Consider the following 43800-nt stretch of genomic DNA (forward strand, 5'->3'; position numbering starts at 1 on the left):
CGATGGCGTCGATTTCGTCGCCGTCAGCCCTGGCCTGGCGCCACAGCGCGAACTGGCGCACATCGCACCTGCCGCCTTGGATAAAAATATTCCCGTGTGGGGCGAGATCGAACTGTTCGCGCAGGCCCTGGCCGCGCTCAAGGCGGAACGCGGCTATGCGCCGAAAGTCATCGCCATCACGGGCACGAATGGCAAGACGACCGTCACCAGCCTGGTAGGCTTGCTGTGCGAACGCGCGGGCCTGGCCACACGCGTGGCTGGCAATATCAGTCCCGCTGCGCTGGACGTGCTGCGCGAAGTGCTCGATGCGGAGCCTGCGCCGCAGCCTGTGGATGCGGAAGCTGAAGTGGCGGAACCCGTCGCCAGCACCTTGCCGCAGGCGTGGATCCTGGAATTGTCCAGCTTCCAGCTGCACACGACGTTCAGCCTGCAGGCCGACGCGGCCACGGTCCTGAATCTGTCGCAGGATCACCTGGACTGGCATGGCGACATGGCTGCCTATGCTGCCGACAAGGGGCGCATCTTCGGCGAGCAGACTGTGCGCATATTGAACCGCGACGATGCGGCCGTGATGCACATGGCCGACCCGCTGACCGAAACGATCACCTTCGGCACGGGCGAACCCGTGGAAGTGGACAGCTTTGGCCTGGTGAATGAACGGGGCATCTTCTGGCTGGCGCAAGCCGTGCCCAGCGAAGAAGTGATCGAGAAAAAACGCAGGAAGAACGATCCGGCGCCGGAACCGGTGCTGACGATGGCGAAGAAACTGATGCCGGCCGACGCGCTGAAAATCCGCGGCCAGCACAATGCCTCGAATGCGCTGGCGGCGCTGGCCCTGTGCCGCGCCATCGGCTTGCCGTTCGCGCCGTTGCTGCATGGCTTGCGAGAATACCAGGGCGAGCCGCACCGCGTGGAACTGATCACGGCCGTCAATGAAGTCGAGTACTACGACGACAGCAAGGGCACGAATGTGGGTGCGACGGTAGCCGCCCTGTTCGGCCTGGGCAAGGCGTTCGGCGGCGCGGAACAGCGCCTGGTGCTGATCGCCGGCGGCGACGGCAAGGGGCAGGATTTCTCGCCGCTGGCCGAACCCGTGTCGCGCTATGTGCGCGCCGTGGTGCTGATCGGCCGCGATGCGCCGGCCTTGCGCGCGGCGCTCGAGCCGGCCGGCGTGGATATCATCGACTGCGCCACCTTGCCGGAAGCCGTCAAGCGTGCCAGCGGCCTGGCGCTGGCCGGCGATGCCGTGCTGTTGTCGCCCGCCTGCGCGAGCCTGGACATGTTCAAGAACTATGCGCACCGCGCGCAGGTGTTTGTCGGCGCCGTGCGCGACATCGCCCTGGAAAACGGACAGGATATCTGATGGCTTTCCAACTGCCCTTCAGCTTTGGTTCCGGCTCGGCTACCAAGCCGCTGGATAGCCGCGCGCGGCAGTCGAAGATGATGGACTATGACAAGCCGCTGGTGTGGGTCGTCCTGCTGCTCATGTTGCTGGGCATGGTGATGGTGTATTCGGCGTCGATCTCGCTGTCGGATGCGCGCAAGTTCGCCGCCTACACGAACAATTATTTTGTCGTGCGCCAGGCGCTGTTCATCGGTATTTCGATCGTCGTTGGCGCGCTGGTATTTCGCATCCCCGTCGCCAGCTGGCAAAAGATGGCGCCGTGGCTGTTCATCGGCACCCTGGTGCTGCTGGTGATGGTCTTGATACCGGGCCTGGGCGTGTCGGTCAATGGCGGCCGCCGCTGGCTGAACCTGCCGGGCCTGCGGCCGCAGCCGTCCGAGCTGATGAAGGTGGTGATGGTGCTGTACGCGGCCGATTACACGGTGCGCAAGCAGGAGTACATGCACAAGCTGACCAAGGGCTTCATGCCGATGGCGCTGGCTGTCAGCTTCGTCGGCTTGCTGCTGCTGATGGAGCCCGATCTTGGCGCCTTCGGCGTGATCGTCTGCATCGCCATGGGCATCCTGTTTTTGGGCGGCGTGAACGCCATCTGGTTCGGCGGCATCGGCGCCATGCTGACGGCGATCTTCGTCACCATCATCGCCTTGTCGAAATTCCGCCGCGAGCGGTTTTTTGCGTATCTCGATCCGTGGCAGGAAGACAATGCGCTGAACAAGGCTTACCAGCTGACGCACTCGCTGATCGCCTTCGGACGCGGTGAACTGTTTGGCGTGGGACTGGGCGGCAGCGTGGAAAAACTACATTATCTGCCCGAAGCGCATACGGACTTTTTGTTGGCCGTGATCGGCGAGGAGCTGGGCCTGGTGGGCGTGCTGATCGTGATCGGCATGTTTTACTGGATTATCAAGCGGGCATTTGACATCGGCCGCCAGGCGATCGCCATCGACCAGACCTTTGCCGGCCTGACGGCGAAAGGCATCGCCATCTGGATCGGCGTGCAGACCTTCATCAACATGGGCGTGAACCTGGGCCTGCTGCCGACCAAGGGCCTGACCTTGCCCTTGATGAGTTATGGCGGCACGGGCGTACTGATTAACTGTATCGGCCTGGCGATTTTGCTGCGCATCGATTATGAAAACCGGATCCTGATGCGGGGAGGCCGGCTATGAACAGCGTGACGAACTTGAAAACGACGAAAAGACTGATGATCATGGCGGCCGGCACCGGCGGCCATATTTTCCCGGGCCTGGCGATTGCGCAGACCATGCGCGCGCGCGGCTGGGAAGTGAGCTGGCTGGGCACGACCCACGGCATGGAGCAGGAACTGGTGCCGAAAAGCGGCATTCCCATGGATGCCATCGCGTTCTCCGGCATGCGCGGCAAGGGCCTGGCGCACACGGTCAAAGGCGGCTTCAAGATGCTGGCCAGCTTTTTTGCCATCCGCCGTTTCATCGCCAGCCGCAAGCCGGACGTGGTGATGGGCATGGGCGGCTACGTCACCGTGCCGGGCGGCCTGATGGCGCGCCTGAAGGGCGTGCCGCTGGTGCTGGTCAATGCCGACGCGGCGCTGCTGCTGTCGAACAAGACCCTGGTGCCGCTGGCGCAGCAGGTGTGCTTCGGCTTTCCCGCCGATTTCGGCAGCGCCGCCGGCAAGGCAGTCGTCACGGGCAATCCCGTGCGCGCCGAGATCCTCGCCATGGCGCCGCCAGCCACGCGTTTCGCGGGCCGCAGCGGACCGTTGCGCATCCTCGTGGTGGGCGGCAGCCTGGGCGCGAAAGCGCTGAACGACAATCTTCCCGCCGCGCTGGCGCTGATGCCGGAGGGCGAACGCCCGCTGGTGACGCACCAGTCGGGCAAGAAGAATATCGACGCCTTGCATGCCGCATATGCGCAGGCGGGCGTGCAAGCCAATGTGGTCGACTTCATCGACGACATGGCCAGGGCGTATACCGAGGCCGATCTGGTGATTTGCCGTGCGGGCGCCATCACCCTGTCGGAATTGACGGCGGCCGGCGTGGCCAGCGTGCTCGTGCCGCTGGTGGCGTCGACCACCAGCCACCAGCGCGACAACGCGCAATGGATGGCAAAACAAGGCGCGGCGATTCATCTGCCGCAGACGGAAATGAGTGCGGCGTCGCTGAGCACCCTGCTGGCATCGCTGAGCCGCGATACCTGCCAGCATATGGCGCAAGCGGCACTGGCAGCAGGCAAGCGCGACGCCAATGAGGCGATCGCACACGTATTGGAAAAACTGGCATGAGGTTAGTTCTGTGAAGCATAAAGTAAACAATATCCACTTTGTCGGCATTGGCGGCAGCGGCATGAGCGGCATCGCCGAAGTGCTGGTCAACCTCGGCTACAAGGTGTCGGGCTCCGACCTGGGCAGCAATGCGGCGACGCAGCGCCTGGCGAGCCTGGGCGCGACCGTCATGCTGGGCCACGCGGCCGAGAACATCGGCGACGCCGATGCGGTGGTGACGTCGGGCGCCGTCCCGCAAGACAATCCGGAAGTGGCGGCCGCGCGCGCGCGCAAGATTCCGCTGGTGCCGCGCGCCGTGATGCTCGGTGAATTGATGCGCCTGAAGCGCGGTATCGCCATCGCCGGCACGCACGGCAAGACGACGACCACCAGCCTGGTCGCTTCCGTGCTGGCGCAGGGCGGTCTCGATCCGACTTTCGTCATCGGCGGCCGCCTGACCAGCGCCGGCGCGAACGCCAAGCTGGGCTCGGGCGACTACCTGGTAGCCGAAGCCGATGAATCGGATGCCTCGTTCCTGAACCTGACGCCGATGATCGAAGTGATCACGAATATCGATGCCGATCACATGGACACCTACGAGCACGATTTTGAAAAGCTCAAGCAGGCTTTCGTGCAGTTCACGCACCGCTTGCCTTTCTATGGCCGCGCCATGCTGTGCATCGACGATCCGCACGTGCGTGCCATCATCCCGTCCGTCACCAAGCCCGTCACCACCTACGGTTTCGCGGAAGACGCGCAAGTGCGCGCCATCAACGCGCGCGCCGTGGGCCTGGAAATGCATTTCACCGTGCTGCAGGAAGGTTATCCTGACCTCGACGTGGTGCTGAACCAGCCCGGCATGCACAACGTGCAGAATGCCTGCTCGGCGATCGCCATCGCGCGCGAAATCGGCATCGCCGACAGCGCCACGCAGCAGGGCCTGGCCGAGTTTTCCGGCGTGGGCCGGCGTTTCACGCGTTACGGCGACGTGGCGCTGCCGAACGGCGGCACTTTTGCGCTGGTCGACGATTTCGGCCACCATCCGGTGGAAACGGAAGTGACCCTGGCGGCCGCGCGGGCCGCCTATCCCGGCCGCCGCCTGGTGCTGGCGTTCCAGCCGCACCGCTACAGCCGTACGCGCGACCTGTTCGAGGATTTCGTGAAAGTGCTGGGCGCGCCCGACGTGCTGCTGCTGTCCGAAGTGTATGCGGCGGGCGAAGCGCCCATCGTCGCCGCCGACGGCCGCGCACTGGCGCATGCGCTGCGCGCGCGCGGCAAGATCGAACCGATTTTCGTCGAATCCATGAAAGACATGGCCGACACCATCATGAGCGTGGCGCGCGACGGCGACGTCGTGCTGACCATGGGTGCCGGCTCGATCAGCGGTATCCCGCAACAACTGACAACGTATCCATCCAACACTGTAAAGGCCTGATGTGAACCAAGCTTCAGCTATCGACGTAAAACAATTGGGCAAGGTCGGCGTCCTGTTCGGCGGCCGTTCGGCCGAGCGCGAAGTGTCGCTGATGTCCGGCGCGGGCGTGCTGGCCGCTTTGAAAAGCCATGGCGTGGATGCGCATGGCTTCGACACGGGCGAACGCAGCCTGGCCGAACTGGCCGCTGAAAAGTTTGACCGCGTCTTCATCGCGCTGCACGGCCGCTTCGGCGAAGACGGCAGCCTGCAGGGCGCGCTGGAACAGCTGGGCATCCCGTACACGGGCAGCGGCGTGATGGCCTGTTCGGTCGGCATGGACAAGGTCTATACCAAGATGATCTGGCTGATGCACGAGCTGCCGACGCCAAAGTACGCGGTGCTGGACGACGGCTCCGACCTGGCCAAGGTCGCCGCGGAACTGGGCTTGCCGCTGATCGTCAAGCCGCCGCATGAAGGTTCGAGCATCGGCATCACCACCGTCAACGAAGCATCGGCCTTCCAGGCCGCCTACGACATCGCCGCCGGTCTCGATGATTCGGTGCTGGCCGAGGAATTCATCAAGGGCCGCGAGTTCACCGTGGCGATCCTGGGCAAGGGCGCCACGGCGCGCGCGTTGCCGCCGATCGAAATCGTCGCGCCGCAAGGCAATTACGATTACCAGAACAAGTACTTCACGGACGATACCCAGTATTTCTGCCCGCCGCAGCTGGACCCGGCCATCATCGCAGAGATGGAACGCATCGCCCTGGCGGCGTACCGCGCCCTCGGCTGCGAAGGCTGGGGACGGGTCGATGTGCTGATGCGCGCGGCCGACAGCAAGCTGTTTTTGCTGGAGGTGAATACCTCGCCTGGCATGACGGGGCACTCGCTCGTGCCGATGGCGGCGCGCGCGGAAGGCACCAGCTATGAAGACCTGTGCCTGGAAATCGTCGCTGGCGCGCGTCTGAAAATGCACAAGGGACAGCGCTGATATGTGGCATGACGCTAAAAGCCTCAATACGACTGCCAACGGCTTGCTGGCCGCGGTTCTGGTCGTGTGCGTGGCCGCCGGCGTCTGGTGGGTGTCGCAGCGTCCCATGTTCGACCTGCGCACGATCAAGGTGGAAAGCGCGGACGACAAGGGCCTGCGCCACGTGAATTACCTGACCCTGCGCAGCGGCACTCTGGGCCGCATCAAGGGCAATTTCTTCACGACCAACCTGGAAAGCGTGCGCGGCGTGTTCGAATCGGTGCCCTGGGTACGCCGTGCCAGCGTGCGGCGCGAGTGGCCGAACCAGCTGATCGTGGCGCTGGAAGAACACGAAGCGCTGGGCACCTGGGGCGAGGATGGACGCCTGCTGTCGGTCAAGGGCGACGTGTTTACGGCGAATGTGGCCGAAGCCGAAGACGACCATGAGTTGCCTGCGTTTGCCGGCCCCGATGGCAGCGAAAAGGAAGTACTTGCCACTTACGTGCAGCTGGCAAAGTGGTTTGCGCCGCTGAAGATGGTGCCGGAAACCCTGTCGCTGTCGAGCCGCTATGCGTGGACGGTGAAACTGGATAACGGCATGAGCGTGGCACTGGGACGCGAGCAGAATCACACGACCCTGAAAGCGCGGGTCGACCGGCTGGTGGGCATTTACCCGCAGCTGGCGAGCCGGCTGGAAAATATCGACACGATCGATATGCGCTACCAGAATGGCCTGGCGCTCAGTTCCGCCGGCCTGGTGATACCGGCCGAAGGCAAGGATGGAAAGCCAGTCATGAAGAAGAAAAACAGCAGTCCGATTAAAAAACCGACTTAACCCAATAATTTTAATTTATAGCCCATACAGTAGGCGACAGAAATGACAAAAGACGCGAAAAACCTGATCGTCGGCCTCGACATCGGCACCTCGAAAGTGGTGGCGGTGGTAGCCGAAGTGATGTCCGACGGGCGCCACGAAGTGATCGGGCTGGGCCAGCACGAATCGAAGGGCCTGAAAAAAGGCGTGGTGGTCAATATCGAGGCCACGGTGGAGTCCATCCAGCGCGCGCTGGAAGAGGCCGAGCTGATGGCCGACTGCAAGATCCGCAATGTGTACGCGGGCATTGCGGGCAGCCATATCCGCAGCTTCAATTCCAGCGGCATGGTGGCCATCAAGGACAAGGAAGTGACGGCGACCGACGTGGCGCGCGTCATCGAGACGGCAAAAGCGGTTAACATTCCGACCGATCAGCAATTGCTGCACACGGTGCCGCAAGAGTTCATCGTCGACAGCCAGGAAGATGTGCGCGAGCCTATCGGCATGAGCGGCATCCGCCTGGAGGTGAAGGTGCATATCGTCACCGGCGCCGTGTCGGCGGTGCAGAACATCGTCAAGTGCGTGCGCCGCTGCGGCCTGGAAGTGTCGGACCTGATCCTGCAGCCGATGGCGTCCGCCGACGCGGTGCTCACGCCCGACGAGAAGGAACTGGGCGTGGTACTGATCGACATCGGTGGCGGCACGACCGATGTGGCGGTATTTTCCGATGGCGCGATCCGCCATACGGCAGTCATCCCCATCGCCGGCGACCAGATCACCAACGACATCGCCATGGCCTTGCGCACCCCGACCGCGGAAGCGGAAGAAATCAAGATCCGCTATGGCGTGGCCAAGCAGGTCCTGGCCGACCCCGGCGAATCGCTGGAAGTGCCTGGCCTGGGCGACCGCGGCCCGCGCAACCTGTCGCGCCAGGCGCTGGCGGCAGTGATCGAGCCGCGCGTCGAGGAGCTGTTCGCCATGGTGCACCAGGTGGTGCGTGAATCCGGTTATGAAGGCGTGCTGTCGTCGGGCATCGTGCTCACGGGCGGCACCTCCATCATGCCCGGCATGGTGGAAATGGCGGAAGATATTTTCCTGAAACCGGCGCGCCTGGGCACGCCCGAGTATCGGGGACAGCTGGCCGACGTGGTGCGCAGTCCGCGCTATGCCACGGTATTGGGCCTGCTGCTGGAAGCGAAGAAGCAATACCTGCGCGGCCACATCGTGACGCGTCAGGACGGCTCGGTGAAGGCAGTCTGGCAGCGCATGAAGGAATGGTTTTTAGGGAATTTTTAAGGGCATGATTTTCGCCCGGCAGGACAGGTTTTTGGCAGCATCGCAGGTACACACACATAACTTTATTTTATATTTAACCGCAGTTTTCAATCTCCAGTTCTCCTACCAATATGAGGCCTGGCGCTTGGAAACCGCATCTGATAGGAGCACATCATGGAGTTCGATATGGTCGATAACACAGCTTTAGGTACCGTCATCAAGGTCGTCGGCGTCGGCGGTGCGGGTGGCAATGCAGTCCAACACATGATCAACAAAGGCATGTCGGGCGTGGAGTTCATTGCCGCCAACACCGACGCACAGGCCCTGTCGACATCGAAGGCCCACAACATCATCCAGATCGGCGATACCGGTCTGGGCGCCGGCATGAAGCCTGCCGTCGGCCGCCAGCTGGCGGAAGAATCGCGCGCGCGCATCGCCGATTCGCTGCGCGGCGCGCACATGGTCTTCATCGCTGCCGGCATGGGCGGCGGCACGGGCACGGGCGCCGCTCCTATCGTGGCCGAAGTGGCCAAGGAACTGGGCGCGCTGACGGTGGCCGTGGTCTCCAAGCCATTTTCGTACGAAGGCCAGAAGTGCATGGACATCGCCGACGAAGGCCTGGAGCAGCTGTCCCTGCACGTCGATTCGCTGATCATCATCCTCAATGAAAAGCTGGAAGAGATCTACGAAGACGAAAGCATGCTGGAATGGATGCAGCACGCCGATGATGTGCTCAACAACGCGGTGGCTGGCATTGCCGAGATCATCAACGTGCCTGGCCATATCAACGTCGACTTCAACGACGTGAAAACCATCATGGGCGAGCAGGGCAAGGCCATGATGGGCACGGCGACGGCTTCCGGCGTCGACCGCGCGCGCATCGCCGCCGAACAGGCTGTCGCTTCGCCGCTGTTGGATGGCATCGATCTGTCCGGCGCGCGCGGCGTGCTGGTCAACGTCACGGCCAGCCGTGGTTTGAAAGGTAAAGAGATCAAGGAAGTCATGGCTGCCGTGCGCGCGTTTGCCGCGCCGGACGCGTCGATCGCGCAAGGTATCGCCTACGACGACGCCATGGGCGACGACATCCGCGTTACCGTGGTGGCCACGGGCCTGGGCCGCGCCAAGAAAAACATCCAGCTGGTACCGCAGCAAGTGCTGCGCACCGGCACCCACAACAGCCCGTTGACCCCGTCGGCTGCCATGGGTAGCGCGCAAGCGGCGACGACGACGGTTGGCGTGGCCACGCCGGCTGCCGGTTTCGACGGCATGAAGGCGCCGGCGGTATGGCGTCGCGAATCGGCTTCCGAGCAAGTGCGCGCGATGGAAAAGAATGGCATGGAGACGTACGACATTCCCGCCTTCCTGCGTAAGCAAGCTGACTAAGGTGGTTTGATGTATGCACGGATGACGGCGGCCTGAGGGCCGCCGTTTTTTTTGCCGGGTTTTGACTTTTGACTTTGTCTTTCCGGCCATTTTCTGCACAAATACGGCAAGTCAGGCATACTATCGCGCTGAGCCAGCATCATGCTAGCCGAACCAGAATACACGCGTTTTCCGCCCGGCCGGGCGGCGAGCGTTTTCCACCGACAGCACACAAGGAGTCAACATGACCATCAAGATCGGCGACACCCTGCCAGAAGGCACCCTGGCCGAATTCATCGAAAGCGAAACCGAAGGTTGCGCACTGGGCCCGAACACGTTCAACGTGCAAGACCTGGTCAAGGGCAAGAAGATCGCCATCTTCGGCCTGCCAGGCGCGTATACCCCGACCTGTTCCGCACAGCACGTGCCAGGCTACGTCAAGCACGCTGCCGACCTGAAAGCCAAGGGCGTCGATGAAATCTGGTGCATCTCCGTCAACGACGCGTTCGTGATGGGTGCCTGGGGCCGTGACCAGAAAGCCACCGGCGTGGTGCGCATGATGGCTGACGGCAATGCCGCCTACAGCAAGGCCCTGGGCCTGGACGCCGATTTTTCCAAGCATGGCATGGGTACGCGCTCGCAGCGCTACTCGCTGCTGGTCGACAATGGCGTCGTGACGCAATTGAACATCGAGCAGGGCGGCAAGTTTGAAGTGTCGAATGCCGAGACGCTGCTGGGCCAACTGGCTTAAGCGCTTCCTGTCCGCATGAAAACGGCGCCATCGGCGCCGTTTTTACGTTTACTGTACTGAGGGTTTCGTCGCCTCGAACATGGCCGCATCGATGCTGAACGAATAATCGTCCTGCAGTGCGAAATACCGGCGCGCTTCCTCGGGCGCGCCATCGAACAGGTTGCGGATGGCCGCCACTCTTTCGATCGGCGTGCGCATGCGCGCCACCCACTCGTCGAACTGCATCGTCAGTTTCCACACGCTGCGCAAGCTGTGCGTAAAGCCCGCGTTATCGAACTTGGCGCCCCATTCGCAGGTGCGGTAGTCGCGCACGTGCGAAGCGTCGCGCAGCATTTCCACCGCCTGCAGCGTGCTGTCGTACAGGGCCGTTTTCGGCGCGACGATGTCGACCACCAGCAAGGTGCCGTTCGGGCGCAGCACGCGCCACGCTTCGGCCAGGGCTCCCGCCACATCGTTCCAGTGATGCGCGGAAAAGCGCGTGACGACCATGTCGAAGCTGGCGTCGGCAAACGGCAGGCGGGCCACATCGCCCTGCTGCGTGCTGATGTTGTGCAAGCCGCGCTGCGCCCTGGCGTGGTCGACCACGTCGAGCATGGGCTGCGCCAGATCGTAGGCGACGACGGAAGCTGCCACGGGGGCGACGGCAAAGCTGGCGTGGCCTGCGCCGCAGCCCAGGTCCAGGACGACGGGCTTGCCGTGGCGGCGCGCGCATTCCTGCATCAGCACCAGGTCGGCGCCTTGCGCATGTACGGCGCTGCTCAGGTAGGCATTCGCCGTCTTGCCAAACTGTTCGGTAACGACATCGTGCTGCTGCATGGTTTTCTCCTGTTGATGGGTGAGTTCCTGCAGAATAGGGATAAAATTATCCTGTAACAAGACCATAACTTATACTGGTATATCTACTACCATGCACCGCTGTCATGTCGAACAAACTTGCTGAATTCATCCGCGCCCGGCGCGAAGCCGTCACCCCCGCCATGGCTGGCTTGCCCGGCGGCGGGCGGCGGCGCACGCCGGGCTTGCGGCGCGAAGAGCTGGCACAGCTGTGCGATGTCAGTCCCACCTGGCTGACGTGGCTGGAGCAGGGGCGGCCCGTGTCGGCATCGGCCAGGATGCTGGCGCGCCTGGCGCAGGTGCTGCAGCTGAGCACGGCCGAGCGCGCCTATCTGTTCGAGGTGGCCGACAAGCATGACCCCAGCCACGGGACAGGCGAGGGCAGTGGTCCTGCGGTCGCCGAGCTGGCCGCCATCGTTGCCGCCATCGACGCGCCCGCGTACATCCTCGACCGCGCATGGAATGCCGTGGCGTGGAACGGGGCGGCATCCACCTTGTTTGCCGGCTGGCTGCATGGCGATGCGGCCGCACCGAACCAGCTGCGCTTCATGTTCCTGGACGCGGGGGCGCGCGACCTGGTCATCGGCTGGCCTGAACGGGCGCAGCGCCTGGTGGCGGAGTTCCGCGCCGATATCGGCCGGCAGGCGGACCAGGCGCCGCTGGCCGGCCTGATCGCGGAACTGGCTGACGCCAGTTTTGAATTTCGCCTATGGTGGGGCGCGCAGCAGGTGCAGGGCCGCGATGGCGGCTTGCGCCAGTTCCAGCATGCGCAACAGGGACTGCTGGCGTTCAATCAGGTGACCCTGCACCTGGCGCGCCAGCATGAACTGAAACTGGTGATGCTGTTGCCTGTGTCATAAGGTAAAACGGCCGCGCTTGTTATAATCTGGCTGACCGCCTGGCCCTGCCTTTCCAGACCATGCTGTCCTGGCTCCGGCCGTCGCCATGATGACGGTCCCGCTCTTTCGCCAGGAGTCTGTCCTGATACCCCGCAATCAAAACCTGCGCAGCATCTATGTGATGCTGATCGCCGTCGCCATGTTTTCCCTGATGGACACGGCCATGAAGCTGTTGTCCGCCCATTATCCTCCCATGCAGGTGACGGCCTTGCGCGCCCTGTCGTCGTTGCCGCTCGTCTGCCTGTACCTGCTGTACCGCGGCGCCTTCAAGAACGTGCTGAAGGTGCGCTGGCCGCTGCATTTGCTGCGCGGCGCCCTGGGCGTGCTGATGATCACGCTGTTCGCCTACGGCTTGAAGCGCATGTCGCTGGCCGAGACATATGCGCTGTTCTTTGTTGCCCCCTTGTTCATCACGGTCCTGTCGGTGTTTATCCTCAAGGAAAAAGTCGACTTCGCGCGCTGGTGCGCCATCGCCGTGGGCCTGCTGGGCGTGCTGGTGGCGCTGCGCCCCGACGGTTCGGGATTCTTTTCGCTGGCCGGGCTGGCCGTACTGGGCTCGGCTGCCTGTTACGCCATTTCCGCCGTGACGGGACGCATCCTGAGCCGCACGGACGCCAGCGAAAGCATGGTCTTCTGGCTGATGGTGATGATGGCCCTCGGCGGTGTGGCCCTGTCGGCGCATGAGTGGGTGAGTATCCGCCGCGAAGACTGGTGGCTGCTGGCAGGCTTGTCACTGAGTGGCTTCCTGGGCCAGTTGGCCATCACGGAAGCATTTCGCCATGGCAAGGCGTCCAGCGTGGCGCCGTTCGAATACTCGGCCCTGGCATGGGGCATGGCCCTGGACTGGATGCTGTGGCGTGCCTTGCCCGACGAATACACCTTGATCGGCGCGGCCATCATCATCGGCAGCGGCATTTATCTGGTGCGCCGCGAAGCCGTGCATGCGGAAAGCGAACATCCGTGATGAGCCGTTGTGGTATTTCTGGCGTGGGCGATGCCGCGCCGCAACGAAAATCCGGCAAATAGATATAATCGACAGATGTTAAAACAACGCACTATCAAACAACAGGTCCGCACCATCGGTGTCGGTTTGCACTCTGGCACCAAGGTCGAGCTGATCTTGCGTCCTGCCGCGATCGATACGGGCATCGTATTTCGCCGCATCGACCTCGATCCCATCGTCGAGTTTCCCGCCAGCGCCATGGCCGTGGGCGATACGCGCATGGCTTCCGTGCTGATCAAGGATGGCGCCAGGGTTTCCACCGTGGAACATCTGATGTCGGCGGCGGCCGGCCTGGGTGTCGACAATATGTACATCGACGTGAATGCGGAAGAAATTCCCATCATGGACGGTTCCGCCTCGTCCTTCGTCTACCTGCTGCAGCAGGCGGGCGTGGAAGAGCAGCAGGCGCCAAAGAAATTCATCAAGGTCATCAAGCCGGTGGAAGTGCGTCACGGCAAGGGCGACGCCGAGAAATGGGCGCGCTTGTCGCCGTACGACGGCTTCAAGCTCGATTTCTTCATCGAATTCAACCATCCTGCCGTCGATGGCACGATGCAGCGCGCTTCCGTGGATTTTGGCGACGTGTCGTATGTGCATGACGTGGCGCGCGCGCGCACCTTCGGTTTCATGCAGGACGTGGAAAGCTTGCGCGGCATGGGCCTGGCCCGTGGCGGTTCGCTGGAAAACGCCATCGTCATGGACGAGTACCGCATCCTCAACGCCGATGGCTTGCGCTATGAAGACGAGTTCGTGCGCCACAAGATCCTCGACGCCATCGGCGACCTGTACCTGGTGGGCCATCCCCTGCTCGCGTACTACACGGCGCACAAGTCGGGCCATGCGCTGAACAACCAGCTGCTGCTGGCGCTGCTGGAACAGCCGGAATCCTATGAAATCGTGTCGTTCGCCACGAACGAGGCGGCGCCGCAGTCGTATTTGCGGCAGATGGAGCGCGAGTGGTCGTTGACGTAGGTCGGATTAGGCCGCAGGCCGTAATCCGACAACCCCGCAGGCGCCAACAATGTTGTCGGATTACGGCCCGAAGGGCCTAATCCGACCTACGTGCTGCCGCCTGGCGTTGCTAATCTTTTGGTTCTCGGTGGTGGCGGACCATATTGCGCAGCGCCGCGATCAATTGCTCGTTCTGTTTCGACGCGGGCAGGGCCGTGCTCAGCTCTTCCAGGGCCGACATGGCTTTTTCCGGCAAGACCAGCGCCCGCGTATGCACGATGGGCGCGATGCTCTTGATGACTTGCACTTTCAGCTTGATGCCTGAAATCTGCCAGCCCTTTCTTTCCAGTTCCCCTTGCAGTTTCGGCAATTGCTGCTTGAGCTTGGCCGCCAGCGCCGCGTTCGGCGTGGCCAGCACGAGCTGGCCGCCCTCGAATTGCAGGATGTCGCAATGCTCGAACATGGCCGGCAAGGCCTTGGCGCAATCTTTTTGCAGGGCGGCCAGGCGCGTGACGGTGGGCATCAGGGAGGCCATCGTTGCATTGCCGCGCAGAAAATCGGTTGCGCCCGTGACGGCCGGGCCTGAACGGGCAAAGCCGTAGCCGCGGCGCGGTGCCGGAGAATAAGTGGGAGTTCGCATGGCCGAAACATAGCACACTCGCCCGCGCATGACGAGTGCGGCGGCGGGTGCGGCGCAGGCGGGCGGGCCGTATTGCCTTACAGTATGGAAAATGTCCGCAATTTCTGCCATTTGTTTGTCATTAAGCTATTGTTATATGGCGCATTACCCCAACCATGTCGGGAACGCATGATAAAATCATCGTCTTTTGCCATAGTCGAACTCCGTGCGGTGACGCGATTACTACCTCGTTGTTCCCTACCGAGCTTTTTTTAACGGCGTTTTTTCAAGAATTCAAGCATGTCATTACTGACCCAGATTTTCGGTAGCCGCAACCAGCGGCTGCTCAAGCAATACCAAAAAACGGTACGCGAGATCAATGCGCTCGAGCCGGCCATCGAAAAGCTGTCGGATGCCGAGCTGCAAGCGAAGACGCCTGCCTTCAAGGAACGCATCGCCGCTGGCGAATCGCTCGATGCCTTGTTGCCGGAAGCATTTGCCGTCTGCCGCGAGGCCAGCAAGCGCGTCCTGCGCATGCGCCATTTCGATGTGCAGATGATCGGCGGCATGGTCTTGCATTTCGGTAAGATCGCGGAGATGGGCACGGGCGAGGGCAAGACCCTGATGGCAACCTTGCCAGCCTACCTGAATGCCTTGTCGGGCAAGGGCGTGCATATCGTCACCGTCAATGACTACCTGGCGCAGCGCGATGCCGAGACCATGGGTCGCCTGTATGCATGGCTGGGCCTGTCGACGGGCGTGAACATGTCGCAGATGGAGCACAGCGCCAAGCAGCAGGCGTACAACTCCGACATCACGTATGGCACCAACAATGAATTCGGTTTCGACTTCTTGCGCGACAACATGGTCTACGAAGCGCGCGAGCGCGTGCAGCGCAGCCTGAACTTCGGCATCGTCGATGAAGTCGACTCGATCCTGATCGATGAAGCGCGTACGCCGCTGATCATTTCGGGCCAGGCCGAGAATCATACGGACCTGTATCACAAGATCAATGAAGTGCCTGCGCGCCTGACTTTGCAGATCGGCGAAGAAACGCCGGACGGCAAGGGCAAGGTTGACGTGCCGGGCGACTATACCAAGGATGAAAAAGCGCACCAGGTGCTGCTGACGGAAGCCGGCCATGAAAAGGCCGAAGGCATCCTGATGGAAATGGGCCTGCTGCCGGAAGGCGCGTCGCTGTACGATTCGGCCAACATCACCCTCGTGCACCACCTGTATGCGGCCCTGCGCGCGCATGCGCTGTACTTCAAGGATCAGCACTATGTGGTGCAGAACAATGAAGTGGTGATCGTCGATGAATTCACGGGCCGTCTGATGACGGGCCGCCGCTGGTCCGATGGCTTGCACCAGGCCGTCGAAGCGAAGGAAGGCGTCAAGATCCAGAACGAGAACCAGACCCTGGCCTCGATCACCTTCCAGAACTACTTCCGCATGTACGCCAAGCTGGCCGGCATGACCGGCACGGCCGATACCGAAGCATACGAATTCCAGGAAATCTACGGCCTGGAAACGGTCGTGATCCCGCAAAACCGTCCGCTGCAGCGCAAGGACCGCCAGGATCAGGTCTACAAATCGTCGGCGGAAAAATACAACGCGATGTTGAACGACATCCGCGACTGCTACGAGCGCGGCCAGCCCGTGCTGGTGGGCACGACCTCGATCGAGAACTCGGAACTGCTGTCGGGCATCCTGACCAAGGCCGGTTTGCCGCACAACGTGCTGAACGCGAAGCAGCATGCCCGCGAAGCGGAAATCATCGCCCAGGCAGGCCGTCCGAAAGCCATCACCATCGCCACCAACATGGCAGGTCGCGGTACCGATATCGTGTTGGGCGGTAACGTCGAAAACCAGATCAAGTTCATCGAAGCCAATGCTGAACTGAGCGACGCCGACAAGGCAGCCCAGTCGCAGACCTTGCGCGATGAATGGCAATCCCTGCACGACCACGTGGTCAATGCGGGCGGCTTGCACATCATCGGCACCGAACGCCACGAATCGCGCCGCGTCGACAATCAGCTGCGTGGCCGTGCCGGCCGCCAGGGCGATCCGGGTTCGTCGCGCTTCTACCTGTCGCTCGACGACGCGCTGCTGCGCATCTTCGCCGGCGACCGCGTGCGCGCCGTGATGGACCGTTTGAAAATGCCGGAAGGCGAACCGATCGAGGCAGGCATCGTCTCGCGTTCGATCGAATCGGCCCAGCGCAAGGTGGAAGCGCGCAACTTCGACATCCGCAAGCAATTGCTGGAATACGATGACGTCGCCAACGACCAGCGCAAAGTCATCTACCAGCAGCGTAACGAGTTGCTGGAAACGACCGATATTTCCGACATGATCGCTTCCTTGCGTCACGGCGTGTTCACCGACCTCGTGCACGAGTACGTGCCGCACGAATCGGTGGAAGAGCAGTGGGATATCAAGGGCCTGGAAAACACCCTGGCCGGCGAATGGCAGCTCGACTTGCCGCTGCAGCAGATGCTGGAAGCCGATTCGACCCTGACGGACGACGAGATACTGGAAAAAGTGCTGGCCGCGGCCGATGCCGTGTACCAGTCGAAGATCGATATCGTCGGCAAGGAATCGTTTGGCGGCTTCGAACGCAATGTCATGCTGCAAAGCGTGGACAGCCACTGGCGCGAACACCTGGCGGCGCTCGATCACCTGCGCCAGGGTATTCACCTGCGCGGTTATGCGCAGAAGAACCCGAAACAGGAATACAAGCGCGAAGCGTTTGAACTGTTTGGCCAGATGCTCGACATGATCAAGAACGACGTCACGAAACACGTGATGACGGTACGCATCCAGTCGCGCGAAGAAGTCGATGCAGCCGAACAGGCAATGCAGCAGTCGCACGTGGAAAACGTGCACTACCAGCACGCTGAATTCGACCCGAACGCTGCGCCGGAAGAGCTGCTGGCGCCTGTGGCCGGCGGCAACATGGACAACGTCGACGACATGAGCGTGAGCATGGGCGTCAAGGTTGGCCGTAACGACCCATGCCCTTGCGGCAGCGGCAAGAAGTACAAGGCTTGCCACGGCAAGCTGGCGTAAAGCCCGCTGCATGGCCTGAACAAAAACGGAGACCACGGTCTCCGTTTTTTTATGTCCGGAATGTCTTGCGCGGTCCCGGCTCAGGGAAAGGCCCAGTATTGCGGCGCCTGCGAGGGAATGCCCTTCAAGCCGCCGCGATTTTTTGCCCGTTGCCCAGTCTTGATCATGGTGGCGATATCGGTCAGCAAGACGCGGTTGCTGGCGAAGTAATCGTGCCCCATGAAGTTCATGATGACGGCCGAGGCATCGACGAGCTCCATGCCGGGGATGCTGACGACGGGGCCGCGGATGTCGCCTATCCTGTCCCAGTCGGCAAAATTGTAGGAAGCGCGGATGGCCTTGTCGTTCGCGGAAGCGTACAGGGTGGCGGGGAGCTTGAGGCTGGCAAAACGGGGGGCGATCTGGTCGCGGAAGACATCGGCATTGATGTCAGGCGCTGCCAGCACCACCTGCTTGAACAGGGGCAGCAGTTCGGGGCGTTTTTCCAGCAGGTTGGCCAGGGCGACGGTCATCGGGCGGTTGCCCATGCTGTGGGCGATGAGGTAGATATCGGTGGCGGACGAGTGCGCCGCGAAGTCGGCCAGGAAGGCTTGCAGGTGCGCCTGCGTCCATTCGGCCGAATTCTGGTCGTATTCATAGCCGGCCAAGGTGCCTTTCGATGGCCAGCTGTAGAACACGGGCAGGGCGCCGATATCGAGGTCGACCGCCATCTGCGCCGTGCGCCGCGCGGCGTCGTCAAAGGAGTTGCTGTAGCCATGGATGTAGATGAAGGCGGCGTGCCGTTCCGGCGCGGCCTGTATCCTGGCCTTGACGGTGGCGAGAAAATCCTCGCGCGACAGGCGCGTGGCTTCCTTGATCAGCACATATTTTTGCGCATTGTCGCTGGAAAGGATAGCGTACCAGGGCGGCAACGGCAGTTCGCCCGGCGCTCTTTTTTCAGGGATGCTGACGAGGACGCTGCCGTAGCTCAGGTGGGGCGCGGCGCGGTTGGGCTGCCAGCCATAGCTGCGGCTGCTGGCCTGGTATTGCCTGTCGGTGGCGTAGTACACCGTGACGTGCACGGCGCCGGCTGGTGGGGTCTCGTTGCCAGGCTTGGCCATGCCGCTACTGCCCGTGAGCATGCCGCTGCTGCCGGTCAGGTTGCCCAGGTTGCCGACCAAACCGCCGATGCCTGACCATGAGCTGCTCCATGGAAAGGTTGGCGGTGGCCGTCGCACCCCGGTCGTGGGTGGAAATTCTGCGGCTGGCGGCGTTTCAGCGGCCGGCGGCGCTGTGGATGCCAGATCGGTGGCGTGGCCGATGGCATGATCGGCCGCTTCACCTGGCAGCGTACAGGCCGTCAACGAGGCCAGCAGGCAAAACAGGCAGCATAAACACCATAGACGTAACGGGCGTGCCGAGCCTGAATCGCTGCGATGCATGCGGTAGGGTTTTCCGTGCGCCATGACTCCCCTCCCCGGGCGCTTGTGCGAGACGCGTGATCGTCGGTTCTTACACCTTAGCCCCGCCAAGCGGCGGCGTTCTGATAAATCGCAAGCCTGGCCACGCTGCCGGCCCGCCTTGGCGTTGTCCGGGCCGCCGCGACGATTCCCTTGCCGCATGTTCACCCGAGCCGCGAAGGCGCTACAATAGCGCTTCCCTTTTCCCTCGCAGAAGAAATCACCATGGCCGTCAATTCTCCCAAGCCCGTCGCCGCCGACTTGAAAGCCGTCGCCGGCATTGAAATCGGTGTTGCCGAAGCCGGCATCAAGAAACCCAACCGCAAGGATTTGCTGGTATTGAAACTGGCGCCGACGGCCACCGTGGCTGGCGTGTTCACCTTGAACCGCTTCTGCGCCGCGCCCGTGCAAATCTCGAAAGCCAACCTGGCCGCCGTGACGGCTGGCGCCGCGCCGATCCGCGCGCTGCTGGTCAACACGGGCAACGCGAATGCTGGCACGGGCGAATCGGGCCTGGCCGACGCGCAGGCCAGCTGCGCCGCGCTGGCCGAGCTGCTGGGCTGCACCCCGCAGCAAATCCTGCCGTTTTCCACCGGCGTGATCCTCGAACCCTTGCCCGTGCAGCGCCTGGTCGCCGGCTTGCCGCAAGCCGTGGCCGCGCTGACATCGGACAACTGGTTCTCGGCCGCCGAAGCCATCATGACTACCGACACGCAGCCGAAAGCCGGTTCGCGCACCGTCACCATCGGTGGCCACGCGGTCACCCTGACGGGCATCAGCAAGGGCGCCGGCATGATCAAGCCGAACATGGCCACCATGCTGGGTTTTCTCGCGTTTGACGCCACCGTGGCGCAACCGGTGCTGGACCAGCTGGTGAAACAGGCGGCCGACAAATCGTTCAACTGCATCACCATCGACGGCGACACATCCACCAATGACTCGTTCATGCTGGTCGCCACGGGCGCCGGCAGCCTGGTGATCGATTCCGTCGATTCGCCGCACTATGCGCAACTGGCCGCTGCCGTGACCGAACTGTCTACTTTTCTCGCGCAAGCCATCGTGCGCGACGGCGAAGGCGCCACCAAGTTCATGACCGTGACGGTGGAAGACGGCCGCAACGTGGAAGAGTGCCGCAAGATTGCCTATTCCATCGCCCATTCGCCGCTGGTGAAAACGGCCTTCTTCGCCTCCGACCCGAACCTGGGCCGCATCCTGGCCGCCATCGGCTATGCGGGCGTGGACGACCTGGACGTGGGCCAATTGAACCTGTACCTGGACGACGTGTGGGTGGCCAAGAATGGCGGCCGCAACCCGGACTACCAGGAGCAGGATGGCCAGCGCGTGATGCAGCAAAGCGAAATCACCATCCGCGTCAAGCTGGCGCGCGGCGATGCCACGGCCACCCTGTGGACGTGCGACCTGTCGCATGACTACGTGTCGATCAACGCCGACTACCGCTCATGACCAGCCTCGATCAATTCCTGATCCGCGCCGAGCGGGTGCTGGCGCGCCTCGAGTCGATCTTGCCGCCGGCCTTGCCGGCTACCGACTGGAACAGCTTTGCTTTCCGCTGGCGCCGGCGCCAGGGCGCGGCCAGCCATCTGCAGGCCGTGGCGCACGTGTCGTCCATCGCTCTGGATGACTTGCACAATATCGGCACGCAAAAGGCGCAGATCGAGCAGAACACGCGCCAGTTCGTGGCCAGCCGTCCGGCCAACAACGTGCTGCTGACGGGCGCGCGCGGCACGGGCAAGTCCTCGCTGATCAAGGCTTGTCTGAACCAGTTCGCCGACCAGGGCTTGCGCCTGATCGAAGTGGACAAGGCGGACCTGGCCGACCTGCCCGACATCGTCGACCTGGTGGCGGCGCGCCCCGAGCGCTTCATCATCTTTTGCGACGACCTGTCGTTCGAAGAGGGCGAGAGCGGCTACAAGGCGCTGAAAGTGGCGCTCGACGGCAGCATCGCCGCGCAATCGGACAATGTGCTGATCTACGCCACCTCGAACCGCCGTCACCTGATGCCGGAACGCATGTCGGACAACAGCAGCTACAAGACGGACGACGATGGCGACCTGCATCCGGGCGAGACGGTGGAAGAGAAAATCTCGCTGTCCGAACGCTTCGGCCTGTGGCTGTCGTTCTACCCGTTCAAGCAGGACGATTACCTCGATATCACGGCGCACTGGCTCGCTTCGTTCGGCTGCACGCCGGAACAGATCGCCGCGGCGCGCGGCGACGCCCTGCGCTGGGCATTGCAGCGCGGTTCCCGTTCAGGCCGGGTGGCGTGGCAATTCGCGCGCGACTATGCTGGGAAACTACCTGCGGGAAAGTTGCCGCAATGAGTGATATGAAAGTGACACCAGTGGACGTCGCCGTCGGTATCCTGATGAAGCCGAATGGTGACGTGCTGCTGGGCCAACGCCCGGCCGGCAAGCCGTATGACGGCTATTGGGAATTTCCTGGCGGTAAAGTGGAACCGGGCGAAGCCATTTTTGACGCCTTGAAACGCGAGTTTGTCGAGGAGCTGGGCTTGCATATCGATACTGCCGAAGCCTGGTGCGGCGTCGAATACGTATATCCGCACGCCCATGTGCGCCTGCATTTCTATATCAGCCGCGAGTGGCGGGGCGAGCCGCAAAGCCTGGAAGGACAGGCGTTCGCCTGGCAAGGCACGGTCGGCGTGGAACCCTTGCTGCCGGCCACCATTCCCCTGCTGGAATGGCTGGACGAGGTACGCCGCGAATCGCTGGCGCCTGCCTGATCCCAACTTGTGCCAGCAGGCAGCAGCATGCTGCGTGCTGGCGCAAGCTTTCCTGTTACTTTCCTTGTATCGCGCGCGCTTTGCGCTACAGTGCTTTCATCACGCATTGGGGAGTCTCGCATGCCGCTGACACTGACCTTTACCGATACCGATGAATTGCTGATTGCCGCCTTGCACAAGCGTGCCCGCGCGCATGGACGCAGCATCGAGGACGAGCATCGCGGCATCCTGCGCAGCGCCTTGCGGCCGCTGCCGAAGCGCCCGCTCGACGATATTTTGCGCGGCATGCCCGACGGGGGGCACGATGCGGATTTCGAGCGCCGCCCTTGAGCCATGCCCGTCTACCTGGTCGATACGGATGTGATCGTTGCAGGGCGCAAGGGCGGCGCTGCGCCGGCGGGCGTGCTCGATTTTTTTGAACGGGTGGCGCCGGAAATGCGCTATGTGCCGGTGCAGGTGATTGCGCAACTGCGCGCAGGCATACAGCGCAGCTGGCGGCGCGAGGCGGCGCTGGAAGCACTGGCGCTGGAAGGCTGGCTGGAAGCCGTGCTGTCAGAATATGCGCCGCGGCTGCTGGAATTCGACCTCGATTGCGCGCTCGTGTGTGCGCGCCTGCATGCGCGCGGCCACGCGCACGGCGTCGATGGGCAGATCGCGGCGATGGGCATCGCCTATGGCTTGACGGTGGTCAGTGGCAGACTCGACAGTTTCGCGGCGCAGGGGCTGCGTCTGGAAAATCCGTTTCGCTGAGAATTATTGCGGCTTGTTGTCTTCGTCCGCCAGCGGATCTTCGAATGGGTCGGCAGCGGGGATCGTGTATTTCTCTTCGGCCCAGGCGCCCAGGTCGATCTGCTTGCAGCGTTCCGAGCAGAAGGGGCGGTATTTGTTGGCTTCAGTCCATTCGACTTTGGCGGCACAGGTAGGGCAATTAACGACGGTCATGATGGGGCAAATAAGTAACAATTAAAAATTACAGAGCGTGAGCTCGAACGGAACATCTTCTTCCAGCGGCTTGGGTTTCAAGTCGCCACCCTGGGTGGTAAAGCGCACCCACAGCATATATTTGTTGGCGGAAATTTCCGGGATGGCGCCGCTGTTTTCATCCAGGCTCAGGCGCAGCATCTGGTACACCTTGCCTTGCAGCATTTGCTGGTAGCTGCCGCCATTGGCGATCAGTTTAACGGGTCCGCCGGAATCGCGCAGCAGGCGCAATACGAGGGCCAGCGCGTCGAACAGGGGCGCCAGCGGGGCAAACCACGCGTGGATATCGGTCAGGCGCTGCTCGGAGCTGCGTTTTTGCCAGGCAAAGTAGGATGGCAAGTCGAATTCGCAGGCGCCGCCCGGAATGATGGTGCGGCCGCGGATGCTCATCAGCCATTCATTGTCGCGGATATTCTGGCCCGTCTTGCCCTGCGCCGCCACCAGGGCACCGCTGACGCTGTCGAGTTCGCCCAAGATGGCATCGAGGGTTTCCGGCTCCACATTTGGATTGCTGCGGTAGCCGAGCAGGCTTTGGCGCTGGCGCTCGAGTTCCTGCAGCAGGTCGGACTTCAGGTCGGCGCGGCCGGCCACTTCGAGCATATCGAAAATAGTTGCCAAGGCAACATGATGCTGCATTGCATGCTCTTGCTGGATGAAGAACTTGAATTTGTCGTACAGGTCTTCCAGCCGCAACAAGGTACGTATGCGTTCGTTGAAAGGGTATTCGTAGACAATCAAAATAATTCCCTTAAGTAAGGACCTGCAAACAATCCCGTGATTTTGAACCAAGCGTCGACAAATTACAAACGTTGCGGGCCGATTCCGGCCATTCTTTTTGAAAATGCCAGATATAAATCGTGCAACTGGGCAATCTGCGGCGCCAGGGCGGCCAAATCGCCATTATTGTCGATCACATCGTCCGCCGCCGCCAGGCGCATGGCGCGCGTCGCCTGCGTGGCCATGATGGCTTTGACTTGTTCTTCCGATAAGCCATTGCGCGCCATCACGCGCGACACTTGCAGGCTTTCCAGGCAGTCGATGACGAGAACCCGGTTGACCCGCTCCACCCATCCGCCGGACTCGACGAGCAGGGGCACGGCAAAGATCACGTAGCTGCCTGTCGCTTCGGCGGCCGCCGCCAGGGTCGCCTGGCGGATGCGCGGATGCAGGATGGCTTCCAGTTTCGCCTTGGCGGCGGCATCGGAAAACACGAGGTTGCGCATTCTGGTGCGGTCGAGGGCGCCGCGCGCATCGGCGTAGTCGGGGCCAAATTCCGCCACCAGGGCTGGCATGGCTGCGCCATTTGGCGCCGTCAGGCTGTGCGCGATCTGGTCGGTATCGACGATGGAGGCGCCATGCGCGGCGAACAGGTCGGCCACCGTGCTCTTGCCGCAACCGATGCCGCCGGTGAGACCCACGCTGAAATAAGGGACGTTTTGTCTTTGCATGTATTTATCCATAGGGGGCAGTGCTGCGCCGGTCAGCCAATCAGGCCTAGCGTGAGGCGAGATAGGGGCGTGCCGTACAGCAAGGCGATCAGGCCCGCCGCAGCCAGGTAGGGGCCGAACGGAATCGGTTTGTCGCGCCCGCGCTTGGCAAACACGATCAGCCCGATGCCGACCACGGCGCCGACCAGCGATGACAATAAGATGATCGTCGGCAGCATCGTCCAGCCCAGCCACGCACCAAGCGCCGCCAGCAATTTGAAGTCACCATAGCCCATTCCCTCCTTGCCTGTCGCCAGCTTGAAGGCCCAGTACACGCCCCACAGGGCCAGGTAGCCGGCGGCCGCGCCGATGACGGCGTCTTGCAGGGGCACGAAGGTGCCATTGATATTGACCAGCAGGCCCGCCCACAGCAGGGGAAAGGTGAGATCGTCGGGCAGCATTTGCGTATCGGCGTCGATGAAGGTCATGGCGATCAGCAGCCAGGCAAACACGAGGGTGGCGAGACCCGTCCAGCCGCTGCCGAAGTGCCAGACCAGAAGGGCCGACAGGGCGCCCGTCAGCAGTTCGACCAGCGGATAGCGCACGGAGATCGGTGCCTGGCAGGCGCTGCATTTGCCGCGCAGCAGCAGGTAACTGATGACGGGGATGTTTTCCATGGCCGTGATGCGGTGGCCGCAAGCGGTGCAGTTCGAGTGCGGCAGCATCAGGTTGTAGCGGTCCGTGTGCGGCAAGGGCAAGCCGCTTTCTTCCGCCACGTAATTATCGGATTCGCGCTGCATCATTTTCGGCACGCGGTGGATCACCACGTTGAGGAAGCTGCCGACGATCAGGCCGAACAGGGCGGCGACGAGGGCGACGGGCAGGTTGCCGGGCGCGGCGAACAGCAGGGTATCTGGAGGCATTATCTTTATCGCCAATGTGGCGTGGGCAAGCACAGGTTTATGGCTCGCGACGCTGGCCATGGCGGGGCCGGTGTCGCGAGCCAGGAGAGTATAGTGTATCTGCCATCTTACGCTGGACGAGCATGTCGGCGGCGCGGTTGACTACTCTTTCGTGACGGCGGCGGCATGGCTGTCCTGTTCGCGCGGCCGCGGTTTTTGCTGTTCGACCAGCAGTGCCAGCAGTTTGTTGCGCATGGATTCCGAAAGCATTTTTTCCAGGTAGCGATGTACTACGGCCGCGACCGAAATCGCCGTTACGGTGGTCATGAAGATATAGCCCCATGAGTGCGTATGTGCTTCCATGTCCAGCTTGAGCATGGCCAGGCCGAAATAGTGATGGGTAATCGTATGGCTGAGGTACAGCGAGAAGGAAATCGAACCCAGCCACACCAGCCAGCGGGGGGCGGGGATCTTGACGGTCTTGCTGGCGATGGCCATGACGAGTACGGTCAATGCCAGCGGGCCACCCCATTTGCTAGGGCCGTGGAAATCCACTACGCGCGAGTAGCCGAGCCAGATGGTCAACGCGATGCTCAGTCCGAGTAGGTGATAGGCGATGGCGGGATTCCTGATCCTGGCCCAGTCCTGCAGGTACAACAATCCGATGGCGGCGCCTGCCAGGAACTCGAAAATAATCGGATTGCTCATCAAATTGAAATAGACAAAGGAATAAGACAGGTTTCTGGTGGCATCATAGGCTGACAAGGCCGGATTGTGCAGCATGGGAATCAGCAATACGGTGGCGATCATCCAGGCGAACAGCGCGAGCCAGCGCCATTGTTTGAAACAGAGCGAGGCGCAGAAGATGGCATAAAAATACATCTCGAATTCCAGGGTCCAGCCCAAGGGCAATGCCGCGCCAAAATAGGGAGGATTGTCGATAGTGACAGGAATGAAGAAGATGCTTTTTAAAAATTGAATGACATTGTCATAGGAACTGAAATATGCGGTGACGTCTTGCGTTGCCGCTATCCACCAGAAGGTGATGATGGCGTAGACTGGCCACACGCGCGCAAAGCGCTTGATGGCGAAGGTTTTGGCGTAGGCCAGGCTGCCATCCGAATTGCGCGTTGAATACGCCATGATGAAGCCGCTGATGATGAAGAACAGGTCGACGCCCATCGCGCCCGGCCTGAGTATTTCATCGGCCTTTTCCCAATTGGCCGTGTTGAGCATGAAGTAGCGGGCATGCGTCAGGACCACCAGGGTGGCAGCAATTCCCCTGAGCGCTTCAAGCCAGTCCAGTTTATTGTGATTTTTCATGAATTAAGACATGGCTCGTTCATTAACGGTGTGAGGTTGCGACGAAGTCTGACCCGGCAGGCAATACCTGTCAACGCGGTAATTTCTTTTTTCTGGCTAATGGGCGTTTTAAGGGAGGTGCTGGCTGTTGCCTAGATCACCGCGCCCAGCTTGAAAATCGGCAAATACAGGGCGATCACGAGCGAGCCGACCAGCACGCCCAGCACCACCATCAGCGCCGGCTCCAGCAGTGTGGAAAGGGTGGCCACCGTGGCGTCGATATCGGCCTCGATGATATCGGCCGCGCGCGACAGCATGGCGTCGAGCGCGCCCGATTCTTCTCCGATCAGGGCCAGCTGCGTCAGCAAGGGCGGGAACACGCCGCTGTGTTCCATGGCCAGGGCCAGGCTGCCGCCGGCGCGGATTTCGCGTTCGATGCGTGCCGTCGCTTCCTGGTACAGCGTGTGGCCGGAGGCAGCGCCCACCAGGCTGAGCGAGTCGAGCAGCGGCACGCCGGCGGCGAACATGGCAGCCAAGGTGCGCGTCCAGCGGGCGATTGCCGCCTTGCGCAGGAGGGGACCGAATACGGGCAGGCGCAAGGCCTGCAGTTGGATGTTGCGCCGCCACGCGGGATAGCGGCGCCAGGCCAGGTGCAGCAGCAGGCAGGCCAGCAGCAGCGCCGCCAGCAAGGCCAGCCAGTAGCGGACAACAAAGGCGGACAAGCCCATGACGACCAGGGTGGGCAGCGGCAAGGGCGCGCCAAAGCTGTCGAAGACCTGGCGGAAAGCGGGGACGACCACGCTCATGATGATGGCCGTGACGACGATGGCGACGAGCACGATGACCAGCGGATACATCAGGGCGCCGCGCACCTGCCGCCGCAGGGCGATGGCCTTTTCCTGGTGCGTGGCCAGGCGCGCCAGCAAATCCTGCACGATGCCGGCCTGTTCGCCTGCCGCCAGCAGGTTGCAGTACAGCTCGTCAAACAGCAGCGGGAACTGGCGGAATGCCTGCTGCAGGCTGCTGCCCGCTTCGATGTCGTGGCGCAAGTCGCGCATCAGCTCCGTGATCGCAGGCTTGGCGTGCCCCTTGCCGGCGATATCGAAGGCGTGCAGCAGCGGCACGCCGGCCGCCATCATGGTCGACAACTGGCGCGTGAACAGGGCGATATCCTTGCGCGTGATGGCCTTGCCGGGCGCGGCGCGTTCAGCCTGCACCCGGGTGGCCAGGATACCCTCGCGTCTCAGCGCGACCTTGGCGGCGCTGGCGTCGGCAGCGCGCAAGACGCCATCGACCGCCCTGCCATGGCGGTCCGTGCCCTTCCACGCAAAGCGCCGCTCGGCCGCCATGTGCACCTCCTGCCGTCACGGTAGCAGCGCGCGGCAAAAGCACCAGCGGCGCTGGCGGCAAGCTTGATCTGGCTCAGCCCTTGGTCGTTTGCACTTCCGTCTGCACAACGGCCTGGGCCTTGATGTCGGCCGCGTCCTCTTCCTCGCTATCCGTGCCCTTGCTGATGCTTTCGCCATCGTCGCGGCGCAGTGTCCAGAAGGTCAGCGAGGACAGCACCGTCAGGGCCGCCAGGGTCAGGAAGGCATGGTGCAGGGCCGTGCTGAGCATGGCGCGGTCCGACTGCGGCATGTCGCCCAGGTACCAGCCCGTGATCAGGGAACCGAAGGCGAGGCCAAAGCTCATCGACAGTTGCTGCATCGAACTGGCGATGGTACTGGCCATACTGGAATCGGCCTTGTCGACATCGGCATACGCGATGGTGTTCATGCTGGAAAACTGCAGCGAATTGAAAAAGCCCATGCACAGGCTGATGGCGACGATCACGTACAGGGGCGTGCCCACGCCCACCAGCGAAAACATGGCAATGGTGACGCCGATCAGCACGGTGTTGACGATCAGTACCTGGCGGTAGCCGAAGCGGGCCAGCACGCGTGCGGAAATGAATTTCATGCCCATGGCGGCCGCGGCCGACGGCATCATCAGCAAGCCCGATTGCCAGGCGGGCAAGCCCAGGCCCAGCTGGTACAGCAGCGGCAGCAGGAAGGGCAGGCCGCCCACGCCCAGGCGCGTGACGAAGCCGCCCACCACGGAGACGCGGAAGGTGCGGATCTTGAACAGGGTCAGGCGCAGCAGCGGGTGCAGCACTTCGCTCGAATGCCAGACATACGCGGCCAGCAGGCTGATGGAAATGAACAGCAGCACGGCAAACGAGGTGCCATCGATGCGGTGTTCGCCGAAGATTTCCAGCAGCCACGACAGCAGCGCGATGCCCGTGCCGAACAGCACCAGGCCGATCAGGTCCAGCGGACGGGGCTTGTCACCGTAGTAATCGGGCATGTAGCGGTGCGCCAGGTACAGCGCCACCAGGCCGACAGGCACGTTGACGAAGAAAATCTCGCGCCACGACAGCCAGTGCACGATCAGCCCGCCCACCGTGGGCCCCAGCAGGGGGCCGATCAGGGCGGGGATGATGACGAAATTCATGGCCGCCAGCAATTGCGACTTGGGAAAGGTGCGGATGATGGTGAGCCGGCCCACCGGCATCATCATGGCCGCGCCCACCCCTTGCAGCAGGCGCGCAGCCACCAGCATGGGCGCATTCACGGACAGGCCGCACAGGATGGAGGCGAGGGTAAAGATGGCGACAGCGGCGGAAAACACGCGCCGCGTGCCGAAGCGGTCGGCCATCCAGCCGCTGATGGGAATGCACACGGCCAGGCTCAGGATGTAGCTCGTGACGACGGCCTTCAGGCTCAGTGGCGTCACGTTGAGGCTGGCGGCCATGGAAGGGATGGCGGTGTTGACGATGGTGGAGTCGAGTTGCTCCATGAACAGGGCGGTGGCGACCACCCAGGGAAGGTAGCTTTTGATCGGGGAACTGGTCATGGATGCGAGCCTGAGGAGGAAAAACGGAGCCGACAGTACGGTGAATTGTCACATAAATGGCGCAGGCGTGCCGCCCGCGCCGTGCATTTTGGCAGCGTGCCGGTGGCAGAGTCCATGGAACATTTGTTCTATGGCAATAGATTGCGGGTAAGGCTAGCATGTGTTTTCTGGCAGTTCCGGCCTCTTTTCCCCGAAAGTCACATCACATGAAAAATGCACTTACGTTCCTCGTCCTGGGCGCGGCCCTGTCCGCATGCGGTGGCGGCAGTGATGGCGGCGCGCCGGAAGCGCCCATCACGCCGCCTGTCGTCGTCACGCCCGCCGTCCCCCCGGCCGACAGCGTGACGGTGGCGTCCGCCGCCGTGGCCAAAGAGGCGGGATTGAGCGTCATTGCGGGCGCCAGCGCCGATGAAAGCGTGTATGACGTGGCTGCCGATATCGGCGACACCTGGCGCATCACGTTTGACAATGTCAAGAAAACCTACGCCATCCGCGTGCTGTCGACGCAGTTCGGCTTGAGCGACCGCAGCGGCACGTTTACCACGTCCAGCAGCGGCAATCTCACTATTTACACGGCAACGGATTTTAGCGTCGCCGTCGATGCGCGCACGCGTCTCCTGTCGGGCAATATCAAATTGGGTAATATGGTCTCGACCGTCAGCGGCACCGGCTATGCGGTGGGTGACGTGGCCAAGCTGGCCGGCAGCTATATTTTCCTGGGCGCCATGCGCAATGCCTCGAACGGCGGCGACCGTTTCAATCCGAAAGGCAGTCTCAGGATCGCTGCCGATGGCGCGGCCCAACTGTGCAATGGCGGCGTGTTCAATGCGCAAGGCGTGTGCTCCGCAGTATCGCCGCAGCTGGAAGCGGAAAACGCCAGCCTGACCCTGGTCAAGGATGCGAAGAACGGCTTGATCGTCGCCCGCCAGGGTGGCCAGGACTTCGGCATCGTGCACGTGCATGCGGGGGACCGGGGGCTGGCGCTGTTCATCGACCGCTACAGCCGTAACCGGGAAAACGTGCTGCGCGTGGGTACCATCGTGGCCGCCAGACAGCAAAAGATCGGCACGGAAATCAACGGCAGCTACGCCTGTGCGGCGCAGGGCATCAGCGCAAAGATCGAGGTTGCCGGCAGCACCGCCACCCTGACGAATGACACGACCGGCAAGACGCATGCGGAAACCGTTACCGTCAACAGGCTGGGCCTGGGCGCGCAGGCCGTCGATTTCGATGGCATCGCCGTGCTCAAGGACCCGGCCGACGTGCCGGCCGACTATTCGATGTTCATGCCGGTGTCGTCGAGCATGGCGGTCGAGTTTTCGAGCGACCGCTCGTACATGGGCGTGTGCCTGAAAAAATAGCCGCTAGCGTTTGAGGTCATCCAGGGCCGCCAGCAGCGGGATGGCCGCGTCGGCGATGCGATCCAGGCTGGCCTCGCGCAGGGCGGCGGTGTCCACTGTGTGGCCGGAGTCCAGCCCCGCCCAGCGCAGCAGCGCCGAACATGCGGCGGGTGTGTCGAACATGCCGTGCAAATAGCTGCCGAGGATTTGACCGTCGCCCGACACGGCCCCTTCCGGCCGCCCATCGATGACAAAGGCCGGCTGTGCCAGCGCCGCGCCATGCGAGACACCCATGTGGATTTCATAGCCTGCCACGGGCGCATCGGCTGCGCCGGCAAACGCGCAGCGGCCGCGCACCTGTTCCAGCCGCTTGTCGCTCGTCAGCTCCGTCACCATGTCGAGCAGGCCCAGTGCCTTTGACTCTCCCGCCGCGCCTTCCACACCCAGCGGATCGCACACGCTTTGTCCCAGCATCTGGAAGCCACCGCAGATGCCGAGCACCTTGCCGCCATAGCGCAGGTGTTTCGCCAGGTAGGCGGGCCAGCCTTGCTGCTGCAGCCAGGCCAGGTCGCCACGCGTGTTCTTGCTGCCCGGCAGGATCACCAGGTCGGCCGCTGGAATCGGCTGCCCATGCTGGACGAATTGCAGGTCGATATCGGGGTGGGCGCGCAGCGCGTCAAAGTCCGTGTGGTTGCTGATGCGCGGCAGTTGCGGCACCACCACCTGGAAGGCGCCGCGTTCCGCCTGCATCGCTTCGACGGCATCCTCCGCATCGAGGAACAGGCCTTGCAGGTAGGGCAGCACGGCCAGCACGGGTTTGCCCGTCTGCTGTTCCAGCCATTCGATGCCGGGTGTGAGTAGTGAAATGTCGCCGCGGAAGCGGTTGATGACGAAGCCGAGGATGCGTGCCCGTTCGCTGTCGGACAGGCACGAAAGGGTGCCGATGATGTGCGCGAAGACGCCGCCCCGGTCGATGTCGGCCACCAGGATCACGGGGCAGTCGACGGCTTCCGCAAAGCCCATGTTGGCGATGTCGCGCGCGCGCAGGTTGACTTCGGCGGGGCTGCCCGCGCCTTCGACGACGACGGCGTCGTATTGCTGGCGCAAGCGCGTGTAGGATTCCAGCACGGCGCCCATGGCGATGGTTTTATATTGCTGGTAGTCGCGCGCATCCATTTCGGCGCACACCTTGCCGTGGATGATCACTTGCGCGCCCGTGTTCGATGACGGTTTCAAGAGCACCGGATTCATGTCCGTGTGCGGCGCGATGCCGCAGGCCAGCGCCTGCAAGGCTTGCGCGCGGCCGATCTCGCCGCCGTCGCTGGTCACGGCGCTATTCAATGCCATGTTTTGCGGCTTGAACGGCGCCACCGTCACGCCACGGCGTTTCAAGAGGCGGCACAGCGCTGCGACGACGGTGCTCTTGCCCGCGTCCGACGTCGTGCCCTGCACCATCAGGGCGGGGAAGGGGCTCTTCATGCCTGCTGCTCTTTCTGATTCTCCTGCCATTGCGCAATGATGTTGCTGATCTGGCGCAATCCCTCCGTGATGGCGGCCGGACCGGGAGAAAGTATGTCGGGCGATTTGATCTCGAACAGCATGTCATTGCGTACTGCGGGAATCGCATCCCAGCCCGGACGTGCCGTCAGCTGCGCCGGCTGGAACTTCTTGCCGCACCAGGTGGCGATGATGATGTCGGGAGCGCGCCGCACTACGCTCAAAGGATCGGCGATGATGCGCTCTTTTGCACCCGGATGCGCGGACAACTCCGGGAAGGCGTCCGTGCCGCCGGCGATGCCGATCAATTCGGCCGCCCAGCCGATGCCGCTCATCAGGGGATCGTTCCACTCTTCAAAGTAGATCACGGGCTTGCGCGTCCAGGCTGCGGTGCGGGCCCGGGCGGCGGCGATGTCCGCGCGCAGGCCGGCGATCAGTGCGCGTCCCGCTTCCTCGCGCCGCACCAGTGCGGCCAGCACGGCGATCATGCGCAGGATGCCCTCCACCGTGCGCTGGTTAAACTGGTGCACTTCGATACCGGCCTTGACCAGGTCGCGGCAGATATCGGCCTGCATGTCGCAAAAGCCGATCACGAGGTCGGGCTGGACGGCCAGGATGCGCTCCAGGCTCGAGGAGGAAAAGCCGCTGATTTTGGTTTTTTCCTCGCGCGCCCGGGGTGGGCGCACGGTAAAGCCGGAAATGCCCGCGATGACGTCTTCCGCGCCCAGCGCGTACAGTGTCTCCACGGCTTCCGTCGACAGGCACGCGATGCGCTGGTAGTGGCTCATGGCGTTGCCTTGGCTGCGGGAGCGTTGCGGCGCTGGCGGGCCGCTTCCAGCTGTTCGCACATGGCGGCCGTGCCTTCGATCATGCGCGGGCCGGCGCGGTTCAGCAGGTCGCCATTCAGGCGAAACAGATTGTTCCGGCGCACGGCTGTCATTGACGGGAAGGCGCGCCACATGGCCAGGCCGCCTTCGCTGCGCGGATCGCTTTTTTCGCTGGTGCCGAAAATGACTTCCGGATCTTCCTGCAGCACGCCTTCCGGCGTGACGACGGGCGCCACCACCTTCATCGCGGCAAAGACATTCTGGCCGCCGCACACGCGCATGGAATCGCTGATGATGCTCGCGCCGCTCAAGGTATACAAGGGTTTGTCCCACACCTGGTAAAACACGCGCACGGGCGGACGCTGCGCATACCGGGCCGTCAGGCTGGCCAGTTTGGCGCGCAGCTGGGCGGCGGCCGGTTTGGCGGTTTTTTCCGTGCCCATTAATTGCCCCAGGCGCTCCATGCTGTCGGGGATATCGGCCAGCTTGCGCGGTTCGCTGTGATAGATCGGCACCTTCAGCTGGCGCAGCATGGCGATCTGGCGCTCGGCGCTGCCGTGCATCCACACGACGATCAGGTCCGGCTTCATGGCGATGATGCGCTCCATGTCGTACTGGCGGTTGTCGCCCACTTGCGTGATCTTCTTTGCCGCTTCCGGGTAGTCGCTATAGCTGACGACACCGGCGATTTTCTCGCCGCCGCCGGCTGCGAACAGCAGTTCCGTCACGTGCGGCGCCAGCGCCAGGATGCGCTGTGCCGGTTTTTCCACGGTGACGGTATTCCCATCATCGTCGCGCACGGTGATGGCGGCATGCGCCTGCAGCGAGACCAGTCCAGCCAGCAGCAGCGATATTTTCAGGATTTTCATGTGTGCTTCCATGCGGTGAGGGCCTGCTGCAGGCGCAGCCAGGCGTGTTCGTCGGGGGGCAGGCCCAGGCGGATGCCGTGGGCCGCGTGGCGGAACAGGCGTACCCAGATGCCTGATTCTGCCATGTGCTGCCAGAACGCTTCGGCGCACGTGTCCGGCCACCATTGAAACAGCGCCGTACCGCTGCTGGCGATGCCGTGCGCGGCCAATAGCTGTTGCAAACGGGCGCCTTCGCCGCGCAGACGCTCGCGCATCGCTTCCTGCCAGTGCGTGTCGTTCAAGGCGGCCAGCGCCACTTGCTGCGCCGGGCCGCTGACGGTCCACGGGCCCAGCATATCGGCCAGTTGTACCAGCAGTGCGGGATGGGCGGCGACAAAGCCCAGGCGCAGTCCCGCCAGGCCAAAGAATTTGCCGATGGAGCGCAGCACGATCAGGCCAGGCTGGCCCGATTGCGGCCCCAGGCTGGCGTGTGTTTCCGTGTCGCCAAACGCTTCATCGACCACCAGCCAGCCGCCGCGCGCTGCCAGCCGGGCTGCCCACTCCAGCAGCAGTGCGGGGGCGATGCGCTCGCCCGTGGGGTTGTTCGGGTTGCAGATGACCAGCACGTCGCAGTGGTCGACGGCATCGGCCAGCTGCGCATATGGCACTTGGTGTAATGCGTGGCCGTGCTGGCGCCAGTGGTGCGCATGTTCCGCATACGACGGCGCGGCCACCACCACGCGCGACGGCGCGCGTAGCCGGGGCAGGGCCTGGATGGCGGCCTGCGTGCCGGCAACCGGCAGCATGGCGGGTGCGTTGTAATACGCGCAGGCGGCAGCGGCCAGCGCGGGATCGGCTTCCGGCAGCCGGTGCCAGGCGTTGGCGCCGGGTGCCGGCGCTGCATACCAGTGCGGATTGATGCCCGTCGACAGGTCGATCCAGTCGGCGATGGGCCGTCCATACTCGCGCGCGGCGTCGCGCAGGTTGCCGCCATGTTCAAGCAAGATAGCTCTCCCGAAGGCAGGACAGGCCCGCCAGCAGCGCCACCCAGATCAGCCACAACACGGCCGTCTCGGCCACCAGGCGCCAGGCGCGGTCGATGTCGCGCGCTTCGGCGGGACGGCCGGCGCCCAGCGGCGGGCGGCGTTCCAGTTCGCCATCGTAGATGGCGTCGCCGCCGAGAGCCAGGCCCAGGGCGCCGGCGCCGCTGGCCATCACGGGACCTGCGTTCGGACTGCCCCAGTTTGTGGCCTGCGTGCGCCAGCACTGCCAGGCGCGCTTCTTGTCCGCCATGCTCTTGCCCAGCAAGACATAGGACAGGGCCGTCAGGCGCGCCGGCAGATAATTGAGGATGTCGTCGATGCGCGCGGCGCAGCAGCCGAACCAGTCGTAGCGTTCGTTGCGGTAGCCCCACATGGCGTCGAGGGTATTGGCCAGCCTGAATAGGACTGCGCCTGGGCCGCCCGCCACGGCAAACCAGAACAGGGTGCCGAAGACGGCGTCGTTGCCGTTCTCCAGCAGGGATTCGGTGCTGGCCTTGGCCAGGCTGGCCGCATCGGCGTCGGCCGTGTCGCGGCTGACGATGCGCGCCGTCAGCAGGCGTGCGTTGTCCAGGTCATCGATGGCCAGGGCATCGGCAATCGGTTGATTGTGGTCGCGCAGGCTGCGCAGGCCCAGACATAGATACAGCAGGAAGACGTGGAGGGCGGCACCCGCCAGGCCGCACAACCAGTAGGCGGCATAGCTGAGCGGCAGCACGGCGAGTGCCCACGCCAGTGCGCCGCGCAGGAAGCGTGCGCTGCCCCGGTTCAGCAGGCGTTCCAGTGTGCTGGCGATGCGGCCAAAGCCGACCAGCGGATGCCAGCGGCGCGTTTCTCCCAGCAGCATGTCGAGCAGCACGCCGGCCGTCATCAAGGCGGCCAGCATGGGCAGCGACAAGCCGCTCAGCATGGGCTGCCTTTCAGGTACAGCGGCAGGCCGGCGGCGACAAAGACAGCCTTGTCGCACACGGCCGCCACGGCCTGGTTCAAGCGGCCCGCCTCGTCGGTGAAGCAGCGCGAGATGGCGCCATACGGCACGATGCCCATGCCCACTTCGTTCGATACGAGAACGAGGTCGCAGTCGGTGTCGCCGATTTCGGCCAGCGCGTAAAGCAGGTGCGCGCGCTCGCTGTGGAACAGTTCGGGCAGGATGATGTCGCCCACGTCCGGATACGTCTCGCCGCTGGAAAACATCAGATTCGTCAGCCACAGGGTCAGGCAGTCGACCAGCAGCAGGCGGCCGGACCGTGCTTCCCGCAGGATGGCGTCGCCCAGGCGCAGCGGTTCTTCCAGGGTTGTCCACTCGGCCGGGCGCTGTGCGCGGTGATGCCTGACGCGCGTGGCCATTTCAGCATCGCCCGCCTGCGCGGTGGCGAGGTAGATCACTTCCTTGCCGGATTCGCGGGCCAGCATTTCCGCATGGGCGCTCTTGCCGGAACGGGCGCCGCCGAAGACCAGGGTGCGCGTCATGGCGCTGTTACCACTCGGTGCCGATTTGCGCGCCGATGCCGGCCGCGTAAGCATGCTTGATGACGGCCATTTCGGTGACGGTGTCGGCGATCGCGATCAGTTCGTCCGGTGCGCCGCGGCCCGTGATGACCACGTGCTGCATCTGCGGACGTTCCAGCAGGTCGGCGATGATCTTGTGCACGTCGAGGTAGTTGTACTTGAGGGCGATATTGAGTTCGTCGAACAGCACCAGGCCGTAGCTGGGGTCGGCCAGGAAGGTCTTCGCCTGCTCCCATGCCAGTTCGGCCTTTTCGATGTCGCGCTCGCGGTTCTGCGTTTCCCAGGTATAGCCTTCGCCCATCGCATGAAAACTGATTTCATCGGGGAAGCGGCGCAGGAATTTTTCTTCGCCCGTCGACATGGCGCCCTTGATGAACTGCACCACGCCTACCTTCATGCCGTGGCCCATGGCGCGGATGGCCATGCCGAAGCCGCTCGAGCTCTTGCCCTTGCCGTTGCCCGTGTTGACGATGATGATGCCGATTTCCTTGTCGGCCTTGGCGATGGCCGCGTCGATGATGGCCTTTTTTCGCTCCATGCGCACGCGGTGGCGTTCGTTGATTGCGGCTGTGTCTACGTCGATAGGTTTGTTGTCGCTCATGTCTGATCCTCTTTCGGTATGAATATCTTGCGTTTGCCGTGATCGATGATCTCGATCGGGTGGCCCAGGTAGTCGCTCAGGATGGATGCCTGCATCACATCGGCCACGGGGCCGGCCAGCCAGCCACCGTCGCCCATCAGCAGCAGCGCATGGGTCGAGACGCTGTGCGCCAGGTTCAGGTCATGCCCAACCATCACCACGGTTTTATTCTGTTCGCGGCACAGTTTTGACAGCAGGCCCATGACGCTGACCTGGTGCGCCAGGTCCAGCGCGTTAGCCGGTTCGTCCAGCAGCAGCAGGGGCGTATCCTGCGCCAGCATGGCGGCAATCGCCACGCGCTGGCGTTCGCCGCCGGACAGGCTGCGTACGTCGCGTTCGGCCAGGTGCTCGACTTCCATCGAGGCCAGCGCCGCCAGCGCGATGCGCTGGTCGTCGCTGCCTTCCCAGTAATGGTTGTCGTGGTACGGGTGGCGCGCCGACAGCACCGTTTCGATGACGCGGTAAGAGAACGCATCGTGGCGCGCCTGCGCCAGGAAGGCCCGTTCGCGCGCCAGTTCGTCGAGCGGCCAGTCGATCAGGGCGCGGCCCTGTATCGTCACGTGGCCAGTATCCGGTTCGCGCAAGCCGGCCAGGGTGCGCAGCAAGGTGCTCTTGCCCGCGCCATTGCGGCCGATCACGCTCCAGCATTCGCCATCCCTGATGTGCCAGATGAGGTTTTCCACCAGGGAGCGCGTGCCTGCCTTCAGGCCGAGTTGGTAAGTACGTATCATGTGCGGCGCAAGCGGTGCAGTTGGTACAGGAAGACGGGCGCACCGATCATGGCTGTTACCACGCCGACGGGCAGCTGCAATGGCGCCAGCACGGTGCGCGCCAAGGTATCGGCCAATACGAGGAAGGTGCCGCCGGCCAGCGCGGCGGCGGGAATCAACAGGCGATGATCGGGACCGCAGGCAAAGCGCAGCGCATGCGGCACGATCAGGCCCACAAAACCCACGCTGCCGGCGCTGGTGACGGCGCTGGCCGTGAGCAGGCCGGAGCAGAAGAACAGGCCCTTGCGCAGGGCGCCCACGCGTACGCCCAGGGTGCTGGCCGCTTCCGCGTGCAGCGCCATGACGTTCAGCGAACGCGCGCAGCGCAGCGCGAAGACCATGGCGCCGGCCAGGACCAGCCACGGCATCAGCCGCGCGGGCGCGCCGGACAGGTCGCCTATCATCCAGAACACCATGCTGCGCAAGCGGCTTTCCGGGGCGATGGAGAGCATCAGGGTGACGATGGCCATGCAGGCCGAAGCCAGTATCACGCCCGTCAGCAGCAAGAGCGAGGCGCCGCCTTCAGCGGCCGTGCCGCCGCGCAGGTCGCGGCGGGCAAAGAAATACAGCAGCATGGACACGCCGACGGCACCTGCAAAGGCGGCCGCGTCGACCACCCACAGCGCGCACATGAACAGCAGCGCGGCCAGCGCGCCGACGGAAGCGCCGGCGGAAATGCCCAGCACATACGGGTCCGCCAGGGGATTGCGCAGCAGCGCCTGCATCATGACGCCGGCCAAGGACAGCGCCGCGCCGGTGACAAACGCGGTCAGCGCGCGGCCCAGGCGCAGGTCAAGCAGGGTGGCGGCGAGGGTATCGGTCTTGCCCTGCACGACATGGAACAGGGCGGAAGGCAGGTCGGCGAGCGGAATCGCGATCGAACCGATCATGCCGGAGAAAATCAGGCTGGCAACCGCGCACACGATCAGCACCGAGAGGATCACGGTGGCACGGTGGCGCATGTTGCGGAAAAATGGGTGCATGCATACCTTTAAAACGGGGACCACAGAACTGCACTGCGGGCGATGACGGATAGCGCCACCGCCCGCAGCTTACATCATGTTTTATTTCATGCCGTAGCGTACGCCAACGAAGAGGTTCGAACCTGGCGTCGCATAGAAACGGCCCAGTTCATAGTCTTTATTGGTGATGTTGTTCCAGCGAGCCAGCACCGACCAGTCGCGTGCGAATTGGTAGGTGGTGTACAGGTTCAGCAAGCCATAGCCGCCGAGGGGGGTTTTGTTGGCGGTATCTTCAAAACGCTTGCCCGACAATTGCCACTCCGTACCAGCGGTCAAGGGACCGGTCGTGTAATCGACGGCGAAATTGGCGTGCTTTTTCGCGCGGCGTGTCAATTGTTTGTCCATCGATTCATTGCGCGGATCTTGCAGGTCGATATTGCCACTGACGTTGAAGGCGCCGAACTTGTGTCCACCAGCCAGCGTCACGCCTTCGAGCACGGCTTTGTCGACATTCATGCTGCAGCCATAGCCTGGTTTCCAGCCAATGACTGGACACGCCGATACGTAGTTGATCAAATCGGTAATCTTGTTATGGTAGTAGATCGCGCTCAGTTGCGACTGGCCGTCGTTGTAATGCAAGCCGATTTCAGCGTTGCGGCCCTTTTCTGGCTTGTTCGTGGGGAGGCCGGAATCAGGGTAGTAAAGATCGTTGAAGGTCGGGGCGCGGAAACTGGTGCCATAACTGGCGTTGGCGCGCAAGGCATTGTTGAAACGATAGCCATAGGCGACACTACCCGTGTTGTGCGTGCCAAACGCCGAGCTGTCGTCGCGACGGCCGCTGATGCTGGCCAGGTGGGCGCCGCGTACCAGGTTGTACGATGCTGCGAACGATTTTGTATTGCGTCCGCCGGACAGGCCTTTGGCGGAGCTCACGACGTCTTCGTCACGGTATTCACCCAGCAATTGCAAGTTGTCGCGGCCAATGAGAATATCGTTTTGCCAGCTGATGTCCGTTTGCTTGGTGTCGAACTGGCTTCTGCCGAAGGCGCCAACTGCGGAAACAGAGGTTTGTTTGTCCTTGGCTTGTGCGTAGCGCAGTTCGCTGGTCCAGTTCGGCAAGAACTGGTTCTTCGTGAAGACCGAGATGTTTTCCAGCTTATTGTGATTGCGTGCGTCGAAGTTCAAGCCCGAATCGTACTGCGCATCCAGTTTGCTGTTCAGGAAAGTCAGGCCGACATCATGGCCTTTGGCCATCTGGTAGCCAAACTGGCCACTGACGCTTTCCTTGTCGTAGCCATCTTTGTCCGGATTGTAGGTGTACGTCGAGGCGCCCAGTTTGGAGGCGGAAAAGCCATCCGATTTTTCCTTGCCCGCGGTCAGCGCGTAGCTGAAGCTGTTGTTGCCACCGGTAGAGCCGGCAACGCTGGCTTCCGCCTGACGCGTGTTGTAGCGGCCGTAGCCAGCGAAGGTGGAGAAGCGCGTCGCGCCATCGCCTTTCTTGGTAAAGATCTGGATCACGCCGCCGACGGCATCGGCACCATACATGGTGCTCAGAGGACCGTAGACGATTTCAACGTGGTCGATGCTCGACAGGGGCAGGGCGCTCCAGTTGGCAGCGCCCGATGTGGCGGAACCAATGCGTACGCCGTCGACCAGCACGATATTCTGGTTGCTGTTCGCGCCGCGAATGAATACGCTCGAATTGGTGCCTGGGCCGCCACTGCGATTGACTTCAATGCCGCGCTGCTTTTGCAGCAGGTCGATCAGCGTACCGGCGCCCGAGCGTGCGATGTCTTCCGAGCTGATGGTCTGCGTATCGCTCAACACTTCGCTCAGGTGTTGCGGGTAGCGGCTGGCGGTGACGACGACGGGATCGAAGGTATCTGGCGTGGTCTGGGCGAAAGCGGCAGGCGCGGCAATGGCTAGCGCGAGCGACGTGAGCGCCGCGTGGCGGGAAACAGCATGGGTCATGATAATTTTCAGTAAGTAATATGCAACCAGCCGACGTCCCCGTAGGCCAGATTGAACAGAAGTGGGAACTGAAGATGACGATCGAAGATGGCCATGAGCCATTCGGATCGCGAACATCCCCGTTCGCACACTTCCACCTGTCCTGGCCGGTATCCGGGCTGGCAAGTAGGGCTATCCCACCTTCCCATGCTCGATGATTGCAAGCACAGTGGTTGTCAGAGATAGCTTGTCGCCTGCTTCCTGTAGAGAGGGGCGACACTTGCTTACCGTTGCGGGGGCAGCACACGTTCGCCGCAGTCGCGGCATCGTGTTTCCCGTTTAACTGCGCTCATGGACATGAGCGCGGGCACCAAAACCCCGCCATTATACGTGCAGCAGGCGTGGACTGAAATGGCTGGCTGGGCGATTCGGTATCAGAAATCGACGACGACCGTCGCACCATAGGCGATTTTATGGGCGGAATGGGCGGCCAGCAGGGCCGTTTCTTCCAATGGCAGCCGGGCTTGCAGTGCCGACAGCAGGCGGATGGTGCCCGCATGGCAGATGATGACGACCGTTTCGTGTTGTTCGCGCAACAGATCGCCTAAAAACGTATCGACGCGGGCGGCCATCGCCAGCACATTCTCGCCCCCGCCGGGGCGATACCAGGCCAGGTCGGCCGCCCAGGCATCGATTTCCGCGCGCGCAATCGCGTGCCAGGGCTGCATTTCCCATGCTCCGAAATCCATCTCCGCCAGCCGCGCGTCAAGGCGCAGGGCGCTGGCAGGCAGGTCTTGCGCCAATGCCGCCGCCAGGCCGGCGCAGCGGCGCAGCGGACTGGAATAGAGCGGCACGCCGGCTGGCAAAGTCGCTTGCAGGCTGGCGCGCACCGTGGCCAGTTCGTGCGGCGCCACCACCACGTCGCTGCGGCCATAGCAGGTGCCGCTGGTTACCTGCGGCGTGGGGTGGCGAACGAGGATCAGGCGCATGCTTGTTTAATAGAAGCGCAGGGGAGGCTGGAAGCTGGAGAGGATGGCCAGGTAGACAGCCACTTCCGCCACTTGCTGCACTGCGCCCAGGCAGTCGCCCGTGTAGCCTTGCAGGCGGCGCTGGCACTTGCGGCCCAGCCAGAATGCGGCAGCGGCCGCCGCCACGACGGCGAAGACCAGCGTGGCCCAGTAAAAGATTCCCAGGGTGCCGCACACGACGGCCGGCAGCAGGCCGCAGATGGCTGCGATGAGGAATTCAGCGGTATTCATCTCCTGCGCCATCGGCTTGGCCTTGCCTTCGTTGCGCGCATAGTCCATGAACCGGATCAGCGAGACGGCGGCCAGGCGCGAGAGCGGATGGGCGATGCACAGCGTCGCCACGATGACGGCGGGCGGCAGCGAGGCCAGCGCCGCGCACTTGATGGCCAGCAGGCAGAGGATGCCGATGGCGCCATACGCGCCGATGCGCGAATCCTTCATGATTTCCAATACCCGCTCGCGCGTCATGCCGCCGCCAAAGCCATCGCACATGTCGGCGAAGCCGTCTTCATGAAAGGCGCCCGTCAGATAGATGCCGGCGGCGGCGGCCAGCAGCACGGCTACCGCCGACGGCAGGAGCCAGCTGGCCAGCAGATACACGGCGCCACTGATGGCCGCCACTACCAAGCCGACCAGCGGGAAGTAGCGCGAGGCATGCTGTAGCCAGGCCGGTTCGAAACCCACCCAACGGGGGATGGGCAGGCGCGTGAAAAACTGCAGCGCGATGAAGAAGAGGCGGCACTGATGGACTGCGGCGGAAACGGGATTGGCCATGGTCTTAATCTGGCGTGGATTTTTCGCTGACCTGGGCCGAGGCAAACGTCGCCATCTCGCGCATGAAATTGACGGCTGCGTGCAGCAGCGGCAAGGCCAGCGCCGAACCCGTCCCTTCACCCAGGCGCAAATCGAGGTGCAGCAGCGGACGCGCACCCAGGCTGGCCAGCAGCTGGCGATGACCGTTTTCATCGGAGCAGTGCGAAAACACGCAGTAATCGAGGATGGCCGGCTGTAGACGGGCCGCCACCAGCAGGGCGCTGCTGACGATGAATCCATCGATCAGCAGAATCATGCGCCGTTCGGCCGCCTTGAGCATGGCGCCGGCCATCATGGCGATTTCGAATCCGCCGAAGGTGGCCAGCGCGTCGAGCGGCGTGGTGACTGCCGCATGATGGGCGACGGCCGCTTCGATGACCTGCTGTTTGTGCAATATGCCTTCCTTCGACAGGCCGGTGCCGGCGCCCACGCAATCGGCGACCGGTGTTTGCGTCAGCTTGTGCATCAGCGCTGCGGCAGCGGTAGTGTTGCCGATACCCATTTCGCCAAAGCCCAGCACATTGCCATCCAGGGTGGCGACCAGATCCATCCCCGCCTGCATGGCGGCCAGGCATTGTTGCTCGCTCATGGCGGGTTCCTTGGCGAAGTTGCGGGTGCCGGGACCCTGCTTGCGGTCAAGCAAGCCGTTGCGCGGTCCGAAGTCGTGGTTCACGCCGGCGTCTACTATATAGAGGGCGCAATCTGCCTGGCGGGCGAAAACGTTGATGGCGGCGCCGTTGCCGAGGAAATTCTCCACCATTTGCCAGGTCACGCTTTGTGGATAGGCGGAAATGCCTTCGGCGACGACCCCATGGTCAGCCGCAAAAACGATGATGGACGGCTGGTGCAATGCCAGCTGCGTGCTTTGCTGGATCAGGCCAATCTGGCGGGCCAGGGTTTCCAGCATGCCGAGGCTGCCCAGCGGCTTGGTCTTGCTATTGATGGCGTGTTCGAGTGCACTGGCCAGTGCGGGATTGGCGGTGGAGCAGATGTGTGGGATAGGCATGGGAATCTATATGGATGAGGCAAGGTATGGTCGGCGCTACGATATCACACAGCAATATTTGCCCAGCTGCAAAATAGCGCTTGCGGGGTGCGCAGAGCACGGCTATAATTCGCCCCCTCGCTGAACGACGCATGCAAATGCAGCGTAAAGTGAGAAAAAAGAAGGAGTTGACGGACGTAGCGAAATGCTTCATACTCTTCCTTCTTCGCAGCTGACAAACACAACGCTTTGTCGATAGCGCGAAAGCAGTAACCGAAT

The 43800-nt window shown here is 62.9% G+C and carries 43 protein-coding genes and 1 riboswitch (1 of these 44 running past the window's edge); of the genes, 19 read left to right on the plus strand and 24 right to left on the minus strand.

Annotated features, from left to right (window positions below; translation table 11 throughout):
* From murD to IGS58_RS27405, 9 genes are all read left to right on the plus strand, one after another.
* A protein-coding gene (gene murD / locus IGS58_RS27365; protein ID WP_230523164.1) for a UDP-N-acetylmuramoyl-L-alanine--D-glutamate ligase crosses the window boundary here: on the plus strand, positions 1 to 1363 show its 3' portion. It extends 194 nt beyond the left edge of the window; only the last 1363 of its 1557 coding nucleotides appear in the window; its start codon lies off the left edge, out of view; its stop codon occupies positions 1361 to 1363.
* The gene (ftsW, locus tag IGS58_RS27370; protein WP_230523165.1) at positions 1363 to 2574 is read left to right on the plus strand and encodes a putative lipid II flippase FtsW; all 1212 of its coding nucleotides are present in this window, start codon (positions 1363 to 1365) and stop codon (positions 2572 to 2574) included. Before murD ends, ftsW begins: the two co-directional genes overlap by 1 nt.
* Positions 2571 to 3665: an undecaprenyldiphospho-muramoylpentapeptide beta-N-acetylglucosaminyltransferase gene (gene murG / locus IGS58_RS27375; protein WP_071653277.1), complete on the plus strand. Its 1095-nt coding sequence runs from the start codon at positions 2571 to 2573 to the stop codon at positions 3663 to 3665. Before ftsW ends, murG begins: the two co-directional genes overlap by 4 nt.
* A gap of 10 nt (positions 3666 to 3675) precedes the next feature.
* A complete protein-coding gene (gene murC, locus IGS58_RS27380) occupies positions 3676 to 5079 on the plus strand; it encodes a UDP-N-acetylmuramate--L-alanine ligase (protein ID WP_034784971.1) in 1404 nt (467 codons plus the stop codon).
* A gap of 1 nt (position 5080) precedes the next feature.
* Positions 5081 to 6049 (plus strand): D-alanine--D-alanine ligase, encoded by a 969-nt coding sequence (locus IGS58_RS27385; RefSeq protein WP_070258858.1) that lies wholly within the window; start codon positions 5081 to 5083, stop codon positions 6047 to 6049.
* 1 nt (position 6050) lies between these two features.
* Positions 6051 to 6863, plus strand: a complete 813-nt coding sequence (locus IGS58_RS27390) for a cell division protein FtsQ/DivIB (protein WP_034784973.1) — start codon at positions 6051 to 6053, stop codon at positions 6861 to 6863.
* Between the two features lie 42 nt (positions 6864 to 6905).
* Positions 6906 to 8138, plus strand: coding sequence for a cell division protein FtsA (ftsA, locus tag IGS58_RS27395; protein WP_010394955.1), 1233 nt, complete (start codon positions 6906 to 6908; stop codon positions 8136 to 8138).
* Between the two features lie 153 nt (positions 8139 to 8291).
* Positions 8292 to 9500 (plus strand): cell division protein FtsZ, encoded by a 1209-nt coding sequence (gene ftsZ, locus IGS58_RS27400; protein WP_034784974.1) that lies wholly within the window; start codon positions 8292 to 8294, stop codon positions 9498 to 9500.
* 223 nt (positions 9501 to 9723) lie between these two features.
* Positions 9724 to 10230 carry a peroxiredoxin gene (locus IGS58_RS27405; protein ID WP_034784976.1) on the plus strand — a complete coding sequence of 169 codons (507 nt, stop codon included), beginning with the start codon at positions 9724 to 9726 and terminating at the stop codon, positions 10228 to 10230.
* A 48-nt stretch (positions 10231 to 10278) separates the two neighbouring features.
* Here IGS58_RS27405 and IGS58_RS27410 read toward each other — a convergent pair whose 3' ends face one another.
* Positions 10279 to 11046 carry a class I SAM-dependent methyltransferase gene (locus IGS58_RS27410; protein WP_070258864.1) on the minus strand — a complete coding sequence of 256 codons (768 nt, stop codon included), beginning with the start codon at positions 11044 to 11046 and terminating at the stop codon, positions 10279 to 10281.
* 104 nt (positions 11047 to 11150) lie between these two features.
* On the opposite strand from IGS58_RS27410, the gene IGS58_RS27415 reads away from it, so the two are divergent.
* The 3 genes from IGS58_RS27415 (at position 11151) to lpxC (ending at position 13938) form a co-directional block, all read left to right on the plus strand.
* Entirely contained in the window at positions 11151 to 11924 is a 774-nt protein-coding gene (locus IGS58_RS27415) for a helix-turn-helix transcriptional regulator (protein ID WP_070258866.1), read from the plus strand.
* A 160-nt stretch (positions 11925 to 12084) separates the two neighbouring features.
* Complete coding sequence (locus IGS58_RS27420; protein ID WP_070258932.1) at positions 12085 to 12927, plus strand: DMT family transporter; 843 nt, start codon at positions 12085 to 12087, stop codon at positions 12925 to 12927.
* 75 nt (positions 12928 to 13002) lie between these two features.
* Positions 13003 to 13938: a UDP-3-O-acyl-N-acetylglucosamine deacetylase gene (lpxC, locus tag IGS58_RS27425; RefSeq protein ID WP_070258868.1), complete on the plus strand. Its 936-nt coding sequence runs from the start codon at positions 13003 to 13005 to the stop codon at positions 13936 to 13938.
* Between the two features lie 109 nt (positions 13939 to 14047).
* Here lpxC and IGS58_RS27430 read toward each other — a convergent pair whose 3' ends face one another.
* Positions 14048 to 14557, minus strand: a complete 510-nt coding sequence (locus IGS58_RS27430; protein ID WP_034748833.1) for a DciA family protein — start codon at positions 14555 to 14557, stop codon at positions 14048 to 14050.
* A 279-nt stretch (positions 14558 to 14836) separates the two neighbouring features.
* Here IGS58_RS27430 and secA point away from each other — a divergent pair, with 279 nt between their 5' ends.
* Positions 14837 to 17605, plus strand: a complete 2769-nt coding sequence (secA, locus tag IGS58_RS27435; protein WP_151092740.1) for a preprotein translocase subunit SecA — start codon at positions 14837 to 14839, stop codon at positions 17603 to 17605.
* Between the two features lie 80 nt (positions 17606 to 17685).
* On the opposite strand, the gene IGS58_RS27440 is transcribed toward secA, so the two are convergent.
* The gene (locus tag IGS58_RS27440; protein ID WP_230523166.1) at positions 17686 to 18765 is read right to left on the minus strand and encodes an alpha/beta hydrolase; all 1080 of its coding nucleotides are present in this window, start codon (positions 18763 to 18765) and stop codon (positions 17686 to 17688) included.
* Positions 18766 to 19269: 504 nt separating this feature from the next.
* On the opposite strand from IGS58_RS27440, the gene argJ reads away from it, so the two are divergent.
* The 5 genes from argJ (at position 19270) to IGS58_RS27465 (ending at position 22555) form a co-directional block, all read left to right on the plus strand.
* A complete protein-coding gene (argJ, locus tag IGS58_RS27445) occupies positions 19270 to 20508 on the plus strand; it encodes a bifunctional glutamate N-acetyltransferase/amino-acid acetyltransferase ArgJ (RefSeq protein WP_230523167.1) in 1239 nt (412 codons plus the stop codon).
* Entirely contained in the window at positions 20505 to 21386 is an 882-nt protein-coding gene (locus tag IGS58_RS27450; RefSeq protein ID WP_034784990.1) for an ATP-binding protein, read from the plus strand. Before argJ ends, IGS58_RS27450 begins: the two co-directional genes overlap by 4 nt.
* A complete protein-coding gene (locus IGS58_RS27455; RefSeq protein ID WP_070258873.1) occupies positions 21383 to 21805 on the plus strand; it encodes an NUDIX domain-containing protein in 423 nt (140 codons plus the stop codon). Before IGS58_RS27450 ends, IGS58_RS27455 begins: the two co-directional genes overlap by 4 nt.
* Positions 21806 to 21925: 120 nt before the next feature.
* Entirely contained in the window at positions 21926 to 22135 is a 210-nt protein-coding gene (locus IGS58_RS27460) for a FitA-like ribbon-helix-helix domain-containing protein (RefSeq protein ID WP_230523168.1), read from the plus strand.
* A 3-nt stretch (positions 22136 to 22138) separates the two neighbouring features.
* Complete coding sequence (locus tag IGS58_RS27465) at positions 22139 to 22555, plus strand: hypothetical protein (protein WP_070258877.1); 417 nt, start codon at positions 22139 to 22141, stop codon at positions 22553 to 22555.
* A gap of 3 nt (positions 22556 to 22558) precedes the next feature.
* On the opposite strand, the gene yacG is transcribed toward IGS58_RS27465, so the two are convergent.
* The 7 genes from yacG to IGS58_RS27500 form a co-directional block, all read right to left on the minus strand.
* Positions 22559 to 22750: a DNA gyrase inhibitor YacG gene (gene yacG / locus IGS58_RS27470; protein ID WP_034785391.1), complete on the minus strand. Its 192-nt coding sequence runs from the start codon at positions 22748 to 22750 to the stop codon at positions 22559 to 22561.
* A gap of 18 nt (positions 22751 to 22768) precedes the next feature.
* Entirely contained in the window at positions 22769 to 23524 is a 756-nt protein-coding gene (gene zapD, locus IGS58_RS27475) for a cell division protein ZapD (RefSeq protein ID WP_034748811.1), read from the minus strand.
* A gap of 62 nt (positions 23525 to 23586) precedes the next feature.
* Entirely contained in the window at positions 23587 to 24234 is a 648-nt protein-coding gene (gene coaE / locus IGS58_RS27480) for a dephospho-CoA kinase (RefSeq protein WP_099390079.1), read from the minus strand.
* 32 nt (positions 24235 to 24266) lie between these two features.
* Positions 24267 to 25136 (minus strand): prepilin peptidase, encoded by an 870-nt coding sequence (locus IGS58_RS27485; RefSeq protein ID WP_211551694.1) that lies wholly within the window; start codon positions 25134 to 25136, stop codon positions 24267 to 24269.
* Positions 25137 to 25277: 141 nt separating this feature from the next.
* A complete protein-coding gene (locus IGS58_RS27490; protein WP_070258881.1) occupies positions 25278 to 26438 on the minus strand; it encodes an acyltransferase family protein in 1161 nt (386 codons plus the stop codon).
* Between the two features lie 131 nt (positions 26439 to 26569).
* Positions 26570 to 27766, minus strand: coding sequence for a type II secretion system F family protein (locus IGS58_RS27495; protein ID WP_230523169.1), 1197 nt, complete (start codon positions 27764 to 27766; stop codon positions 26570 to 26572).
* Between the two features lie 73 nt (positions 27767 to 27839).
* Positions 27840 to 29312: a DHA2 family efflux MFS transporter permease subunit gene (locus IGS58_RS27500; protein ID WP_230523170.1), complete on the minus strand. Its 1473-nt coding sequence runs from the start codon at positions 29310 to 29312 to the stop codon at positions 27840 to 27842.
* Between the two features lie 206 nt (positions 29313 to 29518).
* On the opposite strand from IGS58_RS27500, the gene IGS58_RS27505 reads away from it, so the two are divergent.
* Positions 29519 to 30673, plus strand: coding sequence for a hypothetical protein (locus IGS58_RS27505; protein WP_070258885.1), 1155 nt, complete (start codon positions 29519 to 29521; stop codon positions 30671 to 30673).
* Between the two features lie 3 nt (positions 30674 to 30676).
* Here IGS58_RS27505 and IGS58_RS27510 read toward each other — a convergent pair whose 3' ends face one another.
* The 14 genes from IGS58_RS27510 to IGS58_RS27575 form a co-directional block, all read right to left on the minus strand.
* Positions 30677 to 32131: a cobyric acid synthase gene (locus IGS58_RS27510; protein WP_230523171.1), complete on the minus strand. Its 1455-nt coding sequence runs from the start codon at positions 32129 to 32131 to the stop codon at positions 30677 to 30679.
* Positions 32128 to 32937 (minus strand): ABC transporter substrate-binding protein, encoded by an 810-nt coding sequence (locus tag IGS58_RS27515; protein ID WP_070258889.1) that lies wholly within the window; start codon positions 32935 to 32937, stop codon positions 32128 to 32130. Before IGS58_RS27515 ends, IGS58_RS27510 begins: the two co-directional genes overlap by 4 nt.
* Positions 32934 to 33845, minus strand: a complete 912-nt coding sequence (locus IGS58_RS27520; RefSeq protein WP_070258891.1) for a cobalamin-binding protein — start codon at positions 33843 to 33845, stop codon at positions 32934 to 32936. The genes IGS58_RS27515 and IGS58_RS27520 overlap by 4 nt, the downstream gene beginning before the upstream one ends.
* On the minus strand, positions 33842 to 34828 hold the full coding sequence (gene cobD / locus IGS58_RS27525) for a threonine-phosphate decarboxylase CobD (protein WP_070258893.1): 987 nt from the start codon (positions 34826 to 34828) through the stop codon (positions 33842 to 33844). Before cobD ends, IGS58_RS27520 begins: the two co-directional genes overlap by 4 nt.
* The gene (gene cbiB / locus IGS58_RS27530) at positions 34821 to 35774 is read right to left on the minus strand and encodes an adenosylcobinamide-phosphate synthase CbiB (RefSeq protein WP_230523172.1); all 954 of its coding nucleotides are present in this window, start codon (positions 35772 to 35774) and stop codon (positions 34821 to 34823) included. The genes cobD and cbiB overlap by 8 nt, the downstream gene beginning before the upstream one ends.
* Positions 35768 to 36334 (minus strand): bifunctional adenosylcobinamide kinase/adenosylcobinamide-phosphate guanylyltransferase, encoded by a 567-nt coding sequence (gene cobU, locus IGS58_RS27535; protein ID WP_230523173.1) that lies wholly within the window; start codon positions 36332 to 36334, stop codon positions 35768 to 35770. The genes cbiB and cobU overlap by 7 nt, the downstream gene beginning before the upstream one ends.
* Before the next feature lie 7 nt (positions 36335 to 36341).
* On the minus strand, positions 36342 to 36974 hold the full coding sequence (cobO, locus tag IGS58_RS27540) for a cob(I)yrinic acid a,c-diamide adenosyltransferase (protein ID WP_230523174.1): 633 nt from the start codon (positions 36972 to 36974) through the stop codon (positions 36342 to 36344).
* A complete protein-coding gene (locus IGS58_RS27545) occupies positions 36971 to 37744 on the minus strand; it encodes an ABC transporter ATP-binding protein (protein WP_230523175.1) in 774 nt (257 codons plus the stop codon). Before IGS58_RS27545 ends, cobO begins: the two co-directional genes overlap by 4 nt.
* The gene (locus IGS58_RS27550) at positions 37741 to 38766 is read right to left on the minus strand and encodes a FecCD family ABC transporter permease (protein ID WP_070258903.1); all 1026 of its coding nucleotides are present in this window, start codon (positions 38764 to 38766) and stop codon (positions 37741 to 37743) included. The genes IGS58_RS27545 and IGS58_RS27550 overlap by 4 nt, the downstream gene beginning before the upstream one ends.
* Positions 38767 to 38847: 81 nt before the next feature.
* On the minus strand, positions 38848 to 40716 hold the full coding sequence (locus tag IGS58_RS27555; protein ID WP_230523176.1) for a TonB-dependent receptor domain-containing protein: 1869 nt from the start codon (positions 40714 to 40716) through the stop codon (positions 38848 to 38850).
* A gap of 127 nt (positions 40717 to 40843) precedes the next feature.
* Positions 40844 to 41085: riboswitch (cobalamin riboswitch) on the minus strand.
* Positions 41086 to 41129: 44 nt separating this feature from the next.
* The gene (locus tag IGS58_RS27560; protein WP_230523177.1) at positions 41130 to 41684 is read right to left on the minus strand and encodes a histidine phosphatase family protein; all 555 of its coding nucleotides are present in this window, start codon (positions 41682 to 41684) and stop codon (positions 41130 to 41132) included.
* Positions 41685 to 41690: 6 nt separating this feature from the next.
* The gene (locus tag IGS58_RS27565; RefSeq protein WP_230523178.1) at positions 41691 to 42497 is read right to left on the minus strand and encodes an adenosylcobinamide-GDP ribazoletransferase; all 807 of its coding nucleotides are present in this window, start codon (positions 42495 to 42497) and stop codon (positions 41691 to 41693) included.
* A gap of 4 nt (positions 42498 to 42501) precedes the next feature.
* Positions 42502 to 43542, minus strand: a complete 1041-nt coding sequence (gene cobT / locus IGS58_RS27570) for a nicotinate-nucleotide--dimethylbenzimidazole phosphoribosyltransferase (protein WP_070258910.1) — start codon at positions 43540 to 43542, stop codon at positions 42502 to 42504.
* A gap of 44 nt (positions 43543 to 43586) precedes the next feature.
* The coding region (locus IGS58_RS27575; protein ID WP_230523179.1) for a hypothetical protein at positions 43587 to 43800 on the minus strand (214 nt) is incomplete at its 5' end.

The sequence above is a fragment of the Janthinobacterium sp. EB271-G4-7A genome (assembly GCF_020858075.1).
GTDB lineage: Bacteria > Pseudomonadota > Gammaproteobacteria > Burkholderiales > Burkholderiaceae_D > Janthinobacterium > Janthinobacterium lividum.

Coding starts and splice junctions, on each gene's coding strand:
- ftsW (WP_230523165.1), top strand. CDS start 1,363: ATGGCTTTCCAACTGCCCTTCAGCTTTGGTTCCGGCTCGGCTACCAAG.
- murG (WP_071653277.1), top strand. CDS start 2,571: ATGAACAGCGTGACGAACTTGAAAACGACGAAAAGACTGATGATCATG.
- IGS58_RS27390 (WP_034784973.1), top strand. CDS start 6,051: ATGTGGCATGACGCTAAAAGCCTCAATACGACTGCCAACGGCTTGCTG.
- ftsA (WP_010394955.1), top strand. CDS start 6,906: ATGACAAAAGACGCGAAAAACCTGATCGTCGGCCTCGACATCGGCACC.
- ftsZ (WP_034784974.1), top strand. CDS start 8,292: ATGGAGTTCGATATGGTCGATAACACAGCTTTAGGTACCGTCATCAAG.
- IGS58_RS27405 (WP_034784976.1), top strand. CDS start 9,724: ATGACCATCAAGATCGGCGACACCCTGCCAGAAGGCACCCTGGCCGAA.
- IGS58_RS27410 (WP_070258864.1), bottom strand. CDS start 11,046: ATGCAGCAGCACGATGTCGTTACCGAACAGTTTGGCAAGACGGCGAAT.
- IGS58_RS27415 (WP_070258866.1), top strand. CDS start 11,151: ATGTCGAACAAACTTGCTGAATTCATCCGCGCCCGGCGCGAAGCCGTC.
- IGS58_RS27420 (WP_070258932.1), top strand. CDS start 12,085: ATGCTGATCGCCGTCGCCATGTTTTCCCTGATGGACACGGCCATGAAG.
- lpxC (WP_070258868.1), top strand. CDS start 13,003: ATGTTAAAACAACGCACTATCAAACAACAGGTCCGCACCATCGGTGTC.
- IGS58_RS27430 (WP_034748833.1), bottom strand. CDS start 14,557: ATGCGAACTCCCACTTATTCTCCGGCACCGCGCCGCGGCTACGGCTTT.
- secA (WP_151092740.1), top strand. CDS start 14,837: ATGTCATTACTGACCCAGATTTTCGGTAGCCGCAACCAGCGGCTGCTC.
- argJ (WP_230523167.1), top strand. CDS start 19,270: ATGGCCGTCAATTCTCCCAAGCCCGTCGCCGCCGACTTGAAAGCCGTC.
- IGS58_RS27450 (WP_034784990.1), top strand. CDS start 20,505: ATGACCAGCCTCGATCAATTCCTGATCCGCGCCGAGCGGGTGCTGGCG.
- IGS58_RS27455 (WP_070258873.1), top strand. CDS start 21,383: ATGAGTGATATGAAAGTGACACCAGTGGACGTCGCCGTCGGTATCCTG.
- IGS58_RS27460 (WP_230523168.1), top strand. CDS start 21,926: ATGCCGCTGACACTGACCTTTACCGATACCGATGAATTGCTGATTGCC.
- IGS58_RS27465 (WP_070258877.1), top strand. CDS start 22,139: ATGCCCGTCTACCTGGTCGATACGGATGTGATCGTTGCAGGGCGCAAG.
- coaE (WP_099390079.1), bottom strand. CDS start 24,234: ATGCAAAGACAAAACGTCCCTTATTTCAGCGTGGGTCTCACCGGCGGC.
- IGS58_RS27485 (WP_211551694.1), bottom strand. CDS start 25,136: ATGCCTCCAGATACCCTGCTGTTCGCCGCGCCCGGCAACCTGCCCGTC.
- IGS58_RS27490 (WP_070258881.1), bottom strand. CDS start 26,438: ATGAAAAATCACAATAAACTGGACTGGCTTGAAGCGCTCAGGGGAATT.
- IGS58_RS27495 (WP_230523169.1), bottom strand. CDS start 27,766: ATGGCGGCCGAGCGGCGCTTTGCGTGGAAGGGCACGGACCGCCATGGC.
- IGS58_RS27500 (WP_230523170.1), bottom strand. CDS start 29,312: ATGACCAGTTCCCCGATCAAAAGCTACCTTCCCTGGGTGGTCGCCACC.
- IGS58_RS27505 (WP_070258885.1), top strand. CDS start 29,519: ATGAAAAATGCACTTACGTTCCTCGTCCTGGGCGCGGCCCTGTCCGCA.
- IGS58_RS27510 (WP_230523171.1), bottom strand. CDS start 32,131: ATGAAGAGCCCCTTCCCCGCCCTGATGGTGCAGGGCACGACGTCGGAC.
- IGS58_RS27515 (WP_070258889.1), bottom strand. CDS start 32,937: ATGAGCCACTACCAGCGCATCGCGTGCCTGTCGACGGAAGCCGTGGAG.
- IGS58_RS27520 (WP_070258891.1), bottom strand. CDS start 33,845: ATGAAAATCCTGAAAATATCGCTGCTGCTGGCTGGACTGGTCTCGCTG.
- cbiB (WP_230523172.1), bottom strand. CDS start 35,774: ATGCTGAGCGGCTTGTCGCTGCCCATGCTGGCCGCCTTGATGACGGCC.
- cobU (WP_230523173.1), bottom strand. CDS start 36,334: ATGACGCGCACCCTGGTCTTCGGCGGCGCCCGTTCCGGCAAGAGCGCC.
- cobO (WP_230523174.1), bottom strand. CDS start 36,974: ATGAGCGACAACAAACCTATCGACGTAGACACAGCCGCAATCAACGAA.
- IGS58_RS27545 (WP_230523175.1), bottom strand. CDS start 37,744: ATGATACGTACTTACCAACTCGGCCTGAAGGCAGGCACGCGCTCCCTG.
- IGS58_RS27550 (WP_070258903.1), bottom strand. CDS start 38,766: ATGCACCCATTTTTCCGCAACATGCGCCACCGTGCCACCGTGATCCTC.
- IGS58_RS27555 (WP_230523176.1), bottom strand. CDS start 40,716: ATGACCCATGCTGTTTCCCGCCACGCGGCGCTCACGTCGCTCGCGCTA.
- IGS58_RS27560 (WP_230523177.1), bottom strand. CDS start 41,684: ATGCGCCTGATCCTCGTTCGCCACCCCACGCCGCAGGTAACCAGCGGC.
- IGS58_RS27565 (WP_230523178.1), bottom strand. CDS start 42,497: ATGGCCAATCCCGTTTCCGCCGCAGTCCATCAGTGCCGCCTCTTCTTC.
- cobT (WP_070258910.1), bottom strand. CDS start 43,542: ATGCCTATCCCACACATCTGCTCCACCGCCAATCCCGCACTGGCCAGT.